Here is a 54,851-nt window from a genome sequence, read left to right as displayed (position 1 = left end):
GCCCCGGACCACCGTGCGCACGACCGCCGTCATCCGCTCGGGCTGCCAGTCCACCGTGAGCATGGCGTCCGCCAGGGCGCCGGCGACCTTGTCCGGCGGCTGGGCGGCAGCGTGCCCCGACGATGCCCGGTCGTGCCTGCGCCGTGCTGCGCGAAGCGCTGACGCGCGCCGGCGATGCGCTGCGGTAGTCAATCCTGCGTCCTCGGGGTTACCCCGAAGAGCCCTCGCCGCCGGGAACGGCGTGCGACGGCCAGCTCGGGACACGCTGCCACCGGGCCAGCATAGGGCAGTGCGTGGACTATCGGGTGACGTCGAGCGGGCGGCACGCTATCTAAATATTTCAAAGGTTCGTCCAAGTGTTGCGTGCATGTGTCGCGCGCTGTCACGATGTCCGTCGATATCTCCGGCCTGACTGGGAGCCCCCATGACCGTGTCCCGCCGCACCGTGCTGTCCTCCGCCGCCCTCGTCCCCGCCGCCGTGGCCTTGACCGGCGCCCAGCCCGCCTCCGCCGCCTCCCCGCCCGGCGACGTCGTCGGCAAGATCAGCGTCGGTTATCAGGGCTGGTTCGCCTGCCCGGGCGACGGGGCGCCGATCGGCGGCTGGTGGCACTGGAGCAGGGACCGGTTCCAGCCACCGTCGCCGAGCAACACCACGATCGTGAGCTGGCCGGACGTGCGGGACTACACGCACACCTACCCGACGGCGTACCCGAACCTCGGCAGCGGGCAGCCGGCCGCGCTCTTCTCCTCCTATGACCAGCAGACCGTCGACGTCCACTTCGACTGGATGCGGACCTACGCCATCGACACCGCGGCGCTCCAGCGGTTCAACCCGTTCGGCGACGAGGGACCGACCCGCGACGCGATGGCGCAGAAGGTGCGCGCCGCGGCCGAGCGGACCGGCCGCAAGTTCTACATCATGTACGACGTCAGCGGCTGGTCGGCCATGCAGGCCGAGCTCAAGACCGACTGGACGAGCAAGATGTCGGTGCACACCGCTTCCGGGGCCTACGCCCGGCAGAACGGCAAACCGGTCGTCTGCATCTGGGGCTTCGGCTTCAACGACACCAACCACGACTTCAGCCCGGCCGCCTGCCTCGACGTGATCAACTGGTTCAAGGCGCAGGGCTGTTACGTGATCGGCGGCGTGCCGACGTACTGGCGGGAAGGCAAGAACGACAGCCGGGCCGGGTTCCTCGACGTCTACCACGCCTTCCACATGCTCTCGCCGTGGATGGTCGGCCGGACCGGCGACCTGGCCGGGCTCGACTGGTTCTACACCAACGTGAACACCGCCGACCAGGCCGACTGCAACGCCCACGGCATCGATTACCAGCCGTGCGTGCTGCCCGGTGACCTGTCGGCCGGGCACCGCCGGCACGGCGACTACTACTGGCGCAGCGTCTACAACATGGTCCGGCTCGGCGCCCAGGGCCTCTACGTGTCGATGTTCGACGAGTTCAACGAGGGCAACCAGATCGCCAAGACCGCCGAGACGCCCGCGTCGGCGCCGCCCGGCATCCGGACGCTCGACGAGGACGGCACGGCCTGCTCCGCCGACTACTACCTGCGGATCACCACGGACGCCGGGAAAATGCTCAAAGGCCAGATTCCCCTGACTTCCGTACGCCCAACGCCGCCGACCACCGGCACCAAGCCGCCACCGGTCACCGACCTGGCCCGCGGCCGCAGCACGTCGGCCAGCGGATACACCCAGGTCTACGCTCCCGGCAACGCGGTCGACGGCAACGACGCGACGTACTGGGAGAGCGTCAACAACGCCTTCCCGCAGTGGATCCAGGTCGACCTGGGCGCCGCGGTCACGGTCAGCCGGCTGGTCCTGAAGCTCCCGCCGTCCTGGGGCGCCCGCACCCAGACCCTGGCCGTCACCGGCAGCACCAACGGCTCCACCTTCACCACCCTGTCGGCCGCCGCCGGTCGCACCTTCGACCCGTCCTCGGCGAACACCACCACGGTCACCGTCCCGGCCACCGCCACCCGATACCTGCGGATCACCTTCAGCGGGAACACCGGCTGGCCGGCCGGCCAGCTGTCCGCCCTCGAGGTCTACTGAGTTCCGGAACCTCGACAGAATGAACACAACGGCCGACGTCGATCGGCCGCGGGACACAGTGGTGGACACCGCCCGGCGGCACTCCGGCCGCCGGGCCCCGACGAGGAGGGCCCATCACCGTGAAGGTCGGACTTCTGCTGGCAGGGCTCCTGGTGGCGCCCGCACCAGCAGCCCCGGGCAGTGCACCCGGAACGATCGTGGACACGCCGGTGCGGACCACCGGCTGCGGCGCCCGGCCGCCCGCGACATCCAGCACCCGCACCATCCCGAGCGGCGGGATCAGCCGGACCTATCTGCTGCACCTGCCGGACGGCTACCGGGCCGGCCGGCCCACACCGGTCGTGCTGTCCTTCCACGGGCGCACCCGCACCAGCGCGTACCAGGAAGAACTCACCCAGATGGACCGGCTGGACGCGATCGTCGCCTATCCGCAGGGCACCATCGGCTCGGACGGCGAGCCGTCGTTCCAGGGCGCGCCCTACTCGTCCGGCGCCGACGACGTGCTGTTCACCAGCGACCTGCTCAACGACCTGCAACGCCGGCTGTGCGTCGACCCGGCCCGGATCTACGTCGCCGGCAAGTCGAACGGCGGCGGCTTCGCCGGGCTGCTGGCCTGCCGGATGGCCGGGCGGATCGCCGCGTCCGCCCAGGTCAGCGGGGCATTTTATCCGCAGGGAGGCACCTGTCAGCCGATGCGGCCGACGCCGATCCTGGAGTTCCACGGCACGGCGGACGGCACCATCCCGTACGACGGCAATCCCGCCAAGGGACTCCCGTCGATCCCTTCGTGGCTCGGTGCCTGGGCCGTACGCAACAGGTGTTCCGGCGATCCGGTGCCGAGCGTGCCCGCCACCGGGGTGACCAAGCTGACCTGGCCGGGGTGTGCCGCGCCGGTCGAGCACTACCGGATCGACGGCCTCGGCCACACCTGGCCGAGCACCACGCCCAACCCGGACTCGGCCACGCCCACGGTGATCGACGCGACCCCGATCATCGCCAAGTTCTTCGCCGACCACCCGCTGGCGACCCGGCCGGTGGCCCGGACCGACGCCGGCACGATCCGCGGGGTCACCGTCCGCGGCGTCGAGCAGTTCCTCGGCGTCCGGTACGCGGCCGCACCGACCGGCGCGCTGCGCTTCCGCGATCCGCAGCCGGTGCCGCCCTGGACCGGCCTGCGTGACACGGCCGTGCTCGGCGCGAACTGCCCGCAGGGCAACCGGGGCAGTGAGGACTGCCTGTTCCTCAACATCTACCGACCGGCCGGGACGCGGCCCGGCGACCGGCTGCCGGTGTTCTTCTGGATCCACGGCGGCGGGTTCACCGGCGGCTCCGGCGACGACGACGGCAGCGCCCTGGCCACGGCCAACCACATGATCGTGGTGACCATCAACTACCGGCTCGGCGCGCTCGGCTTCCTCGCCGACCCGGCGCTGTCCCGCGCCGACGGCTCCTCGGGCAACTACGGGCTGCTCGACCAGCAGGCCGCGCTGCGCTGGGTGCACCGCAACGCGCCGGCGATCGGCGCCGACGCCGGCAAGGTGACCATCGGCGGCGAGTCGGCCGGCGGCGGCTCGGTCTGCGCGCTGCTGGCCTCGCCGACGGCCGCCGGGCTGTTCCGGGGCGCGGTGATCGAGTCCGACGACTGCTCGCACGACGTCGATCGGCTGAGCTGGGCACAGCAGCGCGGGGCGGCCGTCGTCACCGCTGTGGGTTGCGGTGCGGCGGCCGACGTCGCGGCCTGTTTGCGTACGACCCCCGCGGCCGACCTGGTGGCCAAGACGTCGTACATCGCGCCGAACGTCAGCGGCCGGGTGCTGCCGATGCTGCCGGCGACCGCGATCGCCCGCGGCCGGTGGAACCGGGTGCCGGTGCTGATCGGTAGCAACCGGGAGGAGGGCCGCTCGTTCAGCACGTTCGCGACCGGCTACGACGACGCGGCCTACCGCGCCTGGCTGACCACCGGCCCGGACTGGCCGCCGGTGGCGGGCACCGTCCGGTTCGGCCCGGAGGTGGCGGCGCGGATCGCCGAGGCCTACCCGATCACGAGGTTCACCGGCGCGTACCCGGCGGCGTACGCGATCGGGCAGGTGCTGACCGACAGCGGCACGCGCGGGCTCGGCGGCTGCACCCAGCTGACCGTGGCGCGTTCCCTGGCGCGGCAGACGCCGACCTACTACTACCAGTTCGAGGACCCGGCGCCGCCACGGCTGTCGGACACCCCGGCCGACTACGACTACGCTGCCTCGCACGCGTACGAGCTGGCGTACCTGTGGCGGCCGGACACCGCCTCGATGAGCGGCGCGCAGCGGCAGCTGTCCGCCGAGATGATCCGGCGGTGGGGCACCTTCGTCACCCGCGGTGTCCCGCAGGACTGGCCGGCGCTGCGCCCGGCCGGCGGGTCGGCGCTGTCGCTGCGGCCCGGCGGGGCCTCCCGCCCGGTGCCGGTCCGGACGGTCAGCGACGAGCACCACTGTGCGCTGTGGAAGGACGTCCTGGGGTTCGGCCCCACCGCCTAGGTTTCAGCGGTCGTCGCAACACCTGACCCGTTCAGGAGTTGCCCTGCCCGAGCCACGTCGTCCGCATGAGTCGGCAGGTGCCGGTCCGGATCAAGTGAGGCGCTTCCTGTCCGAGGAAGGGCGCATCCGGACCGGCTCCGCGACAGGAGTCCGCGCTCAGACCCGAACCGGTGTGCTTTATTTAGGCTCATGAGTGAGACACGGGCCGTCGAGGATCTTTGCGATGAGTTGCGCCGACAGGCTGGCACGGCCGGCCGCGTAGATCTCTGGGTTCCCGATGAGCTGACGATCGGCAACGCACCCGAACCGAAGAACCCGACGGGTCTCGGCATGGCGTTCATCGTCGACACCGCGCTGTCGCTGGGCCTCTGGCCGGACGGATTCACCCAGGGCGACGGCGGGCGGACCTACCACTACCGTGCATAGGCAGCTCACGCACCTGCCGCGGTCCGCCTCCGGATCCGGCGGCAGCCTTGGGTTACCGCATCGGTGAGAGCGACCGCGGCGAACGCCCAGCCGGCGGCCCGCAGCCACCAGTTGCCGTGACCCGCGGCGAAGCCGAGACCGACGACGACGTACAGGAGATCCACCCACCACGGGAACAGCCCTCGGCCGCCTGGGTCAGTGGCCACCTGCCTGAACGGATCCCTGCCGATGGCGCTGGTGAAGGCCGCGCCCAATTGGATTCGACTGAAAGTGCCGCGCCGGACGGCGTCGGCGACTGTCGGCAGCACACTGGCCACGCCGGCCAGTTCGGCCTCGGAGAGCGTCGCCACCAAGGGGCGTGGCGGCCCGGTGCGGAGGATCAGCTCGACCATCCCGCCGGTGCGCTCGGAAACAGCCCAGACATCGGCTGGTCCTTCGTCCCGGCAATGGCGATCGACGTGGCTCGACACGGTCGAAGAGTAGCGGCACCCGGCCATTCGCCTGCCGCCGTGGCCCGCGTCCTTCCGCGACAGGGCTGACGGTGCGGGTCAGTGGAACGGCGTCCATCGTCGTGACGTCTCGTCGTAGCGGGCCACGGTGCCGGCGTCGATCGCGCTCAGCCGCACCCACTCGTCGTCGGGATTCCACTCGGTGCCGCTGGTCGACATGGCGAACATCGGGCTCGGCGCCCAACTCAGCAGTACTCGGTCGCCGTCGACACCGGCGACCCAGCCGAGAAACTCGCGGCCGTCGAGCAGAGTGAAACCGACCTTGTCTCCGGTGTCGACGCAGCTTTCCAGGGCGTCGCGCAGCATGGGTTCCGCCGTCATCCGACGATGATGGCGCTGTCGTGGCCGGAGGGCCAGGACAGCAGGATTTCACGCCGTGCTCCGGCCTCATGATCGGCAGCGGATGCCCGTGCCCTGGCCCGGCAGAGCGCACGCCCTCAGGTTCGGCGAAGGGGCAGCTGGATGACAAGCTCGCTACACCTGGGCGCCGAAGATGGCCTTGGGCTCGCCGGTGTACCAGACGTTCTCGATCCGCATCGAGGTCACCAGCCAGCGGCGGCCGGCGCGGCTCAGGTCGACGTCGTAAAGGTTCTTGAGCAGGGCGAACGTGGTGTGGTCCGCGGTTAGCAGGTGCTGGGCCTCGACGACGGCGGTGAGCCGGGCGCGGTCGCCGTCGAGGCGTACGCGGGGGTTGGTGACGACGTGGGTGGTGTCCACCCGGCCGCGGAAACCGTCCAGGATGGTGTCGGTGATGCTGTCCCGGCCGGTCATCAGCGGCACCTCGCCGCCCCATCGGGACGCCGCCGGGCGGAAGTCCAGCTCGGCGGCGTCGGCGAACGCGGAGGCGAGCAGGTCGCGGTCCTGGAGGTCCTGGCCGAGGCCGAAGCGATAGAGCGCGTCGATCACCTCGGTGCGGTCGCGCAGCTCGGCGAGGAGCCCCGCGGTGTCGGTGGCGGCGAGGGCGTGGTGGTCGGTGACGTACATGTCCTCACCGTCGTCGATCGGGCCGCGCCGAACAACGCCGCGTTCTGCCATGCTCGGTAAGCGTGGCTTGACGATGGCGGGGATGCCGGTGGAGTGGTTCGAGATCGAGACGTTCCTGACGCTCGCCGAGGAGCTGCACTTCGGCCGGACCGCCGAGCGGCTGGGCCGGACCAAGGCCCGGGTCAGCCAGACCATCCAGGTGCTGGAACGGCGGGTGGGTGTCCCACTGTTCGAGCGGACCAGCCGGCGGGTGACCCTCACCCCGACCGGCCGCCGTCTCACCGAGGATCTGCGGCCCGCCTACGAGCAGGTCAACGCGGCGATGGCGCGGGCCGTGGCGGACGGTCGGGGTCTGGCCGGCACGCTCACCGTCGGGTTCGTCGGCGCAGCGACCGGGCAGCTGGTGGTGCGCGCCGCCGAGGAGTTCCGGCGGCGGCACGCTGACTGCGAGGTCCGGCTGCGTGAGGTGCAGGTGGGCGGCGCGGTCGAGCGGCTGCGCGCCGATGAGGTCGACCTGTTGTTCGGCTGCTTCCCGATCGAGGGACCGGACCTGACCAGCGGCCCGGCCGTGCTGACCGAGGCGCGGATGCTGGCCGTGCCGGCCCGGCACCGGTTCGCCGGCCGGGCGTCGATCGCGATCGCGGACCTCGTCCGGGAGCGGCTGGTCGTCGCCCCGTGCTCGATCCCGGCCGGACCGCGACCGTCCGCGGAGGAGGGACTGGCCGGACCGCGCCCGTCCGCGGAGGAGGGACCGGCCGGACCGCGCCCGTCCGCGGAGGAGGGACCGGCCGGACCGCGCCCGTCCGCCGAGGAGGGACCGGCCGGGCCGGCCGCGGAGACCTTCCAGGAGGTGCTCGCCCTGGTCGGCGCGGGACAGGGCGTCTTCGTGGTGGGCGCGCACGTCACCCGGTTCTATGCCCGGCCCGACGTCGCGTACGTGCTGATCCACGACGCGCCGCCGTTGCGATGGGGACCGGTGTGGCGCACGGTCCGGGCGACCGCGCGGGTCCGTGCCTTCGTCGACGCGGCCGCCGGCCTGCCCGCCTAGAGGCTGCGGGCGACGATGTCGCCGTACGACGTGGTGGCGCGGATCTCCAGCTCCGCGTCGCCGTCGTTCTTCAGGCTGTTGTCGACGCGGCCGTAACCGGTGCCGGCGTCCAGGGCGGCCGAGACCCCGTGCGCCGCGGTCACCGACACGTCGCCCATCTGGGTGCTCAGCACGACCGTGCCGCGGCCGGCCTCGGCGATCCGGATGTCGCCCTGCCCGGTGCTGATCTCGGCCGGGCCGGTCAGCCGGCCGACCGCGACGTCACCGCCCGAGGTGGCGACCCGGACCCGGGTGGCCTCGCCGATGGTGATCGTGGCCTGCGCGCCCTCGAAGGCCACGTCACCGAACCGGCCCTCGGCCCGGAACCCGGCACACGCGGATTTCGCCTCGACCCGCGAACCGGCCGGCAGCAGCACCGTCACCTCGATCGACCCGGACGGGCCGAAGGGTTGGTTCCTGGCCGTGGCCTCGATCCGCAGCAGGCCGTCGGCGAACTCGACCCGGGCCTGTTCGGCGACTCTGACGTCGCGCGCCTTCGCGGGATCGGCCGGGCGGACCTCGACCGCGGTGTCGGCGCGCTCGGTGGCGATCACGTGGATGTGCCCGGCCGGGATGTCGAGGACGGCGGCGATCGGGGCGGGGGTGGTGAAGTTCTGCATGGTGCTCTCCTGCGCTGGTGAGTTTCTGATGGGGGGACGCATTCATTGCCGGATCAGGGCAGCGTGAGCTCGTAGAGGCGGGTGCTCCGGACGAGCCGGAAGCCGAGATGGGCCCGGGTGGCGAGCAGGCCCGCATCGTCCTCGGCGGTGGCCGCCTCGATCTCGGTGACGTCCGGGTGGACCTCGCGCAGCCGCTGGATCAGGGCGGCACTCACCCAGCGGCCCAGCCGTCGGCCGCGGTGCCCGGGGAGCACGGCCGGACCGTACTGGCGGGCGCGCCGGGCGGCCAGCACGCCGACGACCGCCACGGAATACGCCGCCAGGTCACCGCCCGCCTCGGCGGCGGTCAGCACGGTGTTGCCCGGACCGCTCGGGCTCCGCAGCAGCTCCTCGACGTGCGGGCTGCCGGGCAGGTCACCGGTCCAGTGCGTCAGCCGGTAACCGGGGTGCTCGGCGTCGACCAGCTCGCCCAGCCACGCCTGGTGCACGTCGCAGTACGTGAGCAGGTGGCGGCGCCGGGACCGGGTGTGCCGGAACCCGTGCCACCGGCAGAACGCTTCCCCCGGCGAGTCCACGACCACGTCCGCGAGCAGCAGCGGCTCGGTGGCCTGCTCCCGGACCGCGGTCAGCAGGCGGGAGCCGATGCCGCGCCGCCGCCACTGCGGTCCGACGTACAGGCTCAGCTCGGGGACGTCCGGTCGCAGGGCCGGGACCGGCCACAACGCGGCCGTGCCGGCCACCGCGTCCGGCTCGGCGACCGCCTGCCACCGCGCGACCCCGGGCGGCCCCGAGATCGGCACGACGTCGATCGAAGGTTCACTCACGGACCTACGATCGTCGCGGCCCCCGCCGGGAACAATGCGAAAGATCGCACCGTCGCTTAAGGTCTCGGTTATCGTTCCGGGCCGGGCGCGGTGGCGGTGGCGAACACGCGCCGCAGCGAGTCGAAGGTCTCCAGCGAGCGCCGCCCCTCGGCCTGCAGGGACCGCACCGCCGGGTCCGAGCCGGGCGCCGCGAGCGCCGCCTCCCACATCACCCGCTCGGCCTCGCGCCACACCGGCCGCTCGTGCACCCGGACGTCGGTGAAGCCGGCCTCGGGCAGATCCCGCTGAAGGTGCACCGCCTTGATCCGCGGCGGCACCCGGTCGTCCGCCGGATCGACGGCCTCCCAGCAGGTCAGGGCGAGCCGGCCGCCGGGTTTCAGGAGCCGAGCGAACTCGCGCAGCGCGGCCACCGGCGGCTCACCGAACTGCACCGCGTCCACGCACATCAGCCCGTCCGCGGCACCGCCGGGCAGGCCGGTCGCCAGCAGCGTCCCGACCCGGAACTCGGCCCGGCCGGCGGGCAGCCGCCGGGCGCCGATCGACCGGGCCTGCTCCACGGCCACCGCGGAGAAGTCCACGCCGATCAGGCGGGCGCCGGTCCGCCGGGCGACCTCGATCCCGTACGCCCCGCGGCCGCACGCCACGTCGAGCAGCAGCCCGCCCGCCGGCAGGCGCAGCTCCTCGGTCACCTCGGCGAGACCTGGCCCGGTGAGCGTGCCGACGTCCTGAAGCTCCGGCGGCAGTCCCATGGCCCGGATGATGATCGCGTCCCGGGCGGGTGAGGCGACCATGTCGCCGTACCACTGATCGAAATACGCGGCGTCAGGCATCATGCCGCGCACTGTACTGACCGTCGGTCAGCGGATCGGGGCGGTGGTGTCGACGCTCCACGGGATCGCCGGGTTCAGCTCGGGGATCGTGGCGAGCCCGATCGGCAGCTCGCCGCCGGTGGCCGCGGCCGGGCGGCGGAAGGCGAACGTGTGCGTCACGCTGCCGCCGGCCGGGGGTGCGGCGACCGTGACGCTGAACGAGTCCGGCTCGGCGGTCGTCTTCGGCCAGTCGCCGGTGCGGCGCAGGCCCGCCGGTGGGTAGAACAGCAGGCTGACCTGCCGGGGGACGGCGCCGCGGCGGTGCGTGACGGTCACGTCGACCGTGCCGTACCGGTAACCGTGGTCCGGCGGCCCGAGGGTCAGCGGGCCGGCGCTCACCCGGGTCTCGGTCACGTGCGGGTTGACCGGCATCCGGGTCGGGCCGCTGACCTGGACGAAGCGGTCGTGGCGCAGGGCGTACCCGCGGGTCTGCCAGATCTGCGGGGTGGCGTCGGCGCAGCAGCGCTGGTAGTCCGCGACCGGTGCGGTGACCACGCCGGTGTCACCGACCCGGACGCCGGCGTTGCGGATGTCGCGGACCTCGCCGGTGGTGGCGGCCACCCGGCCCAGCAAGACGATGGCCCCGGCCGGGTCGCGGTCGTAGGCGACGATCTGCTTGCTGCCGCCCTCGATCAGGCAGCCCAGCACCACGATCGTCTCGTCCACCCCGTCGTGGTCGACGTCGCCGTACGTCACCGCCAGGATCGTGACCGTGTCACCGTACGGTGGCCGGCCGTCGGGCACGGTCCGCGGCTCGACCGGCGCCTCGCCGAGGTGGAAGCGCACCCTGCCGGACGGGCCCTGCAGGTCGTCGGCCGGCCAGGCCGGGACGTCCAGAGTGGCCTCACGCAGCACGGACAGGGGGATGCGGCCGTCCGGTGCGGCCTGCGCCCGCGCAGCGGGCGGTGACATGGCGAGGGGGAGGGATGCCGCCACGATGACGACGGCGGCGGCCAGCATGCGGGGAGCCCGGAGAGAGTCCATGGTGCTGACATTCTGGGGCAGAAGGGGCCGTTGAGCGCCGCACTTCCGGGTAATTCACCCGAATTGGTCAGGCCGCCACGATGCTGCCGCCGGACTCCTTGACGGCCGTCTCGGTCAGCGGTTTCTGCGCGGGCCCACCGGTCGGCGCGCCGGTGGCGATGTCGAACGTGCTGTTGTGGCACTTGCACCTGATCAGCTTGTCGGCCACCTCGGCGACTTTGCAGCCCTGATGCGTGCAGACGTTGCTGAACGCCTTGAACGTCCCCGCCTCCGGCTGCGTCACCACCAGCGTGTCGGTGATCAGCCCGCCACCGACCGGCACATCCGACGCCTTGGCCAGGGCGGCGCCGCCGGAGGAGGGGGCGGCGGTGGTCGTCGCCTCGGTGGCGGGCGCCGTCGTCGCGCTGGTCCCGGTGTCCCCGCCGCCGGTGGTGTCGTCGTCTTTCGAACCGCACCCGGCCAGCACCGCTCCCGCCCCGACGGCACCGAGCACCGCCCGCCGATTCACACCGCTCATGTCGCCCCGCCTCTCCTGACTGTTTCGTGCGGAATTCTACTGAAGATCACGCCGGGGGTTCGAACTCTTCGAACACCAGCAGGGTCCGCGTGTTGACCACGCCCGGCATGCCCTGGATCTCGTCGAGGACCAGCCGCCGCAGGTCCGCGTTGTCCTTCGCCCGCACCAGCAGGATCACGTCGAACTCGCCGCCGACCAGCGCGATGTGCACCACCCCGGGCAGCCGGCGCAGCAGCTCGCCGACCGGCCGCCAGTCCGCCTGGTGCAGGTTCACCGTCACGTACGCCGACGTGCCCATCCCGGCGGCCACGTGGTCGATGTCGGCGCGGAAGCCGCGGATCACGTTGGTCTCGCGCAGCCGCTGCACCCGGGCGTACGCGTTGGCCCGCGAGATGTGCAGCGTCTCGGCGAGCTGCCGGATCGGCATCCGCCCGTCCCGGCCGAGCTCGGCGAGGATCCGCTGATCGATGTCGTCGAGACCGCTGACCACCTGTCTTCAACTCCCTGTCCGATCGGCCGCCCGGCTGGACGTTTGGCTCTCCACGGGCTCCCGTGGAACGCAATCTTCTCGATCTGTCCCAGGATATGGAACATTCGTGACGCGGGACACACGATATCGGCATGACGCCTGACCCACGCCGGCTCTTGCCGTCCGACACCCCCGTGACCCTCATCGACCCCGACGGGAAAGCCGTCGGCGTCGTTCCGGACGACGCCACCCTGCTCCGCTCGCTCGGGGCGCTGATCACCGCTCGCCGGCTCAACGATCAGGCGTACGCCCTGGTCCGGCAGGGCCGGCTGGCCGTCTACCCGTCCTCGCACGGCCAGGAGGCGTGCCAGGTCGCGGCCGCGCAGGTCCTCGACGCGGACGACTGGCTGTTCCCGACATACCGCGACACGGTCGCCGCGGTGGTCAAGGGGGTCGACCCGGTCGAGGCGCTCAGCCTGCTCAAGGGTGACTGGCACTGTGGGTACGACCCGACCGAGCACCGGGTCGCCCCGCACACCACGCCGCTGGCCACCCAGCTGCCGCACGCGGTCGGCGTGGCGCACGCGGCCCGGCTGCGCGACGAGCCGACCGTGGTGATGGCGATGTGCGGCGACGGCGGCACCAGCGAGGGTGATTTCCACGAGGCGCTCAACTTCGCCGCGGTCTTCCAGGCCCCGGTGGTCTTCTTCGTGCAGAACAACGAGTACGCGATCAGCGTCCCGCTGTCCCGCCAGACCCACGCGCCGTCGCTCGCGCACAAGGGCGTCGGATACGGCATGCCCGGCGAGCGGGTCGACGGCAACGACATGGCCGCCCTGCTCACCGTGCTCGGCGCCGCGGTGGCCCGGGCCCGCGCCGGCGAGGGCCCGCAGCTCGTCGAGGCGCACACCTACCGGATGCAGGCGCACACCAACGCCGACGACGCCACCCGATACCGCGACGAGGCCGACGTGGCCGCCTGGCTGCCCCGCGACCCGATCACCCGCCTCCAGACCTACCTGCGCGACCGCGGCGCGCTGACCGCCGACGTCGAGTCCGGTTTCACGGCCGAGGCCGAGCGTGCGGCGGCACACCTGCGCGACGGTCTCAACCAGGACATCACCCCCAACCCCCAAGACCTCTTTGCGTACGTCTACGCGCGCCCCACCGCGCAACTGCGTGAGCAGGAAGCCCTGATCGCGGACGAGCTGAGCCGGGAAGGAGCCCAGTGATGACCACCGTCGTGCACGAGAAGCTGTCCATGGCGCAGGCCCTCAACCAGGCGCTGCGGGACGCCATGGCCGAGGACCCGTCGGTGGTGCTGTTCGGCGAGGACGTCGGCGCGCTCGGCGGCGTCTTCCGGATCACCGACGGGCTGACCGCCGAGTTCGGGGAGAAGCGCTGCTTCGACACGCCCCTCGCGGAGTCCGGGATCGTCGGGATGGCCGTCGGGATGGCGATGAACGGCATGCGCCCGATCGTCGAGATGCAGTTCGACGCGTTCGCCTACCCGGCGTTCGAGCAGATCGTCAGCCACGTCGCGAAGATGCGGAACCGCACCCGGGGCCGGGTGCCGCTGCCGATGGTGATCCGGGTCCCGTACGCCGGTGGCATCGGCGGGGTCGAGCACCACTGCGACTCGTCGGAGGCGTACTACGCGCACACGCCCGGCCTCCAGGTGGTCGCGCCGGCCACGCCGACCGACGCGTACGCGCTGCTGCGGGCCGCGATCGCGAACCCGGACCCGGTCGTCTTCCTGGAGCCTAAGAAGCTCTACTGGAGCAAGGAGGAGATCGAGTTCCCGGTCGTGGCGCCCGGCATCGGGACCGCGGTGGTCCGCCGGTCCGGGACCGACGCGACGCTCATCGCGTACGGCCCGAGCCTGCCCGTGGCGATCGAGGCCGCCGAGGTCGCCGCCACCGAGGGCCGCAGTCTCCAGGTGGTCGACCTGCGCTCGATCGTCCCGTTCGACGACGAGACGGTGTGCGCCGCGGTCCGCTCCACCGGCCGCGCCGTGGTGATCACCGAGTCGGCCGGGTTCGCCGGAGTCGCCGCGGAGATCGCCGCCCGGGTGACCGAACGCTGCTTCACCAGCCTGGCCGCGCCGGTCCGGCGGGTCACCGGGTTCGACATCCCGTACCCGCCGCCGAAGCTGGAGCACTTCCAGCTGCCCGGCGTGGACCGGGTGCTCGACGCCGTCGACGACCTGAACTGGGAGCAGTGATGACCACGAAGACCTTCGTGCTGCCGGATCTGGGCGAGGGCCTCACCGAGGCGGAGGTGGTGCAGTGGCTGGTTGCCGAGGGTGACGAGGTCGCGGTGGACCAGAGCATCGCCGAGGTGGAAACGGCGAAGTCCGTGGTGGAGGTGCCGTCGCCGTACGCCGGACGGGTGTGCACGCTGCACGCGAAAGCGGGCAGCACGCTCGCCGTCGGCGAACCTCTGATCAGCGTGGAAGCGGCCTCCTCGCCGGCGGCCGACGCCTACCGGGAGGAGGAGCGGGCCGGCTCCGGCAACGTCCTCGTCGGATACGGCACCAGCGACACGCCGGCCCGGCACCGGCACCGCCGTCCCCGGCCTCGCGCCGCGACCGGTGCTCCGGCCGTTACCGGTTCTCCGGCCGCGACCGGGTCAGGGCGGCCGCCGCAAGTGATCTCGCCGCTGGTGCGCAACCTCGCCCGCAGCAACGGCGTCGACCTGACCACGGTGGAGCCGACCGGCCGGGGTGGCGTGATCACCCGCGCCGACGTGGAACGGGCGATGGTCAAGCCCGCTGCGGCCGCCGCGGCCACCGGGGAGCGCCGGACCCCGCTGACCGGGTTCCGCAAGGCCGCGACGGCCGCGTTGAGCCGCAGCCGCGCCGAGATCCCGGAGGCGACCGTCTGGGTCGACGTGGACGCCACCGCGCTGTGGCGGCTGCGGGAGAGCAACCCGGACGGTCCCGGCCTGCTCGCCTACCTGGCCCGCTTCACCGTCGCCGCGCTGCGCGCCTACCCGGTGCTCAACGCCCGGTTCGACGCCGAGCGCCAGGAGATCGTCGAGTACGACCGGATCGACCTGGGCATCGCGGTGCAGGGCGAGCGCGGCCTGGTCGTGCCGGCGGTGCTCGGCGCGGAGTCGATGACCACCACCCGGCTCGGCGAGGAGATCCGCCGGGTGACCGCGGCCGCCCGGGCCGGTAAGGCCACCGCTCAGGAGCTGGCGGCCGGCACGTTCACGCTCAACAACTACGGCAATCTGGGAGTTGACGGCAGCGCGGCGATCATCAATCACCCGCAGGTGGCGATCCTCGGCTTCGGCCGGATGCTCGATCGGCCGTGGGTGGTCGACGGCGAGCTCTGCGTTCGTAAGATCACGCAGATGAGCTTCGTCTTCGATCACCGGGTCTGCGACGGCGGCACGGCGGCCGGCTTCATGCGCAGCGTCGCCGACGCGATCGAGAACCCGGCCTCGGCGATCGCCCGCCTGTGATCCTGGTCGACGCCGGCGACGGCGACCCGGACTTCGACGCCGCCCTCGGGCCGCTGCTGCTGCGGCACGGCATCGGCGACGCCGTGGACATCGTGCGGGTCTACTCGCCGGCGCCGACCGCGGCGTTCAGCCGCCGCGACACGCTGCGTCCCGGTTACCAGCGGGCCGTCGCCGCCGTCCGCTCGGCCGGGTTCGCCCCGGTGGTCCGGCCGCAGGGTGGCAGCCTCGCCGCCCAGCATCGGGGCAGCGTGATCATCGACCACGTGCACCGGTCCGGGCCGCAGCCGCCGGACCCGGCCGGGCGGTTCCAGCACTTCGCCGCCATGCACGCCGCGATGCTCGCCCGGCTCGGTGTCGACGCCCACGTCGGCGCGGTCCCGGGGGAGTACTGCCCGGGCGAGTACAGCATCAACGACGGCTCGGCGAAGCTCGCCGGGTCGGCGCAGCGGATCACCCGGGACGGCTGGCTGTTCAGCACGGTGATCCAGGTGACCGGCTCGGCCGTGCTGCGCGGGGCGCTGCTCACGGCGTACGCCGCATTGGGTTATGAATTCGATCCGGCGACCGTGGGGGCCATCGCGGACCGCGCCCCGGCAGTGACCGTGGAAGGGGTCCGGGCGGCTGTCCTGGACGCTTATGGACTGATCGGCCCGCCGGTCGCCCTGCCATCGTGGATGGCGACCGGTCCGCTCAGCTAGCTCCAGGTCCGACCGTGGCCGCGGCCAGGCGCTGGAACTCGTCGGCGGCGCCGTTGAACAGGAAGTCCACGGTCTGGGTGAGGGCGATCGCGGTGAGGTCGCGGTTCGGGTCGGTGAACCAGACGGTGCCGTATCCGCCCTCCCAGCCGTAGCGGCCGGGCTCGGAGACGGCGTCCGGCACGACGCTGACGGCCATGCCGTATCCCCAGCCGCGGCCCTGGAGCGGGAACGCGCCGGCCTCGGCGAGTTGCCGGGTGGTCAGATGGTTGGTGGTCAGCAGCCGTACCGATGCGGGCGACAGCAGCCGCCGGCCGTGGTGGACGCCCCGGTCGCGCAGGAACCGGCTGAAGGCGGCGTAGTCGTCGATTGTCGTGGCCAGCCCGGCGGCGCCGGACGGGAAGGCGGGCGGCCGGGCCCACTCCTCCGGCCGGGAGCCGGGCTGCGGCGTGAGCTGTCCGGTGGCCGGGTCGGTCGCGTACAGGCCGGGGAGCCGGTGCGCCTCGGCGGGTGGCAGCGAGAAGCCGGTGTGGTCCATGCCCAGCGGCTGGAAGATCCGCCGGCGCAGGAACTCGCCGAGCGGCTGGCCGGCGGCCCGGGCGATCAGCACGCCGAGCACCAGCGAGCCGGTGTTGTACTGCCACCGGGTGCCGGGCTGGCACATCAGCGGCAGCGTGCCGAACCGCCGGATCCACTCGTCGGGGCCGAGCGGCGTACGCGGATCCGGTTGCGCGAGCACCAGCTGCAACTCGTCGGCCCTGGTGATGATCGGGTACGGCGGCTGCACCTCGGGTTCGAAGATGATGCCGTGCCCCATCCGGAAGGTCAGCAGGTCCTCCACCGTGATCGGGCGCACCGCCGGGACGGTCTGATCGAGCGGCGCGTCGAGCCGGGTGAGGACACGCCGGTCGGCCAGCGCCGGGAGGAGCCGGTCGACCGGCTGGTCCAGGGCCAGCCGGCCGTCCTCGACGAGCATCATGGCGGCCGCCGCGACGATCGGTTTGGTCAGCGAGGCGATCCGGAACGGCGTGCCGCGGCGCAACGGCTCGGTGCTGTCGAGCGCCACGGTCCCGACGGTGCCGACGTGCCGGCGCCCGCGGTGTTCGACCAGATAGACGGCACCGACCAGGTCGCCCCGCGCGACGCGGGCCGCCATCGCGTCGTGCAGGGCGGCGATCCCGGTCCGCCAGGGCGTGCCGGCGCCGGTGGTCATCGTCGCCACCGCGGCGGCGCCGGCGCCGGTGAGCAGTGTTCGTCGGTGCATTGCTGGTCCCCTCTCCGATCGGTCATACCCATGCAGACGGTCGGGACCGTGCAAACTCGACGGTGCCCGAAGCGCGTGCGATGATCCACCGGGTGACGGATCTGCAAACCCATCGCCCGCACCCGGCCCGGGTCTACGACTATCTGCTCGGCGGCAAGGACAATTTCGCGGCCGACCGCGAGGCGGCCGAGCGGGGGCTGAAGGCGAACCCGGACAGCCGGATCCCGCCCCGGGAGAACAGGTTGTTCCTGCGCCGGGCGGTGCGATTCCTGGCCGAGCAGGGCATCGACCAGTTCCTCGACATCGGCACCGGGATCCCGAGCGCGCCGAATGTCCACCACGTGGCGCAGGACATCAATTCCCGGGCGCGGATCGTTTACGTCGACAATGACCCGATCGTGCTGGCACACGCCCGCGCGTTGCTGACCAGTCACCCGGACGGCAAAACGGATTACATCGACGCGGATCTGCGCGACGTCGACGCGATCCTGGACGCGGTCAGGCGCAGCGGCACGCTCGACCTGAATCGCCCGGTCGGCCTGCTGCTGATCGCGATCCTGCATTTCCTCGGTGACGAGGACGACCCGTGGGGGATCGTCGAGCGTCTTCTCGCGGCGCTGCCGGCCGGCAGCTATCTTGTCCTGTCGCACCTGACCGGCGATTTCCGGCCGGAGGCGTGGGAGAAGGTGGCAGAGGTCTACCGCAACCAGGGCGTCACCATGAGGGTCCGCTCCCGGGCCGAGATCGAGCGCTTCCTCACCGGTCTGGACCTGGTCGAGCCGGGGTTGCGGATCGTCCCGGCGTGGCGGCCCGACCTGGGTGAACCCACCGAGCCGGCGCCGTCGGACGCGCAGGTCTCCGTCTATGGGGCGGTGGCACGTTATCGTCCTGCGGGTGCGGATAAGTGAGATCACCGCGGCTGACTGGCCGCAGGTCTGGGCGATCATCCACGAGGTGATCCAGGCCCGGGAAACCTTTCCCTACGACCCGGAGATGACGGAGGACCAGGCGCGCCCGATGTGGCTCGAGACGCCGCCCGGCCGGACCGTCGTCGCGGTCGCCGACGGACGTGTTCTCGGCACCGCGAAAATGGGCCCCAACCGTCCCGGCCCGGGATCGCACATCGCCACCGCGAGCTTCATGGTGGCCGCCGATTCGCGCGGGAAAGGCGTCGGCACCGCCCTTTGCCGGGACGCCCTCGACTGGGCCGCGGGTGCCGGTTACGCGGGCATGCAGTTCAATGCGGTGGTCGCGTCGAACCGGTCGGCCGTCGAGCTCTACCAGCGGCTCGGTTTCGAGGTTCTCGGCACCGTGCCGGAGGCGTTCGAGCATCCCACTCTCGGCCGGGTCGGCTTACACCTCATGTATGTGAGGTTCTGAGGCGGGTCACGGCATTCTGCGCCGACAGGTTCCAGCCTTTTGCGTACGCCGTACCGAAATCGTCCTCACCCAGAGCGGCCCGTGCGCGCGCCGCGATCGCCACGCCCCGCGGGTCGCTGCGGTCGTGCGCACCCCGCAGCCGGGCCGCGACACCCAGCAGCACGGCGGCCTCGTGCTGCCGTCCGCGTGCCTGCGCCAGCCCGGCCCCGCCGATCGCCACCACCGCCAGGATCGGCAGGTCCCGGGCGGCCACCCCGGCCGCGTACGCCTCCCGCAACGCCTCCTCCGCACCGCGCAGGTCACCCTGCTCCAGCCGGAGCGAAGCCCGGACGCTGCCGACCAGCGTCCGGGCATGGTTGCCGGACAACCCGGTGGCCGCGGGCAGCCCCCGGTCGGCGTCGTCGAGCAGTTCCCGCGCCCGATCCAGGTCACCCGACCACAGCCGGAACTCGGCCTCCCGGGTGTCCAGCAGCACCAGCATCTCCGCCGACGCCGCCCGGGCCGCCCGGTCCCGTGCCGCCTCGATCGTCGCGGCGGCCAGCCCGGCCTCGCCGCGCCGCACGTGCAGGTCGATCCACCGCAGGTCGCTGTACACCTGATCGCCGAGGCCGACCGTGCCGAACTCGGCGGCGAGCTTCCGGGCGTCGCGCAGATCGGCCAGCACACCGTCCAGGTCGCCGTCGTACTGCCGCAGCTGGGCACGCATCGGCAGCGCGGCGGCCTGCCCCCAGCGGTCGCCCGCCCGCCGGAAGCAGGCCAGCGCCGCGTCCACGGCGGCGCGCATCCGGTCGAGGTCACCCACGTTCTCCGCGATCTGCGCCTGGAACAGCCGGGCCAGGCCGGCCGGCCACGGGTCGCCACCGCCGGCCAGGTGCTCGAAGATCGCCAGCGCGGCCGCGTCCTCGTCCAGGAACGCGAGCAGGACCGGGCCGAACACCCGGAAGGGACTGGGCAGTTCCGGACTCGCGACCAGCAGGTCGGCCAGCTCCCGCATCCGCGCCCGGTCGGCCGCGTCGCTGGTCGCCGCCCGGTGCAGCAGGTGCATCGCCTCGGCGCAGGCCCGTTCGGGCGTCGGCTCGCCACCGGGCACCGCCAGCGCCGCACCCAGCCAATACGTCGCGTCCTGGTCGCGTCCGAGCAGATGCCAGTACCAGCACAGCCGCAGCGCGAGTCGGACCGCCCCGGCGCGGTCGCCGGTGTCGCAGCGCCGGCGCAGGGCGGCGAGCGCGTTGTCGTACTCGGCGGTGATCACCCGCATGGCCGCCAGCTGGCCGGGCCCGCGCAACCGCGGATCGCACCGGTCCATCAGCCCGGTGACGTAGTCGGCGGCCAGGTCCCGGACCGCGCCCGGATCGGCCGTCCGCCCGACGGCGTACTCACGAATCGTCTCCAGCATCCGGTAGCGATCCGAACCGGACACCAGCTGCACCAGCGACCTGTCGACGAGGCTTGCCAGCACCTGCGGGACCTCGGCCGGGGGCACTCCGGCGCCGGCGCAGACCGCCGTGGCCGAGGCCGCTGTCACGCCGCCCGGCAGGACCGCGATCCGCTCCGCGACGGTACGTTCGTCGTCGCTCAGCAGCTGCCAGCTCCACTCGATCACCGCCCGCAGCGTCCGGTGCCGGGCCGGGCCGTCGTCATCGCCGCCGAGCGGGTCCCACCGATCGGCCAGCTCATCCGGGGACACCGTGCGCAACCGGGCAGCGGCCAGCTCCAGGGCGAGCGGCAGCCCGTCCAGGCTCCGCACCACCCGCACGATCCCGGGCGCCGTCTTTCGATCAAGAGCAAATTCCGGACGTACGGCCACCGCACGCTCGAGGAACAGTCGGACCGCCGCGGCCCGTCGCGCCTCGTCGACGTCGGCGCCCGGATCGGGGAGCCCGAGCGGGCCGAGCGGGACGAGGGCCTCGCCGCCGATCGCCAGCGGCTCGCGGCTGGTGGCCAGCACGCGTACCCGGGGACAGCGGGTCAGCAGGCCCTCGACCAGCGCGGCGACCGCGTCGACGAGGTGCTCGCAGTTGTCCACGACGAGCAGGCTCTCCCGGCCGCCGAGCCGTTCGACCAGGAGGTCCAGGTCGCCGGTCGCGGCGCGAGGCCGGGCCTCGAAGACGGCCGGGCCGCGCAGTCCGATCGCGGCGAGTACGGCGGTGCCGAGTTTGACGGGTTCGGTGGTCGAGGTCAGGTCGACGAGCCACGCCCCGTCGCGATAGCCCTGCCGGAGGCGGTGGGCGGCCTCGACGGCGAGCCTGGTCTTGCCGGCGCCACCGGGACCGACGACGGTCACCAGGCGTCCGGTGCTGAGCAGCCGGCCGATCCGGTCCAGGTCGTCGTCACGTCCGACGAAGCTGGTCATCGGCACGGGCAGGCCCTCGCCGTCCAAGGCCCGCTCGATCTCGGCGAGATCGGCGGCCACCTCGAGCGACAGCTGGGTGAGACGGGTGGCGACAGCGGGGGCGGCCATCGCGACGGTGTCCGGTTCGGAACCCGGGCGCTCGCTCCACAGCCTCAGGGCCTCGCCGAGCGCGGCGGCCGCGCCGCGCGGATCGCCGGCGTGCCATCGGCGCCGGCCCGCGGCGGCCAGCCGCTCGAACCGCAGCACGTCCACGTCGGCTGGGTCCACGGCCAGGCGGTAGCCGCCGTCCGTCCGGGTGACGTCGCCTGCGGCGCCGAGCGTGCGGCGCAGGCGGGAGACGAGAGCTTGCAGTGCGTGGGCGGGGTCGCCGGGCGGCGTCTCGGGCCAGATCGCGCCGATCAGGGTGCCCGGGGCGACCGGGTGGCCGGCGGCGAGCGCCAGACGTACCAGAAGCGTCTTCAACCGTGACCCGGCAACGGTCCGGTCCGTGTCGCCGCGAGAAACCCGCAAACCGCCGAACAGCGTGATCCGCAGCCGATCCATCCCGTGATCCTCGCAAACCAGCGCCGTGACAGCGCCGTGTGAGCGGCGCGCGCCAGTCTTCGGGCACGGCGATGCGCCGCTTCCGGAACGGCGACAAGCCGCCTCCGGGCCGGTGACGGGCCGCTCGAGCATGACCACGAACCATGGAGGTACCGATGACGGGGACGAACGGTCCGGACCGATGGGTCCGGACGTGGGGTGCCGCACCTCAGGCGCCCGGTGCGGCGGTTGCCGCTCTCGAGCCGTTCGCCGACGCGACGCTGCGCCAGGTGGTGCGGGTCAGCGGCGGCGGCCGGGCGGTGCGGGTGCGCTTCACCAACGAGTACGGGACCGCGCCGCTGACCATCGGCGCGGCACGGGCCGGCGACCGGGCGCTGACCTTCGCCGGCCGGCAGTCCGCGACGGTGCCGGTCGGCGCGCCGCTGCTGAGCGATCCGGTGGACCTGGCGGTGCCGGCTCTCGCCCGGCTGACGATCAGCGCCTACCTGCCGGGCCGGGTGGAGAGCTGCACCGGGCACGGGCGGCCGGTCGAGGCGAGCTGGCTGATCCCGGGCGACGCCGTCGCCGCCCGGGACCTGCCGGGGAATGCGGTGCCGCTGCCGGTCCGGGCCCTGATCTCGGCGGTGGACGTGATCCCGGACGGCCCCGCCGAGGCCGTCGTTGTGCTCGGTGACTCGATCGCCGACGGGTTCGGCTCGGCGCCGGACGCCGACCGCAGCTGGCCGGACCGGCTGGCCGAGCGACTCACCGGCGTCTGCGTGGTCAACCAGGGGATCAGCGGGAACCGGCTGCTGAACGAGGGGCACGGGGACGCCGCGCCGGCCCGGTTCGACCGGGACGTGCTGGCCACGCCGGGACTCGGTTACCTGGTGGTGGCGATCGGGCTGGGCGACATCGGGATCTCCTATGCGCCGCGTGACGCGGACGGGCCGCCGGCCGAGTTCCTGACGATGTTCCCCGGGGCGCCGGTGACGGCGGACGACCTGATCGCGGGGTACCGGCAGCTGATCGCCCGGGCGCGGGACCGCGGAGTCATGGTCTACGGCGCGACGCTCACGCCGTACGGAAGGGATGAGATGTTCTCGATGGACGGCGAACGCGTGCGGCAGGCGGTCAACGACTGGATCCGCACCGGTGGCGCCTTCGACGCGGTGCTGGACTTCGACGCGGTGTGGCGCGATCGGGAGCGGCCGAGCCGGGTCATCGACGGTTTTCACGCGGGGGACGTGCACGGCAGCGACGCGGGGTATCGCGCGCTGGCCGACTCCATCGACCTGGCACTGTTCGCGAAGGGGATCTGACATGCACGACGTGGTGATCGTGGGAGCCGGGCCGGTCGGGCTGTTCCTCGCCGGCGAGCTGGCCCTGGCCGGGTGCTCGGTGCTGGTGCTCGAACGGGAGGCGGAGCCGCACAGCCCGTGGCGGGTGATGCCGCTCGGCATGCGGGGGCTGTCCGCCGGGTCGGTCGAGGCGTTCTACCGGCGGGGGATGCTGGAGTCGCTGATGCCGGAGGCCTCGTTCGCGCCGGACGCCGCGGCTCCGCCGCCGCGGGCCGTGGGGCACTTCGCCGGCATGATGCTCGATCCGGGTGTGATCGATGCCGGGGCGCTGCGGTACCGGCTGCCCAGCCCGGCGCTCGAAGGCATGATGACCAGCCTTGATGCGGTCGAGACGGTGCTCGCCGAGCGGGCCGTGAAGCTCGGGGTGCAGATCCGGCGGGGGATCACGGTCACCGGCGTCGAGCAGGCCGGCGACGGTGTGCTCGCCCGGGCCGGGGAGCAGGTCTTCCCGGCGCGCTGGCTGGTCGGCTGCGACGGCGGGCGCAGTGCCGTGCGGCGGCTCGCGGGGTTCGACTTCGCCGGCACGCAAGCGCAGTTCACCGGCTACATCGCGCACGTCGACATCGACGACCTGGAGAAGCTGCGTCCCGGGTTCAACCTGACTCCGGAGGGGATGTACCTGCGGATGTTCGTGCCGGGGCACATCGGGATCATGGACTTCGACGGGGGCGCGTACGACCGGACGCAGCCGCCGGGCGCGGAGCATCTCCAGGAGGTGCTGCGCCGGGTCTCCGGGACCGACGTGACGGTGACCGGGGTGCGGCTGGCGTCGAGCTTCACGGACCGGGCGAAGCAGGCGAGCGCGTACCGGCGGGGTCGGGTGCTGCTGGCCGGGGACGCGGCGCACATCCACTCGCCGCTCGGCGGGCAGGGGCTCAACCTCGGGATCGGCGACGCGATGAACCTGGGCTGGAAACTCGCGTCGGTGGTCCGGGGGAGCGCAGCGGAGGGGCTGCTCGACAGCTACACGGCGGAGCGGCACCCGGTCGGGGCGCGGGTCCTGGACTGGTCCCGGGCGCAGGTGGCGGTGATGCGGCCGGACCCGTATGCGCCCGCCCTGCAAGCCCTGGTGCGCGACCTGCTCGGCACCGGAGAAGGAACCACCTATGTGTACGAGCGGCTGAACGGCACGTCGCTCCGCTACGACCTCGGCGACGATCGGCCGCTGGTCGGCCGCAACGCGCCGGACCTGCGTCTCGCGGACGGCACCGCGCTCGGTGACCTGCTGCGGGAAGGGCTCGGGGTGGTGCTGGACTTCAGCGGCGACCGGGCCCTGCACGCGGCGGCGGGCCGCTGGCCGAGCCGCATCCGCTATGTGGCCGGACCGGCGCGCGACGACCTGGGGCTGCGGGCCGTGCTGGTCCGCCCGGACGGGTTCGTCGCCTGGATCGCCGAGAACGACTCGGATCGGGCGGCGTTCGAGAAGTCGGCCGGCCGCTGGTTCGGCAGCCCGGAGAGATGAGATCCGCTCGTCAGGAGTGCCGGCCGGCAGCCGCTTCGCATCGCGGCTGCCGGCCTCGGCGCGCTGTCACGGCGCCGGCCGGGAGGTCACCAGTTCCGGCCGGCCTTGCGGAACATCTCGTCCTGCACCGGGTCGGGCAGGATCTCCCGGACCTCCTGCGCACAGCGGCAGCTCGCGGCGATCTTGGCGGCCCACTTCAGGGCCTCCTCGCGGGTGGCCACCTCGAGCACCGCGAAACCGCCGATGACCTCCTTGGTCTCCGGGTACGGCCCGTCGGTGACGATGCCGTCGGTGGCCACGATGGCGGCCTGCTGGCGTTCGAGCCCGGCGCCGTAGACCCAGACGCCGGCGTCCATGGCCTCCTGACACACCGCATGCGCCGCTTCCGCCACGTCGCCCATCTCGTCGGCGGCGATGTGGTCCATCGCGCCGTCGTTGAACGACACCAAGTACCGGGCCATGATGACTCCCTCGTCTCGGCGGCTCCGTCGACCGCCTCTCACCTGTCCTACGAACGCCGTGCCCCGGATCCGACACCGGGCCGGAACAATTCTCGCGGGGTCTGCGCCGGACCGGCGGTTCACTCGCCGTGCGTCGGAATGCTGAGCGCGCCGACGACGGCGGCGACGGTGAGCAGGAGATCGGCGAGGATCAGTCGCTGTGCGCGTTCCGTCCGGCCCTCGGACGAGGTCGCGATGGACAGCAGGCCGCACACCACTGCGGCACCCGCGACGAGGACCGCCAGTCCGGCCAGGATCCGGCTGCCGACCTCGAAGACGGTGATGAGCAGGGCGAGGAACCCGACGTAGCCGGCCGGAAGGAGCAGCAGGGCGGCGCCGACACCGAAGGCCACCGTCTGATAAGTGCGCTCTCGCCGGGTCGCTGGTGGCTGATCGGGGTCCGGGGGAGGACCGGGATGGGCGCTCATCGAGCAAGTCTATGGGTCAGGCGCCGTGTTGGGCGTGGGTGGCGAGGTCGCGGGCGAGGCGGACGTGGGGGATGGACCAGAGGATGAGGGTCCGGGAGGGTTCGGCGGACCAGACGCGGAAGCCGTAGCGGCGGTCGGTGGTGAAAGCGTCGGTGATGCCGGGGAAGGCGCCGAAGGCGAGGTTGCCGGAGCCGTCGGACTGTTCGGTGATGACCGGGGGTGGCAGGGAGGTGAGGTATGCGGTGGTGAGGCGAGTGCCGGACCAGCCGCGGTGGATGAGGAGGCGGCTTGTGGTGATCGTGTAGCGGGTCCGGCGTGAGGCGACGGCGCGGATGATGAAGCGGGCGAAGACGAGGTAGAGGCCGGCGAGCACGAAGAGCAGGCCCCAGAGGGCGAAGAGGGCCGGGCCGCCGCTGAGCACGATGCCGGCTTCCCAGTACACGACGATGCCGCACCAGACGAGACTGAGCGGGATCAGGAAGACGTCGGTGGCGCGGAACAGCAGGTGTCGCACCGGGCGGCCCTCCCAGAGGACGCCCTCACCTGGCAAGAGATCGGTCTCCACGAATTCATCATGATCTCGGCCCGCCCGGGTGTCGAGGCGTTAGGTCGGCCACTTGTGATCGCTGACGTGTCAACTACTTCGTAGTGTTGAGGGATGAGTGGTGGTCGGGCGACGGTGGTGGTCATCGGTGCTGGTCAGGCGGGACTGTCGGCGGGCTACCACCTGAAGCGGCGGGGCTTCGCCGGCGCGCTGCCGGTCGCCGCGGGCACGGGCGGGGACCGGACGTTTGTGGTCCTGGACTCCGGGGACGGGCCCGGGGGAGCGTGGCGGCATCGGTGGGAGTCGTTGCGGATGGGTACGGTCAACGGGATCTTCGACCTGCCCCGGTTTCCCCGGCCGGCCGTTGATCCGTCAGAGCCCAGCCGGACGGCGGTGCCGCGGTACTTCGCGGAATTCGAGCGGGTCGCCGCGTTGCCGATAATGCGGCCGGTGACGGTTCTGGCCGTACGGAAAACGGGTTTTGATCTTGTGGTGGAGACGGACCGCGGGGAGTGGGTGGCTCGGGCGGTGGTCAATGCGACCGGGACCTGGGGGAATCCGGTTCTGCCGCATTATCCCGGGCAGGGGAGTTTTGCCGGGCGGCAGCTGCACACGCGGGATTACGTTTCGGCGGAGGAGTTCTCGGGGCTTCGGGTGGCGGTTGTCGGGGGCGGGATTTCCGCGGTTCAGCTTTTGGAGGAGATTTCCCGGGTGGCGACCACTTTCTGGTACACGCGGCGGGAGCCGGTCTTCCGGGAGGACGGCTTCGAGCCGGAGGTGGCGGGGCGGGAGACGATCGCCAAGGTGGTCGCGGATGTCGAGGCGGGACGGCCTACCGGGAGTGTCGTTTCCTACACCGGGCTCGCCTGGACGGATTACGCGCTGGCGGCCAAGCGGCGTGGGGCGCTGGAGCGACGGCCGATGTTCGCCCGGATCGAGCCGCACGGGGTTCGGGAGGTGGACGGCTCATTCACCGAGGTTGACGTGATCCTGTGGGCCACCGGATTCAAGGCGGCGCTGGGACATCTGGATCCGCTGGGCTTGCGGAACGAGCAGGGTGGCATTCGGATGACCGGGACGCAGGTGGCCGGGGAGCCGCGGGTGCATCTGATCGGATTCGGTCCGTCGCAGTCGACGGTGGGAGCGAACCGGGCCGGGCGGGAGGCGGTCGGCGCCCTCGTGAAGTACCTCGACTCGAGCATGGTGACCTCGGTTTAGTACTGCAACCCGATGTCGTTGCGTACGGCGGTTCGAGTCGTTTGCGGCAGTGACGGGCTCGGGCTTGTTGCCGGCGTCGGCGGCGGTAGTGGGACCGGTGCCAGAGGCGCCGGCAGATACAACTCCCGGTCGATCAGCGCCGGCCGGCACCGGATAGCCGCCTAGCAGCGATTCGCTGGACCGGGTGGCAAACCGGAAGTTGCGGCTTCCGCCCTCGGGGTTGAACCCGGTCGCCACGGCGACGGCCTCCAGCAGCGTCGACTTGCCTGAGCCGTTGTCGCCGATCAGGAATGTAGCGCCGGGGGCCAGGTCCAGCCCACCCGCGGCCCGAAGCCCGGCAACCACTGGCAGGTCGAACGGGTAGGCGGCCGTGTCGACGCCATCCGCGGTTGCCGCCGCGTCGTCGACCCTGATGTGCCGCACGAACCAACCGCCGGGCTCTCGTCCGGAGCCGCCGAAGCTCACGCAGCTGTCCTGGGCGGGCGTCAGGTCCGCAGGGCTGTGAGGACCGCGGCGACTTCCGGGCGGGACACCGTGGGGCGGCGGACGGCCGCGGTGATGCGGCGGGACACCGGCGGGCTCAGCGGGCGCGTGGTGACCTGGTAGGCCGGGTCGATGGCCAGGCTGGGGAGCAGGGTCACCGACCAGCCCCGCTCCACGTGGCGCAGGGCGAGCAGGTAGTTGTTGAAGCGGCAGATGACCGTCGGCTCGAAGCCGGCTTCGCGGCACAGGCGGGTGGCCAGTTCGGACATGTAGGAACCGGTCATGTCGAAGGTCCAGCGCTGGTCGGCGCAGGCCTTGAGGTCGACGGCCTCGCAGGCGGCCAGGGGATGGCCGGCGGGCAGCACCAGGACGATGGTGTCCTCGGTGATCGGGACCAGGTCCAGGGCCGGATCGAGTTCGGCGCCGGTGAAATCGGTCGTGGTGATGATGACGTCTACGTCGCCGCGGCGCAGGGCCGGCATGCTGTCGTGCGGCTCCAGTTCGACCAGGGTCACGGTGAGATCCGGGTGGCGCTCGGCGAGACGGGCGACGGCGGGGACGGCCAGGGTGTGGATCGCGCTCTGGAAGGCGGCCAGGGTGACCGTGCCGACCGGCTCGTCGGCGAGACCGCGCAGCTCGGCCTCGGTGGCGTCCATGGCGGCCAGGATCTCGCGGGCGCGGGCCGCGAGCAGGACACCGGCCGCGGTGAGCCGGACCCGGCGGCCGGTGCGTTCCAGCAGGACGGCACGCGTCTCCCGTTCCAGCGTCGCGAGCTGCTGGGAGACGGCGGAAGCGCTAAGGTTGGCGTGCTGGGCCACCGCTCGCACGGTGCCGTACGTCGCCAGGTCGGCCAGCAGTCGCAACCGCCATGGGTTCAGGGCCATGGGCGTACTGTAAAGCGTTTCTTAACAGCCACGTCGGAAACGTGTGCTGGACCTGATGCTCGGGAGTTTCTAGCGTCGGGGCATGACTGATGCGTTCTGGAGCGATGCCGACCGCCATCTGATCCGCTACTCCGGGGCGGGCAGTTTCGTTCCGGAGATCATCGAGCGGGCCGAGGGCAGCTTCGTTCATACCGCGGACGGACGGAGACTGCTCGATTTCACGTCCGGGCAGATGAGTGCGATTCTCGGGCACTCACATCCGGCGGTGGTGGCGACGATTCAGCGGCAGGCGGCGACGCTCGACCATCTGTTCAGCGGAATGCTGTGCCGGCCGGTGGTCCACCTGGCCCGGCGGATCGCGGCGTCGTTGCCGGAGCCGTTGGAGAAGGTGCTGTTGCTGACCACCGGGGCCGAGTCGAACGAGGCGGCGATCCGGATGGCGAAACTGGTCACCGGCGGGCACGAGATCGTGTCGTTCGGGCGGTCGTGGCACGGGATGACGCAGGCGGCGGCGGGCGCGACCTACAGCGCGGGGCGTAAGGGCTATGGGCCGGCGGCGGCCGGGAACTTCGCCATTCCGACGCCGAACAGCTATCGGCCGGACTTCACCACGGCGGACGGGGAACTGGATTGGCGGCGGCAGCTGGATTACGCGTTCGACCTTTTCGACGCGCAGTCGGTGGGCAGTTTCGCCGGGTGCATCGTGGAGCCGATTCTCAGTTCGGGCGGGGTGATCGAGCTGCCGGAGGGGTATCTGGCGGCGCTGCGGGACAAGTGTCACGAGCGGGGTGGGCTGCTCATTCTGGACGAGGCGCAGACGGGGCTCTGTCGTACCGGGAATTGGTATGCCTTTGAACGCGACGGCGTGGTGCCGGACATTCTCACGCTGTCGAAGACGCTCGGCGCCGGGCTGCCGCTCGCCGCGGTGGTGACCAGCGCGGAGATCGAACGGGTCGCGCACGAGCGGGGCTTCCTGTTCTTCACGACGCACGTGTCGGACCCGCTGGTGGCGGCGGTCGGCAACACCGTCCTGGACGTCCTCGAGGCGGAGAACCTGGACCGGCGGGCGGCGGAGCTGGGGGCGTACCTGCACAAGGGACTGCGGGAGCTGGCCGCCCGGCACGAGGTGATCGGGGACGTGCGCGGGCGAGGGCTGCTGGTCGGTCTCGAACTGGTGCTGGACCGCGACACCAAGAAGCCGGCCGACGAGCTGGGATCGATCGTCACCCGTCGCTGCCTGGAGGGCGGGCTGCACATGAACGTGGTGCAGCTGCCCGGCATGGGCGGGGTGTTCCGGATCGCGCCGCCGTTGACGGCGACGCCCGCCGAACTCGATCTGGGCATCGAGATCTTGGACCGTGCCCTGAGCCTTTCGCGCCTCGCGGCCGTATGAAAGATTAGGACCGCACGTTCGACGGCCTGGGGGAGGTCTGACGCGACATGGCTGGTGCCGCATCGCGATGGGTTCTGGCGTTGGTACTCGGTTCCGGCGCGGTGTTCGCTGCCGCGCCCGCGCAGGCGGCGCCGGTGGCCAGCGCCTCGTGCGCGATCGGGGCCGTGAGCGCGGCGGATCGAGCGATCGCCGGCCAGTTGAAGCCGGCGATGAACGGGCGGCGGCTCGGGTCGTCGGTCAGCGGCCGGGCCATCGCGTGCGCGCGGGTCATCGTCGCGGTCGTGCAGCAGCGCAAGCTGGGACAGCGGGCCGCGCTGATCGCCATGACGACGGCGGTCGCGGAGAGCGAGCTGACCAACCAGATCATCGCCACCGACCATGACAGCCTCGGGCTGTTCCAGCAGCGGGCGTCGCAGGGGTGGGGACGCCCGGATCAGCTGGTGGACCCGGTCTACGCGACGAACAAGTTCCTCGACTCGATGATCCGCAAATATCCGCACGGCAGCTGGATGAGCGGGGACATCGGGGCGATCTGTCAGAAGGTGCAGATCTCGGCGCGGCCGGCGGCGTACTCGCCGGAGATCCACGACGCGGCGCTGATCGTGGGCGCGGTGTGGTCCCGTCCGGCGGTGGCCCCGCCGGCGTCGTCCACCACCACCGCTCCGGCGGGGCCGTTCCAGCGGACGCTGACCACGGCCCAGGTGCAGATGGCGGGGTTGGAGGGGCGGCACGCGCTCGCGATGGCGGACTGGAACGCGGACGGCAAGCCGGACCTGATGGTGGTGACCGGGGCGGGCGCCGCCACCGGGCGGACCGAGGTCCGGATCATCGACGGGGCGTCGAACTTCCTGTCGCTGCTGCTGGTGACGGCCACCGCGCTGGGGCCGACGGACGAGCGGCACGACTACGCGTTCACGGACTTCAACGGCGACAAGAAGCCGGACCTGGTGCTGACGCAGCGGTCGGGGACGGCCAGTGGGCGTACCGAGATCCGCATCGTCGACGGGGCTTCCAGCTTCCAGAAAATTCTGCTGGACACGGCTACCGGGCTCGGGGCCACCGACGAGAAGTACCAGTTCGCGGTGGCGGACTGGAACGCGGACGGACGGGCCGACCTGGTGGCGGCGCAGACGGCCGGGACCCGCAGTGGGAAGGTCGAGGTGCAGGTCCTGGACGGGGCTTCGAACTTCCAGCAGGTGGCGCCGGTGGTGGTCAGCGGCGCGCCGGCCGGGGACGGGATCCGGGTCGCGGTCGCGGACTGGAACGCCGACAAGCGGGCCGACCTGGTGACCCTGCAGAAGGGAAGTGTCCGGGCCTGGGACGGGGCTTCGGCGCTGACGCGGTCGCTGACCCAGGCCTCGGTGGCCGCCGACGGCAAGGAACTCGTGGTCACCGAGTGGAACGCGGACGGGCATCCGGATCTGGCGGCGGTGACGCCTGCCGGCGGCGCCGGTGGCCTGGCCGAGGTGTCGATCCTCGGCGGTCAGTGAGCCACCGGGTCACCTCGGGGTGAGCGGCGCGAACGAGTGCTGCCGCCAGAGCAGGTGGGAGGCCTGCTCCGGGTACGCGGTGACGGCGCACTCGACGTCGAAGATCTGGGTCCGGCGCTGATCGGCGTCGTAGGCCGGCCAGCCCGGGTCGCCGTGTGTCGCGAAGCGGGTCCAGGCGGCCCGCATCCGCGCTGACAGGGCGACGGCGTCGTCGCCCGGCTCGCCGCCGATCAGCAGGGCCGGCTGGCCGCTGGTGAGATTGCCGAACACGAGCGGGACGTCCAGGCCGTGGCAGGCGCCGAGGATGCCGCCCATGCCCGGGGCGGGCCAGGTCAACTCGTACAGAAAAGCGGTGCCGCCGGCCGCGACCTGCGCGTCGGCCAGATGCACGCTGGGCATCCGGAACAGCCAGTCCGAGTGGACCAGCTCGTAGAGCCGGTCGGGACCGGCGTCCGGGTACGCCTCCCGATAACGCCGGGCGCCGTCCGGACCGGGCGCGAGGATGTCCAGGGCGGTCGCCGCCTGCTCCGCCGTCACCTGCCCGAGCAGGCCGGTCATCGCGCTGAACAGCCGCTGCTCGTCCCGGGTGTGCCCGGTGAGCAGCACGACGTCCCGCGCCGCGCCCGCCGCCAGGGCCTGCCACGGCGTCTGCGGCAGGACGTCACCGTCGACGATCGGCGCGAACCCGATCGTCCGGTAGCCGGCCGCGCCCCAGCGGTCCACCTGCCGGCCCGCCACCTCCTCGCCCGCCATCGCCAGCAGGGCCGGGTCCACCTCGGCGAGATCCGCGACCGTGGGACGCAGGGAGAGCTCGGCAGCGCAGACGGTCGCGATGTCGGCGGCGAGCTCGCGGGAGAAGAACGTGCCGGGCACGCTCTGCGCGGCGGCGGCGCGGAACAGCCCGGCCGCCCTGGGCATGGCGAGCAGGGCGGCGACCGACCCGCCGCCGGCCGACTCCCCGAAGATCGTCACCCGGTCCGGGTCACCGCCGAACGCGGCGATGTTGTCCCGCACCCACTCCAGCGCGGCGACCTGGTCGAGCAGGCCGCGGTTGTCCGGCGCGCCGGTCAGGTGCGCGAAGCCCTCCGCGCCGAGCCGGTAGTTGAAGGTCACCAGGACCACGGTGCTGTCCCGGGCGAGCCGGCCGCCGTCGTACTCGGGCCGGCCGGACGTGCCGATCAGGTAGCCGCCGCCGTGGATCCAGACCAGCACCGGGAGCTTCGCCGCCGGGTCGGGGGCGGGCGACCAGACGTTGACGGTCAGCCAGTCGCCGGTGTCCGTCCCCGGGGTCTCGCCGCTCTGCGGCACCGGCGGCCCGAACGCCTCCGCCGGCCGCACGCCGTCCCAGCCCGCCGCCGGGCGCGGCGCGGCGAACCGGTTGGCCCCGACCGGCGGCGTCGCGTAGGGGATGCCGCGGAACACCGTCAGCCCGGACTCGTTGCGACCGCGGACCACGCCCGTCGCCACTCGCACCTCTGTCACAGCGGAATCCTCGTCAGCGCAGGCTGCGCCGGCTGTCGAGCAGCTGACGCATCCGGTCCGGGTTCGACCCGCTCTGTCCCCACAGGACGTTCGTCAGCACGGCCGGGGCGGTGTTGATCACCACGAGCACGGGTTGCTGCTCGAGCCCGTGCGTCTGCTGCGCCGCCTCCAGCATCTGCCGCAGCACCTCGCCACCGCCGGCGGTGGCCAGCGAGGCGACGGTGGCGTGCGGCGGCCAGGGGTGACAGACCGGGTGCGGGGTCCCGGCCTCGCCGGTCGGGTCCACGGCGAGCAGGGTCTGACTGGCGGCCAGCAGCAGCAACCTGGCCGGCGGGTCCGACTGCGCGTGCAGCATGGTGAAACACGTCTCGGCCAGACAGGCCGGATTCTTCCCGATCTGGTCGGCCCACTCGACGATCGTGTCCACGATGGCGTCCACCGCCACCACGATCAGATGCGCGGGGTGGTCCTGCACGTAGGGCATCAGCGACGTCGCCGCCTGCGCCGACCGCAACGAGTCCTCGGTGAGCCGCCCCTCGACGATCTCCCACAACGCCCGCCAGGCCGAGCCGGTCCGCTGATCCGGCTGAAGTCGCAAAGTCATGCCCCCAGTCTCATACCCATCAATCGACGGACGCGTCCGGGGTCGGCTCGGCGGCCCGCGGGGTGAAGAAGCGGACGATGTCCGCGGCCGCGGTGGGGGACAGCATCATCGCCTGGATCCGCGCCGACATCTCCGCGATCGGAAGGATCCTGGCGAACATCGCGTCCTCATAGGTCCGGATCGCCGAGTCCGGATCGGTGGGATCGGCGGCGAGGGCGGCGGCGAGCTCGGCCGCGTCGAGCATGGCCTGGTTGGCGCCCTCGCCGACCGGTGGCATGAGGTGGGCGGCGTCCCCGATCAGGGTCACGTCCGGCCGGTGGGCCCACTGGGTGCCGGTGGGCATCGCCTCGATCCGGCGCGGTGCCGGCGGGCCGTCGCCGGCGGTGATGAGAGCGGTGAGTCTCGGATCCCAGCCCTCGAACATCGCCAGCACGGCATCCTTGTGGCGGAGACTCTCCGGGTCGCCGACGTCCGGCGGCAGGGAGATCCCGACCCGGATGCTGCCGTCGGCGAGGCGTTGCGCCGCCAGGATCCGGCGCACGCCCATGCACCACAGGTTGCCCGGGCCGACCAGCTCGGCGAGCTCCGGGTGGCGCCGGTCGGCGTCGGTGACGGTCAGCTCCACCAGGGTGCCGATGGCGACCGGGGTGGTGTCGGTCAGCAGCGCGCGGACCACCGAGCGGGCGCCGTCCGCCCCGATCAGGACGTCACAGCCGGCGCGGAGCCCGCCCTCGAACGTCAGGGCGAAGCCGCCGCCCGGCCGGGGCGTCGCCGCGGCGAGCCGATGCTGCCACCGGACGGTGCCGGCCGGGAGGGAGCCGAGCAGCAGGTCGCGCAGCACGCTCCGGTCGATCTCCGGGCGACCGGAGAAGTCACCGGGCCGGGGCAGGTGGTGCACGAGGGTGCGTCCGGCCGGGTCGAGGATGCGGTGCTCCTCGCCCTCCGGGCGCGCCTCGGAGCGGAACCGGCCGGTGAGGCCCGCGTCGGCCAGGGCCTGCTGTCCCGACTCGGGGTGCAGGTCGAGCATGCCGCCCTGTGCCCGGGCGGACCGATCGGTCTCGCGCTCGTAGACCACCGCGTCGATGCCGTGCAGGTGCAGGATCCGGGCCAGCGTGAGGCCGCCGAGGCCACCGCCGACGATCGCGAGGTGCATGGAACGACTCCTTACCGTACGCTGTACCTTATGGATACGCCGTACGGTAGCGCACCGCTACCCGTCTGGGAACGTCCCGAGCCCCAGCCCCGGGCCGCCCCGGTGCCGCTGAGCCGGGCGAAGATCGCCGCTGCCGCGATCCGGCTGGCCGACGAGCACGGCCTCGACGGGCTGTCCGTTCGCAAGATCGCCAAGGAGCTCGGGGTCGGGCCGATGCGGCTCTACGACTACGTGCTCAACCGGTCGGAGCTGCTCGATCTGATGGTGGACGCCGTCTATGCCCGGATCGCCGAGGGCGACGAGCAGGCCTCCTGGCGCGACACGGTGCTGGCCATCGTGCATCGCACCCGGGAGGCTGCCCTGGCGCACGAGTGGTTCGCCGACCTGCTGGGCGCGCGGCCGCACCTGGGGCCGCACGCCATGGCCGTGGGGGAGGCGACGGCGGCGGCGTTGAGCCAGGCGCCCGCGGTGCGGAGCATCGACGACCTCCAGCGGGCGCTGGGAGGTCTCAGCGCGTTCGTCGTGGGCGCGCTCCGCCGCGAGATCACCGAACGGCGTACCGCCCGCTCGACCGGCACCGATGTGACGGCCTGGCAGGCTGCGCTCGGGCCGTACCTGCGCCGGATGCTGGACACCGGCAGGTATCCGACGGTGGCCCGGCTCGTGGTGGAGGGCGCCCACCTCGACGCGGAGGAGACGTTCCACCACAACGTGACCACCGTCCTGGACGGCATCACCGGCCACCGAGCCCAGCCGTGAGGTCTCATTTCTGCCCGGAGTGATGATGCGCGCCACGGGCTCGTCCCGCATCATCCCCAGGATGATCGTCGAGCCGGAACGGGACGCGCTGCGCGCCGCCCTGGAGCGGGAGAGTCGCCGCCTGGTCGACCGGGTCCGGTTCGCCCCTGACCTGGACGGCCGGGCACCGGGGCTGGACTGGACCGCCGGCCAGCTGGTCGCGCACCTCTGCGTGATCTACCGGGCCTTCGCGCTGACCCTGCGTGGCGCCGATCTCGATCCGGAGATCGTCGCGAACCTGGGCACCGGTGACACCCTGCTGGAGATGGTCGCCTCGACGAACGCTCGCGCGGTGACGGTGATCTCGTTCCCCGGGCCCCGCGAGGCCGCCGACGGGCTGCGCGAATGTGCGGACGAGCTGCTCGCGGCCCTGGACGCGGAGGTGGACTTCCGATCACCTCGGCCCACGCCGTGGTACGGGGCCGGCGTCACGCGGACGGCCGGCACCCTCGCCGCTCTCACCGTCAGCGAGAGTGTCGTGCACGGCTACGACATCGCGCGAGCCTTGCGGACCCGGCCGTGGCTCGACGAAAGCTCGGCCGCCTCGGCCGCGCCGACGGTGATGAGCGAGATGCTGCCGCTGCTCGTCGATCCGGCCGCGGCCGGTTTCACCGGAAGCTTCGAGATGCGCATCCGCCGGGCGCCGCGATTCGTGATCCAGCTGGAGGCCGGACGGGCCCGGAGCCTTCCGGCCGGTGACGTCGAGCCCGACTGCGTGCTGTCCCTGTCCGGGTGCGACGCGCTCCTGGTCGGCTTCCACCGCCGCAGCCTGTGGCGAGCGATCGCCGGCGGCGGCGCGTTCGCCACCGGCCGCCGCCCGTGGCTCGGCCTGCGTTTCCCGTCCCTGTTCCAGCTGCCCTAGAGGCACCACCGTTGAGGCGGCGACGGAAGCGTGAGATAGGGCACGTCGCGAGCGCTCAGCAGACTTCGAAAGCGGCCGATGAGGATGCCGTTCGAGTAGTCGGGTGATGAGGGATATTGCTGTGACCGGCATTGAGGATCGGCGCGACGCGTCGATCGTGGCCGACGATTCGGTGTTGATCCGCCGGATCCACATCTTTGTAAGGGTCAGCGCCGCGTCGCTGGGTGTGGCGGCGGTCATCGTCGCCGCTCGTGACTTGTGGCTGCTGGCCGCAATGTATTCCCTGCTTGTCGTGGCCGATGTGGTCTTCCTCCGGTGGCTGCGGCCGCGGGGGCACGACACCGGACGCGCAGCGACGATCTTCGTCTGGTTCTATGCCGTGAAGCTCGGCGCTGTGGCGCTGCTGCCGGCCACGCCGGTACCCGGTGAGGGTGGCACCCGCAGCATGGTGGTGATGCTGCTGCCGCTGCTGGCCGGTCAGTTCGCGTCGCCCCGGGCGGCCCGGGCCTGGACGGCGGTCAGCGCCGCCATGCTCGTCGCGGTGGGTGGCCTGTACGACGACTTACGCCTGGCCGACCCGGGCGAATTGGCGACCTTGGCGCTGCGAGTCATCGTGCTGGCCGTGATCTACCTGGTGTCGAGCGGTTCGTGGGCGGCGTTGTCGGCTCACCGGGAGCAGGCTGTCGCAGCGGGCGCGGAGGCCGAACGGCAGCGTGACATCGCTGACCGCCTGGCCCGCGCCTTGGGGCAGCACGCCGCCCGGATCGCCGGACGCAGCCGGCGTCTCGTCGAACAAAACAAGGGCCTGGCCGCCTCGGCCGCCGAACAGGCCCAGGCGTTGATGCTGCTGACCGATGCGTTGCAGCAGTTGCGCGAGGTCAGCGATGCCATGGACACCACGGCCGGGCACGCCATGCGGCTCGCTTCCGACGCCGGCACCGCCGCGGACCACAGCCGTGACGGGCTGACCCAGCTCGCCGCGTCGATGCGGTCCATCCAGGACAGCTCCACCGCCACGATGCGAGTCATCGGCCAGATCGGCGCGGTGGCCGCGCAGACCACGCTGCTGTCGTTCAACGCGACCATCGAGGCCGCGCGCGCCGGGGACGCCGGGCAGGGGTTCGCGGTCGTGGCCGACGAGGTGCGGCAGCTGTCCGCCCGCGCCGGCGAAGCGGCGAGCAGCAGCTCCGCCCAGGTCGGCGACACGATCGAGCGCATCCACGACGGTGCCGCCGCCGGCGACCGGCTGACCGGCAGTGTCACCACCGTCACGCAGCAGCTGACCACGATCGCCGACACGCTGCGCGGGATGGGCGAGCAGTTCGAGGAGCAGCGGCGCGGAATCGGCAACCTGGTCGAGCTGAGCGCCGCCATGGGCACGGCGACCGGCGGGTTCGTCGAGCACACGCAGCGCTCCGACGCCGCGGCGCAGCAACTGCTGGCCGACACCACCGCACTGATCCGCGATCTGCAGACCGCCACCGATATCACGATCGACGTGGCTGAGGAGCAACCGGCAGCCGCGCCGGTGCCGCGTGACGCCGCGGTCCTGGATTGGCAGCTGTAGCGCTCACGAGGTGGCGCCAGGCGCCACGCGATTCGGCGGGGACGGAAACCGGCCGCGGGAGCGCCGCAGGGGGCCGCCTGGGATGATCGGCGGTGTGGCGCCCAGAGCATTGACCGAGCGGGAGCGGGCAGTTCTCGACGCGCTGCTGACCGTGGATTTCGAGGGCGTGGAGGAGCTGCGACGTCAGGCGGCCGAGGCCCGGGTGGTCGGCGAGTGCGGCTGCGGTTGCCCGTCCATCGACTTCCAGGACGGCACCGGGATGAACGTGCGCGTCAACGCCTCGGTCCGCGGAGCCTACGACGAGCTGTTCCTTTACAGCTTCGGCGACGATCGGCTCGGCGGCATCGAGTGGGCCGGCGTGGACGAGAAGCCGGCCGAGTTCCCACCGCCCGAGCTGCTGGAGATCAGCGTCGCGTCGCGGCCTTGCGCACCATGAGCCGGACCGCCGGCAGCACCTCCGAAACGGCTGGGATGCTCGGTCCCGGCTCCCGCACCCCGATGCTCAGCGCGGGAGCGGTCCGCTCCAGCGACCCGGCCATTCGGTCGATGTCGGTGATGATCGAGCCGGTCAGCACCAGCACCCCGGTGTCGTCCACCTCGGTCCGGACCGTCCGGACCGTGTGCCGCCGCGTGTCCCGCAGCGCCTCCAGCGACGCCTGAAGGCTCTGGTAGGAGCTGCCGGTCGGCGAAGTGCCGGCAGATCCCGCATGGGCGGAGTAGCCGGCGTGCGCCGCGAACGCTTCCGAGGCGGCCGTGAGCACCGGCCCGATCTGTGCGGGCACCCCGGGTGCGTGCGGCGTGGCGGCCGAGTCGAACATCGACCGGGCCACCGAGTTCACCTGGTCGACCCCGTGCTCCAGCGCCCGCACCGTCTCCCGCAACGGCGTCACCCGGCCCACCGGTGTCCGCAGTGACCATCGGGCCTGCCGCAGCAGGTCGTCCACGGCGGTGACCGCCTCGTCGAGGTCGGCGCCGAGCTCCCGGGACCGTGCCAGCCACCGGGCCGCCTGCTCCCGGCTGTAGCCGTCCCGGGCACCGGCGCCGAGCTCGCCGAGCAGGGCGGCGATGCCGGTGGACAGCTGAGTCAGGTTCCACCGCGCACGTTCCCGCGGCGTCATGCCACCGACCAGCGGAGACAGGATCGCGCCGACGACGATGCCGAGGGCCGTGGCCGCGATCCGCTGCCACACGAACGTCTCGGTCACGGCGCTGCCGGCCACCAGAATGCCGAGCGAGGTGAGCGGCACCGTGACCGCACTGTCGCCCAGTCGCAGCAGCCGCCCGGCGGCCAGCCCGCACCCCGTGATGATCGCGATCGACCACGGCGTGAGCCCGAACGTGCCCCACACCACCACGGTGACGGCGATGCCGGCGAGCGTGCCGATCAGCCGCTGGGTGCCTTCCCGGACCGAGGCGTGCGAGCTGAGCTGCACCGACAGGGTCGCGGAGATCGCCGCGGTGACCGGCCCGGCCAGCCCCAGGGTGCTCGCCGCCGACCAGGCCATGCCGGCGGCGACCGCGGTCACCAGCCCGGAGCGGACGAGCGCCGGATCGACCCAGGCGCGACACCGTCGCACGACCCGCCGCAGCGGGTCCGGCATGTGCGGTCGCATCCGCGCGACCGCCGCCCGGCAAACGGCCTCGACGGCGGGCCGGACCTTGCGACGCAGCAGCGCCGCGGCGAACGCGCACACGAGCAGGCTGACGGCGACGACGACGAGCGGACGCAGGTGGGCGGTGAACAGCTGAAACAACGGAGCGTTTTCTCTTTCGGTCTCGACCGGCAGCAGGCAAGAAAACGCTATCTCCGATGAATCGGCATATACCGGTAATAACCGAAGTGTGACGGCCGTCGCGCTCGGAAGAGATCGTCGCCCGGTCCCGGTCCGCCGGGCAGCCGCGCAAAGACGCCAGACGCCCTCACCATGGAGCACCGGGCGGCCCGGCCGTGCCGGGCGCATCGGCGAGGAGGGCTCAGGTCGTACGGAAAAGGGGGTGTTTCGGGGTCCAGGAAAGCTTCGCGCGGGCCAGCGAATTGTCAGCCCCACGCTCCCAAGCGGCCCGGCCCGGGACGACCCTCGGCGGGGGCGCGCCGAGCGCCTCGGCGAAAGCGGCCGCCCACACCCGGGACGGCAGGGGCTGGTCGTCCACGATGTTGTAGACGCCGGCGGGCCAGGACACCGCCTGCGCCGCCGCGAGCGCCGCGTCCTCGATGTGCAGGAACGAGGTCACCCCGTCGTTCGCCGTGAAGTCGCCCGCCAGCAACTGCCGGCCGACCCGCCCCTCCCGGTGGTACCAGGTGCCGGGGCCGTAGAACATGCCGTACCGCAGCACCACGTGCTCCACCACCTCGGCGGCCTGTGTCTCCAGCGCCCGCACCCCGTCCACCGTCACCGCCCGCGCCCCGTCGGCGGCCGGGTCCAGCGGCGTCTCCTCGGTCGCCGGCGTGTCCCCGGGCGCGTACGCCCAGGCGATCGACTGTGCCACCAGCCGTCGCACCCCGGCCGCCTTCGCCGCGTCGACCAGGTTCCGGGTGCCCTCGTGCCGGATCCGGGCGTTGTCGGCCAGGCTGCCACCGGACAGTGCCGTCAACTGGTGCACCAGCACGTCCGGCGCGGCCTCACGCACCGCCGCGGCCAGCGCCGCCCGGTCGTAGACGTCCACCCGCACCCCGGCGGCGCCCTGCTCGGCGAGCGCCCGCACCCCGTCCGCGCTGCGCCCGATCCCGGTCACCTGGTGACCGCCGGCGATCAGCATCGGGATGAGCAGGCGTCCGACCTGGCCGGTCGCGCCGGCGACGAAGATCCGCATGTGCCAACGCTAGGCCGCGCCCGGCCCGTTGCCATGGTCCAATTCGGCCTCAGTCGGCTGGGCCATTCCGGACTCGAGGTGGCGGCGCCAGGTGTGCAGTCCGGCGGCCAGCTGAGCCAGCATCGGCTGCGGGAGGGCGGCCACCTGCTCGGCCCAGGCCGCCTCGAAGGTCGGCACCGCCGCGGCCAGCGCCTGCGAGCCCGCCGGGGTGAGGGACAGCAGTGACGAGCGCCGGTCGTCCGGGTTGGCGCGCCGCTCGCACCAGCCCCGGGCGACCAGGCGATCCACCCCCTTGCTGGTGGCGCCGACGGTGATGCCGACCTCCTGGGCGATGTCGAAGACCCGGCAGGCCGGGCGGCCGTCGATGATGCGCAGGAACTCCAGCTGGCCGAGCGCCATGTCGTGCTCGGCGCGCACGCGCGCGTCGACACGGTTCCAGAGCAGCGTCTCGGTCCGGACGAGATCGGTGAACAGCGATGTGAGGTCCGTCACGGGCAAGACTTCCATTCAAAGGAATTAGCTTCCAGGGAAGCTAGTTGTCGCGAGTGAGGCAATTTTGCCAGTCCATCGTCATGGAGGTTGACATGAGCCGACAGCAACAGCGGGACGCGGTCCGGGCGGCGCTGGCCGCGGCGCCGAAGGAGCGCGGGACCGTCGAGCAGGAGCGGGCCGGGTTCGAGCTGTTCGGGACGGCACGGCCGCTCGCGTCCGGGGTGATCGGCGACGACGTCACGCTGGGCGGCCGGCGCGCGGTGCGCCTGCGCGGTGATGATCAGTCCCGGACGGTGGTGCTGTATCTGCACGGCGGCGGCTACGTGGTCGGCTCGCACCGGACCGGCGCGCGGCTCGCCTCGGCGCTGGTGGCCCGGACCGGCGGGACCGGATATTCGCTGGATTACCGGCTGGCGCCGGAGCATCCGTACCCGGGCGCGGTCGAGGACGCCCTCGCGGCCTACCGGGAGGTGCTGGTCACGACCGCGGCGAGCGACATCGTGGTGGCCGGTGACTCGGCCGGGGGCGGGCTCACCGTCGCGCTGCTGGTCGCGGCGCGCGAGGCCGGGCTGCCGCAGCCGGCCGCGGCCGCGGTCTTCTCCCCGTGGGCCGATCTGACCCTCACCGGCGAGAGCCTGCGGACCCGGGCCGGCGCCGATCCGCTGTTCGACGTGCCGGCGCTGCGGTGGTATGCCGATCACTACGCGCCGACGGCCGCGGCGGCCCGGGCGGCGAGTCCGATCTTCGCTGATCTGTCCGGGCTGGCGCCGCTGCTGGTCCAGGTCGGCGGCGACGAGCTGCTGCTGGACGACGCGGTGCGGCTGGCGGCGCGGGCCGCCGCCGACGACGTCGAGGTGACCCTCGAGGTGGGGCCCGGGCTGCCGCACGTCTATCAGATCAACTTCGGGGCGCTCGACGACGCCGACGAGGCGCTCGACCGTGCGGGCACGTTCCTGTCCCGCCGGCTGCACGCCGCTGTCGCCGCCTGATTTCACGACCCGATTCGGGTACGCCGTGAGCACCGTCCCGCCGAGCGTGGCGGGGCGGTGCTCACGGCGTACGCAAATCAGATCTTGATCTTGCGGAGTGCCCGCCGGGCGGCCGCTGGCATGCGAGGATATGCCCGTTATGTCTAGTACCTCGGCGGTCGTGGGCAAGACTGGGCTCGACTATCGGACGCTGTTCCGCAGCTCGCCGGCGGCGCTGCTCGTGCTGGACCCCGAGCTGATCATCGTCGACGTCACGGACACCTACCTGACGGCCACCATGCGCGGGCGCGACGAGCTGCTGGGACTGCACCTGTTCACCGCCTTCCCCGACAACCCCGACGACACCGAGCCGGGCGGGGTGAACCGGCTCGCCGCGTCGCTCGACCGGGTCCGTCGCGAGGGCGTCACCGACGTGATGGCCATCCACAAATACGACATCCCGCGACCCGACGGCACCTTCGAGACTCGCTACTGGGCGCCGGTCAACGCGCCGGTGTTCGCCGCCGACGGCACGATCGCGCTGCTCGTGCACCGGGTGGAGGACGTCACCGAATACGTCCTGGCGCAGCAGGACGGCGCGCTGGGACGCCTCGCCGGCGAGCTGCGGGTGCGCACCGAGCAGGTCGAGTCGGAGATCTTCGCCCGGCGCCAGGCGCAGGAGCGGACCGCGACGATGCAGGCCGCGGCCGACAGCCTGGACATCGCGATCCTGGCCTGCGACGCGCAGGGCCGGCCGGTGCTGCGCAACCAGACCGCCTGGGAGCTGCTCGACGACCAGTGGCCGGAGCAGCTGCGTCCGCCGCTGCGGCGCGCGGTGCGCGGCGAGGTGGTCCGGGACGCCGAGGTGGACCTGCGCCTGCCCGGGCGGCCCCGGCGGATCCTGCGGATGAACGCCCGCCCGATCGCCGGGCAGCCGGGGCTCACCACGGTGGTGTCGCTGCGGGACATCACCGCCCGCCGGCTCGCCGCCCGGTTGCAGGAGGGCGAGCTGGAGGTCACCCACCTGATCGCGCAGGGGCGTCCGTCCGGGGAGACGCTGCGGCAGGTGATGCGGATTGTCGGCACCTCGATCGGCTGGTCGGCGACCGAGTTCTGGGTGCTCGACGAGGTCACCCAGGCGTTGCGGCGGGAGGCCCGCTGGACGTTCTTCCACCGGGAGGACCCGCCGAGCCTGAGCGTGGGACTGCCGGGGCGGGCGTGGCGGGCGGCCACCCCGCTGTGGGAGAGGGAGGCGGGGGCCGGCGCGGCGCTGGCCATCCCGGTCCCGTCCGGGCCGAAACCGCTCGGGGTGCTGGTCTGCTACAGCGACGGTGAGGAGATCTCCGAGCACCTGCGGGACGCGGTGGTCACCGGGATCGGCGCCCGGCTCGGCGAGTTCCTCGAACGCCGCCGCGCCGAACGACTCGCGGCGGAGCTGGACCGCACCCGGGACGAGTACATCGCGCTGGTCGGGCACGAGCTGCGCACGCCGCTGACCAGCATCCAGGCGCACACCGAGCTGCTCCTCGACGACCCCGGGCTGGACGACGAGCAGCGGGACGCCCTGACGGTGATGCTGCGCAACGCGGAGAGCCTGCGCGGCATCGTGATGCGCCTGCTCGACGTGGCCGGCCTGCGCTGGGGCCACATCGAGCTGAACCGGGCGCCGATGGACCTGGCCGAGCTGGTCCGCGCCGCGGTGTCCGGCCGGACCGGCGTGGTGGTCGACGCGGCCGAGGCGGTCACCGTCGACGGCGACCCGGAGCGGCTGCGGGAGGTGCTGGACGAGCTGCTGACCAACGCGGTGACCTGGGCGGTCGCGGGCACAGCGGTGAACGTCGGGGTGCACGCGGACGCGGGCGCGGCGGTGGTGACGGTGTCGAACGTGGGGGAGGGGATTCCGGCGGAGGAGCGCGGGCGGCTGTTCGATCTGTTCTTCCGCGGCGAGGCGGCCCGGCATCAGGGGGTGCCGGGTCACGGTCTCGGGCTGACGGTGGCGCGGGCGGTCGTCGAGCAGCACGGGGGCACGCTGACCGTGAGCGAGCCGGGACCGGCGGCCACCACGTTCACGCTCCGGCTTCCGGTCAGCTGACCAGGACGGTGCCGGCGCCCTTGACGCGGCGCACCAGGGGGACGGTTTCCGCGCTGGAGACACCGTCGAGGGCGCCGACGCCGTTGGCCAGGTACTCGTAGAGTTCGTCCAGGTTGCGGCAGAGGACGGAGGCGGCGATGCCGGCCGGGCCGGTCACCGCGGTGGCGTACGCGATCTGCGGGTGACTCGCCAGCGCCTGGGTGACGCCGGTCAGGGCGGACGGGGCGACGGTCAGCCACAGCATCGCCTCGGCGGTGTATCCGAACAGGGCCGGGTCGATCTCCACGTCGAAATAGAGGATGTCGGTGCGGCGCAGCTCCTCGAGGCGGCGCCGGACGGTGGTCTCCGACCAGCCGGTCGCCGCGGCCAGCGCCGGGTGCGTCGCCCGGCCGTCGCGGGCCAGCATGGTCAGCAGGTCGTTGTCGGCGGTGGTGAGCGTGACCCGGCCGGCGGGCTGGGCGGCGGGCGGCTGGAGGGCGGCCACCTGGTCCGGGGTCAGGGCGGCGGTGCGCCCGGGCCAGCCGTTGGTGCCGGCCACCGCGCGCAGGATGCAGTGCGCGCTGACCGAGGTGACCCGCGAGTTCCTCGGCAGCCGTTGCAGCAGCAGCTCGCCGTCCTCGGCCTGCTTGCGGGTGCGGGTGATGCAGCTGATCTCGGTACCGCCGGACATCACCGACACCCATGACGTGTCGGCGCGCCGGGCCAGCGCGGTCGCCACCGGCATCGCCGCGTCCGGAGTGCAGCGCATCCGGATCAGCCAGTCGACGTGACCGAGGGCGCCCGCGTACGGCAAGCCGACCACGCGCAGCGCTCCGGTGGACCGCAGCCGCTGATAGCGCCGGGCCACGGTGCGGTCGGACGCGCCGAGCACGGCCGCGATCTGGCTGAACGAGGCGCGCCCGTCGACCTGCAACGCGTGGGCCAACTGCCGATCGAGGTCATCCAGGGTGAGTGGATCCACCGGCGTACCGTATCAGCGTGTCGGAATCCGCCGGGATCCGTCGCGAGTGTGCCGCGAACCCGGACCGGCGGGCATCGTCCCCGGCATGCGCAAATGGTTGCCCCTGCTCGCCGTCTCGCTGAGCACGTTCATGCTGCTGGTCGATCTGACCATCGTCACCATCGCCGCCCCGGACCTGGCCGCCGAGCTGCACTCGTCGTTCTCCGCCCTGCAGTGGACCGTCGACCTTTATGTGCTGGTGCTCGCCTCGCTGCTGATGGCGGCCGGTTCGCTGGCCGACCGGCTCGGGCACCGGCGGGTCTTCGTGACCGGCCTGATCGTCTTCGCCGCCGCCTCGCTGGCCTGCGGGCTGGCCCCGGACACCGGCACGCTGATCCTCGCCCGCGGCGTGCAGGGCGCGGGCGCCGCGGCCATGTACGCCACCAACGCCGCCCTGCTCGGCCTCACCTACACCGGCCGGGACCGCTCGGTGGCCTTCGGTGTGTGGGGCGCCGCGAACGGGGCGGCGGCCGCGGCCGGCCCGATCCTCGGCGGGCTGCTCACCGAGCAGGTCGGCTGGCGCTCCATCTTCCTGATCAACCTGCCGGTCGCGGTGGCGGCCCTGATCCTGGCCCGGCTGGCCCTGCCCGGCGGCCGCGGCTCCGGCGCCGGGCGGCTGGACCTGCCCGGCGTGGCCACCTTCACGTGCTCGGTGTCGCTGATCGTCTACGGCCTGATCCGGGCCGGGGAAGCCGGCTGGACCGACCCGGCGACGGCCGGCGTGCTGGCCGCCGGGGTGGCCGCCGCCCTGCTGTTCCTGCTGCTGGAACGCCGTCGCGAGCAGCCGATGCTGGACCTGGCGCTGTTCCGGCGCCCGGCGTTCACCGTGCTGATGGCCGGGGCGGCGGGACTGACCGCCGCCGCGTTCGCCAACACGGTGTTCATCTCGCTGTGGGCGCAGTCGGTGCTCGGCCTCGGCCCGATGGCGGCCGGTCTGGTGCTGGCGCCGATGGCCGTGGTCTCCTTCGTGGTCGCGGCGGCGGGCGGGCGGCTGCTGCACGGGGTTCCGGCCCGCTGGACGATCGGCGGCGGGCTGCTGCTGATCGGCTGTGGCAACGCGCTGTGCCTGCTGGTCGACGGCGACTCGGGCTGGGCCGCGGTGCTGCCCGGACTGGCGGTGACCGGTGTCGGGGTGGGTTTGAGCACGCCGGTGCTGGCGTCGGCCGCGCTGTCCGTGGTGCGCCCGGAGCGGGCCGGGATGGCGAACGGGGCGGCCAACACGTTCCGGCAGCTCGGGTACGCCCTGGCACTGCCGGTGCTGGCCACCCTGATGACCGCCCGGATCCGGGACGACCTGGGTGCCGCGGTCGCCGAGCGGCTGGTCGGCGGCGACTATCCGGCGCTGGCCGCCGAGGTGCCCGGCGCGGTGCTGCGCGGCGCCTACGCGGCCGGCCTCGACCGGGTCTTCCTGATCAGCGCGGTCCTGGCGGTGCTGACCGGGGTCGCGATCCTGGCCCTGCTGCGGCCCGCCACGGACCGGGAACCGGCCCCCGCGCCGGCACCGGTCGGCTGATCAGCGGATGGTGGCCCGGCTCGGCTCACCGGTCGCCTCGAAGACGGCGAACGGCGTGCCGTCGGGCCGGGTCACGATCCAGACGTGCCCGAGATAGGTCGGCTGGTCGTAGCTCTCGCCCGGAGCCAACTCCTGGTAGAAGATCCGCTGCTGGTCGTAGCCCACCCACTTGACGACCACCGTACCGGCGGTCTCGTTGGTGAAGTGGATCCAGGTAGCGGTGTTCTGCGCGTGGCCCTGGAGGATGAGCTCGGCGCCGGCCGGGTGCACCTCCAGCTCCGGCCAGTCGGCGGCGCCGGTCGGGGCGGCGCCGACCGGGTCGCCGGCCGGCGCGGCGGCCACCGGCTGAGCCGCCGGCTCGTCGGCGGGCGCCGCCCGCAGGACCACCAGGGCGCCGCCGGCGACGACCAGCAGACCCAGGACGGCGACCAGGATGATCAGGCCGAGGTTCCGGCGATCGTTGCGGGGTGGCGGCGGCTGATAGGCGTAGACCGGGGGCGGCTGGTAGCCCGGCGGAACATCGGGCGGTATCTCCGTCACCCGCTCACCGTAATCAATCGACGCTCGGTGGCGGGTTGTCGCGTCCGGTTCCGGCCTTGAATCGCACGGTCTTGTGGGTGCCGTCGCAGAACGGCTTGTCGGCCGACTTGCCGCAGCGGCACAGCGCGACGGTGCGGCGCGCCGGATCGATCCGCCTCCCGTCCGGCGTGACCAGCTCGAAGTCGCCGCGGATGAGCAGCGGGCCGTCCTCGTACGGAGTGATGGTCGACGTCATGCCGGGAAGATCCCCGTTTCGCGGTTCCGCAAACGGGCAATCGTCCGGCCATGAAATTGCCGGTGGCACGAGGGGCCCTGTCCAGCGCTGTGATCGACGCGCTGTCCGGTGGCGCCGCCGACTTCACCGTCGCGCCCGACGACGACGAGGACTTCCATCTGGCGCTGTTCGTCTGCTACGAGCTGGCCTACCGCGGCTGGGACGGGGTCGACGACGCCTGGGAATGGCGCCTCGACCTGCTGCGGCTGCGCGCCGAGCTGGAGGACCGCTGGCAGGACCGGCTGCACGAGCTGGCCGGGCCGCCGGTGGCCGCCGACCCGGAGACGGTCCCGGCCGAGCTGGCCCGGATCGTGGCCGCCGACGACGGGCCGTCCCTCTCCGGCTACCTGCGCGGGCGGGCCACCCACGAGCAGTTCCGCGAGTTCGTCATCCACCGGTCGGTCTACCACCTGCGCGAGGCCGACCCGCACACCTGGGCGATCCCGCGACTCGGCGGGCGGGCCAAGGCCGCCCTCGTCGAGATCCAGGCCGACGAGTACGGCGACGGGGTCACCGGCCGGATGCACCAGGAGCTGTTCAAGCAGACCATGAGCTGGTTCGGGCTGGACCTGACCTATGGCGGTTACGTGCACGCGGTGCCCGCCGAGACGCTGGCGGTCAACAACCTGATGTCGTTCTTCGGCCTGCACCGGGCCCGTCGCGGCGCGATCCTGGGCCACCTGGCCGCCTACGAGATGACCTCGTCGCTGCCGAACCGGGCGTACGGCAACGGCCTGCGCCGCCTCGGTGGCGACGCGAGCGCGACCGCGTTCTACGACGAGCACGTGGAGGCGGACGCGGTGCACGAGCAGATCGCCGCGCACGACCTGTGCGGCACGTTCGCGCTGGCCGAGCCGGACCTGGCCGGTCAGGTGCTGTGGGGCGCCCGGTGCGCGCTCGCGGTCGACACCCTGTGGGCCCGGGCGGTGCTGGACGCGTGGGCCGCGGGCCGGTCGTCACTGCGGGAGTGACCGGGTGGCGGTCAGCACGACCACCGCGATCCGGTCCGCCCCGGCATACGCCGGGCCCTCCAGCTCCTCGCCGTAGACGTCCGGGTCCACCTCCCGATAGGTCCAGGTCAGGTCGGTGCCGGCCAGCCGGTCGGCGGCGGCCGCCCGCAGCGGGTCCCGGCCGCCGGTGATCCCGGTGCCGCTGAACAGCACCAGCGCCCCGCCGCCCGCGAGCCGTTTCGCCGCGGCGTCGATTATGCGCAGGGACAGATCATTGCCGTCCGGGCCGCCGCCGTCGCGATAGGCGCGGCCGGCCGGGTCGACCATGAACGGCGGGTTCGCGATGATCAGGTCGAACGCGCCGTCCACGTCGTCGAGCAGGTCACCGTGGCGCGGCTGCACCCCGGTGGTCCCGGCCAGCCGGGCGTTGACCCGGGCGTAGCGCAGCGCGGTGTCGTTGATGTCCACGGCGAGGACCTGCGCGTCCGGCGCTCGCTTCGCGACCGCGATCGCGCCCGCCGCGGTGCCGCAGCCGATGTCCGCCACCCGGGCGACCGGTTGCTCGCGACCCTCCAGGTACGCCGTGGCGGCATCGATCAGCCGGTACGTGTCCGGGCCGAAGAACACCGAGTCCGGCGCGTCGGTGGGGAACGCCGAGTGCACGAACAGCTCGCCGTCGTACGTCGAGAACCGCACCCGGCTGCGCCACAGCACGCCGCCCTCGTCGGCCACCCCGGCCGCCAGCATCAGCTCGCGCAGCTCACCCGGCAGCAGCTCGGGCGGGAACGGCCGGCTCCACCCGAACACGTCCCGCAGGTCCCCGGCCACCTCGTTGCCCGGCCGCCGGTTCACCCGCGCGTGGGTCGCCGGGGTGACCGTGGTGAACCGGTAGCCGTCGTCGCGCAGCCGCTGCCCGAGCCGCAGCAGCGCCTCGTCGTCGCCCATTCAGTTCCCCGACCCGGGCTCGGCCATCTTGCGGTGCAGCTCGGCCTTCGCGCTGTCCGGCATGACCTTGCTGGCCACCGCCTGCGCCCGGGTCTTCACCGATCCGGCGAGAACCTTCTCCTTGCCGTCGAGCAACGCCCGGATGCCCTGCTCGGCGACCTGCGCCGGGTCGTCCTTGGGGCCGGCGCCGACCCGGGTGTCGTCCATCTCGGCACGGTGGAAGAAGTTCGTGTCGGTCGGCCCCGGCATCAGCGCGGTGACCGTCACCCCGGTGTCCTTCAGCTCGGCCCGCAGCGCCTCGGCGAACGACTGCACGAACGACTTCGACGCGTTGTAGACCGCCTGATAGGTGCCCGGCATCATGGACGCGATCGACGAGGTGATCAGCACCCGGCCCCGCCCGCGGGCGACCATGCCGGGCAGCGCCAGCTTGGCCAGGTGCACCGTCGAGGTGATGTTCACGTCGATGACGTTCAGCTCGGCCTCCAGCGGGGTGCCGCCGACGAAGGCGCCGCCGATGCCCCGGCCGGCGTTGAGCGCCAGTGCGTCGACCGGCCGCCCGGTCGCCTCCACGGCCGCCCACGCCTGCTCCACGCCGGTCCGGCCGGCCAGGTCGGCGCGGACCGCCAGGACCTGGTTGCGCCCGTCCCGGCGCAGGTCCGCGGCGGCCTCCTCGATGCCCTCGTCCTCGGCGACGATCAGCAGGTCGTGGCCGTGCTCGGCGAGCTGCCGGGCCAGCTCGTAGCCGATGCCGCTGGAGGCGCCGGTGACCACGGCGAACGGGTTCTCACTCGGTGTCGTCATGGCTTCCGCATGCCCCGGAAAGTGGCCGCTATTCATTGACGTGCTCGGATGACTGCCCTACCTTGCGTGCATGAATTCCAGGCTGTTCGCGGCATTCGCCGCAGTGATCCTGCTTGCCGCCGGGTGCGGCGGCACCGACGAGAAGGCGCCGACGACCGCCGGGCAGCTCGACAAGGTCAACACCGGCGTGATCGCGATCGTCGACGTCGCCCCGATCTACCTGGGCAAGGAGAAGGGCTTCTTCAAGGAGCAGAACATCGATCTGACGCTGACCACCGCCCAGGGTGGCGCCGCGATCGTCCCGGCCGTGGTCGGCGGCGAGTACCAGTTCGGCTTCAGCAACACGATCTCGCTGCTGCTCGGCGCGTCCAAGAACCTGCCGATCAAGGTGGTCTCGAACGGCAACAACTCGACCGGCGTCGACGGCAAGGACTTCGCCGGCCTGTTCGTCAAGGCGGACAGCCCGATCAAGTCGCCCAAGGACCTGGCCGGCAAGACGGTCGCCGCGAACACCCTGAAGAACATCGTCGAGACCAGCGTGCGCGCCTCGGTCCGCAAGGACGGCGGCGACCCGGCCGCGGTGAAGTTCACCGAGCTCGCCTTCCCCGACCAGGTCCCGGCGCTCCAGAAGGGCAGCGTCGACGCGATCTTCGTGGTCGAGCCGTTCCAGCAGGCCGCGGTGGCCGCCGGCGCCCGCAAGATCGCGTCCAGTTACGTGGACGTCGCCCCGGACCTCACCGTGGCCATGTACTTCACCTCGAAGCAGCTGATCGCCGCCAACCCGGACCTGGTCCGGCGCTTCACCGACGCCATGAAGAAATCCTTGACGTACGCCGACGCGCACCCGGACGAGGTACGCGACGTCCTCGGCACCTACACGAAGATCGCCCCCGAGGTCCGCTCCGTCCTCGTCCTGCCGAAGTTCCCCGCCGAGGTGAACCGCGCCTCCGTCGAGACCCTCGCCGACCTGGCCGTCACCGACCAGTTGCTGACTCAGAAGCCGGACATCAACGCGCTGCTGCCCTGACGATCGTGGCCCGGGGCTGAGCGTCGCAGCCCCGGGGTCAGCGCCACCGAGACAGCCAACGACAGCACCGCGAGCAGACCCATCGCGTGCGGGGCGCCGAGCGGCACGGCGAGCACCCCGCCCAGGCCGGCGCCGACCGCCTGACCCACCATCGTCCCGGTCGAGCAGAGACCGAACGCCTGCCCCCGGATCGCCGCGCCGGTCACGCCGACGAGCCGCTCCTGCCAGAGCAGCGAGGCGGCGTACCCGGCCGACGCGACGAATCCGAGAACGACGGCGACCGCCGGGGCCGGCGCGAGCCAGAACCCCAGATACGGCGCCGCCAGCAGCAGCCGCAACGGCCCGGCCAGCCGATCGCGGTGCGCGGGCGGGACGAACCGGCCCACCACCACGTCGCCCAGCAGCATCCCGGCCGCGGTCGCCGCGAACAGGTAGCCGGCGGAGGACTGGCCCGCGTAGGGGACGAACAGCGCCTCGCAGCCGACGATCAACCCGTTCGGCACCCACATCGCCAGGTAGAGCGGGCGGGTCACCGGTGAGCCCAGCAGCGCCCGGTTCACCTCCCGGGTCCGCTCCACGACACCCTTGCCGGACGTCACGCCCGCGCGCTCCCGGATGCCGAACCGGAGGATCAGCGTCGCCGCGGCCGCGCTGCCCGCGGCGATCAGGAAGAGGACGGTGGGCGAGAACCAGACCAGCAGCAGGCCGCCGAGCCCGTATCCGGCCACCTGCATCACCCCGGCCGCGATGTTCAGGCTGGCCCGGCCGAGCACGAAACCGTCCGCGGGCACGATCTCGTGCAGCAGCCGCATCGTCGCACCGCTCGTCGCCGAGCCCACCAGGTGCGGGAGCGCGAGGATGACGAACCGCCATCCCCAGGCCAGATCCGGCAGGGCCTGCACCGCGAACGCGACCACGTACGCGGCCGGCATGATCGTCGACGCGCGCCGCGGACCCATCGTGTCCGACACGCTGAGCACGGTGGCCGACCCGAGCAGCGTGATCAGCGGCCCGCCGAACATCGCCAGCGCGGTCAGCACCGGCGAACCGGTGCCGGCGTATGTCGTGGCGCCGAGCGCGAGACTGCCGGTCGCGACGGCCGTCGTCGTCACGCAGCGAGCCAGGAACAGGACCCGGAACTCGGGCAGGGCGAAGATCTCCCGGTAGGTACGCACGTCCCGACTGTGCGAGAGTTGGCCCGCGATCTCCACCGATTCGCGGGGAGGCGAAACGTCATGGGCACCTGGAGACTCTCCGCCGACCTGCTCGCGGGCAGCCGGTTCGTGCTGTCCCCGATGGCCGAGACGGTGGCCGCGCTGACCGTGCTGGAGGTGGCGAGCGGGCCGTGGCAGCAGGTCTTCCACGCGGCGAACCGGGATGCGTACCGCGAGATGTGACCTACTGCGCGGCGGGCCAGAACTGGATCAGGAAGCGTTCGATGCCGTCGAGGTCCGTGTCCGGGTCGTGGTGCACCGCGAGCAGGTCGTCGCGTCCCGCCACGTAGGCCCGCACCGCGTACGATCCCGGCGCCAGGTCCAGCGCCTCCTCGTCGTCGCCGGCCTCGACCAGCGGGTTGATCTCCACCAGGCCGGAGTCGAAGCGGACCAGGGCGTCCCGGTGGTCCGCCCAGCCGGCCCGCCACGCCGGGGGACCGCTCCACACCTCGACGCGCAGCCCGGCGACGTGATCCCAGCCGGCGGCGCTGTGCACGGTCACCAGGTTGGAACCGGCCGCCAGCCAGCGCGCCCGGTCCCCGGCAACCGCACCCGCCTGTTGTGGCCCGCCGTCGTCGAGCAGGTCGAACGTGCCGTGGTCGACGAGCACCGTGGTGTCGACGGCGGCGATGAGTTCCGGCACGGGCACCCTCCCGGCGACGGTCCGCAGAAGTCCGGCAAGCCCGCAGCTCGGAGCCGATGGCGAGGCTGCCACCCGGCTCGCTGAGGACGGCCGGAAGCCTAGCCGATCAGCCGGATCCACCAGGGACACTGCTTTTCGGTACGGCATGAGCGCTCATGCCGTACCGAAAAGAAGCTGTCGCCGAGCGGATCACCCTGCGCCGTCAGTGCAGGGTCAGGTAGTAGGCGCTGAAGGTGTCCGGCTCGAAGCCCTCGGAGCGGTACAGCGCCTGCGCCGTCTCGTTGTCCGGCGCGGTCTGCAACTGCACGCCGATCGCGCCGGCCGCCCGGGCCTCGGCGGCGCAGGCGCGCACCAGGGCCTGCCCGACGCCCCTGCGCCGGGCGGCCGGGGCGACGAACAGGTCGTTGAGTGTCCACACCGGCGCCATCGACAGTGAGGAGAAGGTGGGGTAGATGTTGACGATCCCGGCCGGCTCGCCGTCCTCGGTGCGGGCCAGCAGCACGACGGACTCGGTGCGCTCCTGCCGCTCGCGGAGGAAGGCGAGGATGGTGTCCCGGGGCGCCGGGCGCTGATAGAAGTCGAGATAACCGGCGAACAGGGTGGCCACCTCGGGCAGGTCCTCGGCGGTGGCGCGACGTACCGTGATCATCCGTGCATCATGCCCGGACGGGGATCACCACTTCACCGGCAGGGTGCGCAGTGCCGCGGTGAGGGTGCCGGCCAGGATCGCGTGGTCGTGCAGGGACGGATGCCAGTCGCAGCCGAGCAGGTCCAGGCCCAGCGCGTTGTTGTCGTAATAGAGCGCCCGCACCCGGTCACCGCGCTCCGCGACGATCTGCTGGATCGAGTCGGCGAGGGCCGTCGTCCGGTAGCTGAGGTCCGGATAGGTCAGCACGAAGTAGGCGGCCGGGCCGTAGATGCCCCGCAGCTTGTCGAGGAAGCCCTGGTATGCGGTCCGGAAGTCGGCGGCCAGGGCGGCCTCGTCGGCCCACTTCTCGCCCGGGTTCAGCGCGGTCGAGAAGTCGTTGATGCCCAGGCCGATCACGATCACCTGCGGGTGCCAGGACGGGGGCCGCCGCCACGGTGTCTCGTCGACCGCCTGGAACGCGCGGTCGTAGTAGGTGCGGTAGTCGGTGCCGGGGCTGCTGCCGTTGTAGTTGCGGACCATGCCGATGCCCGACCACGCGTTGACCTGGTAATCGGCGCCCAGGGACCGGGCGGTCCGGGGGCCGAAGGCCTGGTCGGCGTTGCTGTTGCGGGTGAGCACCCCGTCGCCGGAGCAGTCGCGGCTGGTCGACATGTCGCCGTAGCCGGCGGTCCAGGAGTCGCCGATGAATTCGATCTGCCGGTGCCGGGCCGCGGGCCGGCTCAGGATCCGGCCGCCGGGACCGGCGACCAGACCGCGGAACACCGCCAGGTCCCAGGGGCTTTCGGTCCGTTTGGCTATCCGTACGGTATGAGCGCCCGCCCGCAGCCCGGTGATCCAGTGGGTGGTGTCGCCGGGGGTGACGAGCGTGGTGGGGGCGCCGCCGTCGACCTGGACGTCGTAGTCGTTGACCGCGTCGTCGAGCGCCAGGCCGACGCTGGTGCCCCGGAACCGGCCCTCGAAGTAGACGCCGGGCCAGGTGAATCCCGCGCCGGCGCCGAGGCCGGTGACCCGGCCGGCGGTGTGCACCTGGCGCTGGACTGTGGTGGCGGCGCGGACCGGCGTGGCGAAGGGCGTGCTGAGGAGGACGGCGGCGCCGAGGGTGGCGAGCCGGCGCAGGGCCGTACGTCTCATGGTCT

56 protein-coding genes and 1 pseudogene (1 of these 57 running past the window's edge) are annotated in these 54,851 nt (G+C 72.5%); 25 read left to right on the top strand and 32 right to left on the bottom strand.

Features of this window, described 5'->3' with window-relative positions; all coding sequences use genetic code 11:
- Positions 1–63, bottom strand: the beginning of a protein-coding gene (locus Aiant_RS44995) for a reverse transcriptase family protein (protein ID WP_189335396.1). The gene continues 1,194 nt to the left of window position 1, outside the view; only the first 63 of its 1,257 coding nucleotides appear in the window; it begins with the start codon at positions 61–63; its stop codon lies off the left edge, out of view.
- Between the two features lie 361 nt (positions 64–424).
- Here Aiant_RS44995 and Aiant_RS44990 point away from each other — a divergent pair, with 361 nt between their 5' ends.
- From Aiant_RS44990 to Aiant_RS44980, 3 genes are all read left to right on the top strand, one after another.
- A complete protein-coding gene (locus Aiant_RS44990; protein ID WP_189335397.1) occupies positions 425–2,074 on the top strand; it encodes a glycoside hydrolase family 99 protein in 1,650 nt (549 codons plus the stop codon).
- Positions 2,075–2,193: 119 nt separating this feature from the next.
- On the top strand, positions 2,194–4,590 hold the full coding sequence (locus tag Aiant_RS44985) for a carboxylesterase family protein (RefSeq protein ID WP_212846861.1): 2,397 nt from the start codon (positions 2,194–2,196) through the stop codon (positions 4,588–4,590).
- A 189-nt stretch (positions 4,591–4,779) separates the two neighbouring features.
- A complete protein-coding gene (locus Aiant_RS44980) occupies positions 4,780–5,016 on the top strand; it encodes a hypothetical protein (RefSeq protein WP_189335398.1) in 237 nt (78 codons plus the stop codon).
- A 5-nt stretch (positions 5,017–5,021) separates the two neighbouring features.
- Here the strand turns inward: Aiant_RS44980 and Aiant_RS44975 are convergent, their stop codons facing one another.
- The 3 genes from Aiant_RS44975 to Aiant_RS44965 form a co-directional block, all read right to left on the bottom strand.
- On the bottom strand, positions 5,022–5,486 hold the full coding sequence (locus tag Aiant_RS44975) for a hypothetical protein (protein ID WP_189335399.1): 465 nt from the start codon (positions 5,484–5,486) through the stop codon (positions 5,022–5,024).
- A 78-nt stretch (positions 5,487–5,564) separates the two neighbouring features.
- Positions 5,565–5,846, bottom strand: a complete 282-nt coding sequence (locus Aiant_RS44970) for a hypothetical protein (protein ID WP_189335400.1) — start codon at positions 5,844–5,846, stop codon at positions 5,565–5,567.
- Positions 5,847–5,999: 153 nt separating this feature from the next.
- The gene (locus tag Aiant_RS44965; protein WP_229831204.1) at positions 6,000–6,560 is read right to left on the bottom strand and encodes a nuclear transport factor 2 family protein; all 561 of its coding nucleotides are present in this window, start codon (positions 6,558–6,560) and stop codon (positions 6,000–6,002) included.
- A gap of 31 nt (positions 6,561–6,591) precedes the next feature.
- Between Aiant_RS44965 and Aiant_RS44960 the strand changes: the two genes are divergently transcribed.
- Positions 6,592–7,557, top strand: coding sequence for a LysR family transcriptional regulator (locus tag Aiant_RS44960; RefSeq protein WP_189335401.1), 966 nt, complete (start codon positions 6,592–6,594; stop codon positions 7,555–7,557).
- On the opposite strand, the gene Aiant_RS44955 is transcribed toward Aiant_RS44960, so the two are convergent.
- The 6 genes from Aiant_RS44955 to Aiant_RS44930 form a co-directional block, all read right to left on the bottom strand.
- Positions 7,554–8,216: a DUF4097 family beta strand repeat-containing protein gene (locus Aiant_RS44955; RefSeq protein ID WP_189335402.1), complete on the bottom strand. Its 663-nt coding sequence runs from the start codon at positions 8,214–8,216 to the stop codon at positions 7,554–7,556. The two genes, Aiant_RS44960 and Aiant_RS44955, sit on opposite strands and share 4 nt — an antisense overlap.
- A gap of 53 nt (positions 8,217–8,269) precedes the next feature.
- The gene (locus Aiant_RS44950; protein WP_189335403.1) at positions 8,270–9,040 is read right to left on the bottom strand and encodes a GNAT family N-acetyltransferase; all 771 of its coding nucleotides are present in this window, start codon (positions 9,038–9,040) and stop codon (positions 8,270–8,272) included.
- A 68-nt stretch (positions 9,041–9,108) separates the two neighbouring features.
- Entirely contained in the window at positions 9,109–9,873 is a 765-nt protein-coding gene (locus Aiant_RS44945) for a class I SAM-dependent methyltransferase (protein WP_189335404.1), read from the bottom strand.
- A 24-nt stretch (positions 9,874–9,897) separates the two neighbouring features.
- Positions 9,898–10,893, bottom strand: a complete 996-nt coding sequence (locus Aiant_RS44940) for a hypothetical protein (protein ID WP_189335405.1) — start codon at positions 10,891–10,893, stop codon at positions 9,898–9,900.
- A gap of 67 nt (positions 10,894–10,960) precedes the next feature.
- Positions 10,961–11,410 carry a Rieske (2Fe-2S) protein gene (locus Aiant_RS44935; RefSeq protein WP_189335406.1) on the bottom strand — a complete coding sequence of 150 codons (450 nt, stop codon included), beginning with the start codon at positions 11,408–11,410 and terminating at the stop codon, positions 10,961–10,963.
- Positions 11,411–11,456: 46 nt separating this feature from the next.
- The gene (locus Aiant_RS44930; protein ID WP_189335407.1) at positions 11,457–11,900 is read right to left on the bottom strand and encodes an Lrp/AsnC family transcriptional regulator; all 444 of its coding nucleotides are present in this window, start codon (positions 11,898–11,900) and stop codon (positions 11,457–11,459) included.
- Positions 11,901–12,031: 131 nt separating this feature from the next.
- Between Aiant_RS44930 and Aiant_RS44925 the strand changes: the two genes are divergently transcribed.
- Genes Aiant_RS44925 through Aiant_RS44910 form a run of 4 tightly spaced genes read left to right on the top strand, consistent with a single transcriptional unit; the run spans position 12,032 to position 16,048 of the window.
- Complete coding sequence (locus Aiant_RS44925) at positions 12,032–13,111, top strand: thiamine pyrophosphate-dependent enzyme (RefSeq protein WP_189335408.1); 1,080 nt, start codon at positions 12,032–12,034, stop codon at positions 13,109–13,111.
- Positions 13,111–14,103, top strand: coding sequence for an alpha-ketoacid dehydrogenase subunit beta (locus Aiant_RS44920; protein ID WP_189335409.1), 993 nt, complete (start codon positions 13,111–13,113; stop codon positions 14,101–14,103). Before Aiant_RS44925 ends, Aiant_RS44920 begins: the two co-directional genes overlap by 1 nt.
- Positions 14,103–15,350, top strand: a complete 1,248-nt coding sequence (locus Aiant_RS44915; RefSeq protein WP_189335410.1) for a dihydrolipoamide acetyltransferase family protein — start codon at positions 14,103–14,105, stop codon at positions 15,348–15,350. The genes Aiant_RS44920 and Aiant_RS44915 overlap by 1 nt, the downstream gene beginning before the upstream one ends.
- Entirely contained in the window at positions 15,347–16,048 is a 702-nt protein-coding gene (locus tag Aiant_RS44910; protein ID WP_189335411.1) for a lipoyl protein ligase domain-containing protein, read from the top strand. The genes Aiant_RS44915 and Aiant_RS44910 overlap by 4 nt, the downstream gene beginning before the upstream one ends.
- Here the strand turns inward: Aiant_RS44910 and Aiant_RS44905 are convergent.
- Positions 16,041–17,309: a serine hydrolase domain-containing protein gene (locus tag Aiant_RS44905; RefSeq protein ID WP_189335412.1), complete on the bottom strand. Its 1,269-nt coding sequence runs from the start codon at positions 17,307–17,309 to the stop codon at positions 16,041–16,043. The two genes, Aiant_RS44910 and Aiant_RS44905, sit on opposite strands and share 8 nt — an antisense overlap.
- 92 nt (positions 17,310–17,401) lie before the next feature.
- On the opposite strand from Aiant_RS44905, the gene Aiant_RS44900 reads away from it, so the two are divergent.
- Complete coding sequence (locus tag Aiant_RS44900) at positions 17,402–18,217, top strand: SAM-dependent methyltransferase (RefSeq protein ID WP_229831206.1); 816 nt, start codon at positions 17,402–17,404, stop codon at positions 18,215–18,217.
- Positions 18,174–18,689 carry a GNAT family N-acetyltransferase gene (locus Aiant_RS44895; protein ID WP_189335413.1) on the top strand — a complete coding sequence of 172 codons (516 nt, stop codon included), beginning with the start codon at positions 18,174–18,176 and terminating at the stop codon, positions 18,687–18,689. The genes Aiant_RS44900 and Aiant_RS44895 overlap by 44 nt, the downstream gene beginning before the upstream one ends.
- Here Aiant_RS44895 and Aiant_RS44890 read toward each other — a convergent pair.
- Positions 18,670–21,585, bottom strand: a complete 2,916-nt coding sequence (locus Aiant_RS44890; RefSeq protein ID WP_189335414.1) for an ATP-binding protein — start codon at positions 21,583–21,585, stop codon at positions 18,670–18,672. The two genes, Aiant_RS44895 and Aiant_RS44890, sit on opposite strands and share 20 nt — an antisense overlap.
- Positions 21,586–21,740: 155 nt before the next feature.
- Here Aiant_RS44890 and Aiant_RS44885 point away from each other — a divergent pair, with 155 nt between their 5' ends.
- Complete coding sequence (locus tag Aiant_RS44885) at positions 21,741–22,886, top strand: SGNH/GDSL hydrolase family protein (protein WP_189335415.1); 1,146 nt, start codon at positions 21,741–21,743, stop codon at positions 22,884–22,886.
- 1 nt (position 22,887) lies between these two features.
- Positions 22,888–24,387: an FAD-dependent oxidoreductase gene (locus tag Aiant_RS44880; protein ID WP_189335416.1), complete on the top strand. Its 1,500-nt coding sequence runs from the start codon at positions 22,888–22,890 to the stop codon at positions 24,385–24,387.
- Positions 24,388–24,473: 86 nt separating this feature from the next.
- Here Aiant_RS44880 and Aiant_RS44875 read toward each other — a convergent pair whose 3' ends face one another.
- The 3 genes from Aiant_RS44875 to Aiant_RS44865 all read right to left on the bottom strand — a co-directional run bounded on the left by Aiant_RS44875 (position 24,474) and on the right by Aiant_RS44865 (position 25,880).
- The gene (locus Aiant_RS44875; RefSeq protein ID WP_189335417.1) at positions 24,474–24,848 is read right to left on the bottom strand and encodes a YciI family protein; all 375 of its coding nucleotides are present in this window, start codon (positions 24,846–24,848) and stop codon (positions 24,474–24,476) included.
- 119 nt (positions 24,849–24,967) lie between these two features.
- On the bottom strand, positions 24,968–25,240 hold the full coding sequence (locus Aiant_RS44870) for a hypothetical protein (protein ID WP_189335418.1): 273 nt from the start codon (positions 25,238–25,240) through the stop codon (positions 24,968–24,970).
- A gap of 91 nt (positions 25,241–25,331) precedes the next feature.
- Positions 25,332–25,880 (bottom strand): hypothetical protein, encoded by a 549-nt coding sequence (locus tag Aiant_RS44865; protein ID WP_189335419.1) that lies wholly within the window; start codon positions 25,878–25,880, stop codon positions 25,332–25,334.
- Between the two features lie 93 nt (positions 25,881–25,973).
- Between Aiant_RS44865 and Aiant_RS44860 the strand changes: the two genes are divergently transcribed.
- A complete protein-coding gene (locus Aiant_RS44860; RefSeq protein WP_189335420.1) occupies positions 25,974–27,077 on the top strand; it encodes an NAD(P)-binding domain-containing protein in 1,104 nt (367 codons plus the stop codon).
- Positions 27,078–27,245: 168 nt separating this feature from the next.
- Here Aiant_RS44860 and Aiant_RS46395 read toward each other — a convergent pair.
- Positions 27,246–27,422 (bottom strand): annotated as a pseudogene (locus Aiant_RS46395) (AAA family ATPase); the annotation flags it as partial.
- A 140-nt stretch (positions 27,423–27,562) separates the two neighbouring features.
- A complete protein-coding gene (locus Aiant_RS44850; RefSeq protein ID WP_189335421.1) occupies positions 27,563–28,444 on the bottom strand; it encodes a LysR family transcriptional regulator in 882 nt (293 codons plus the stop codon).
- An 82-nt stretch (positions 28,445–28,526) separates the two neighbouring features.
- On the opposite strand from Aiant_RS44850, the gene Aiant_RS44845 reads away from it, so the two are divergent.
- Both Aiant_RS44845 and Aiant_RS44840 read left to right on the top strand, forming a co-directional pair.
- Entirely contained in the window at positions 28,527–29,837 is a 1,311-nt protein-coding gene (locus Aiant_RS44845) for an aspartate aminotransferase family protein (protein WP_189335422.1), read from the top strand.
- Positions 29,838–29,917: 80 nt separating this feature from the next.
- On the top strand, positions 29,918–31,327 hold the full coding sequence (locus tag Aiant_RS44840) for an FG-GAP repeat domain-containing protein (protein WP_229831208.1): 1,410 nt from the start codon (positions 29,918–29,920) through the stop codon (positions 31,325–31,327).
- A gap of 9 nt (positions 31,328–31,336) precedes the next feature.
- On the opposite strand, the gene Aiant_RS44835 is transcribed toward Aiant_RS44840, so the two are convergent.
- Genes Aiant_RS44835 through Aiant_RS44825 form a run of 3 tightly spaced genes read right to left on the bottom strand, consistent with a single transcriptional unit; the run spans position 31,337 to position 34,566 of the window.
- Positions 31,337–32,809, bottom strand: coding sequence for a carboxylesterase/lipase family protein (locus tag Aiant_RS44835; RefSeq protein WP_189335424.1), 1,473 nt, complete (start codon positions 32,807–32,809; stop codon positions 31,337–31,339).
- A gap of 13 nt (positions 32,810–32,822) precedes the next feature.
- A complete protein-coding gene (locus tag Aiant_RS44830) occupies positions 32,823–33,413 on the bottom strand; it encodes a hypothetical protein (protein ID WP_189335425.1) in 591 nt (196 codons plus the stop codon).
- Positions 33,414–33,432: 19 nt separating this feature from the next.
- A complete protein-coding gene (locus tag Aiant_RS44825) occupies positions 33,433–34,566 on the bottom strand; it encodes an FAD-dependent oxidoreductase (protein ID WP_189335426.1) in 1,134 nt (377 codons plus the stop codon).
- A gap of 30 nt (positions 34,567–34,596) precedes the next feature.
- Between Aiant_RS44825 and Aiant_RS44820 the strand changes: the two genes are divergently transcribed.
- From Aiant_RS44820 to Aiant_RS44805, 4 genes are all read left to right on the top strand, one after another.
- On the top strand, positions 34,597–35,325 hold the full coding sequence (locus tag Aiant_RS44820) for a TetR/AcrR family transcriptional regulator C-terminal domain-containing protein (RefSeq protein WP_189335427.1): 729 nt from the start codon (positions 34,597–34,599) through the stop codon (positions 35,323–35,325).
- Positions 35,326–35,386: 61 nt separating this feature from the next.
- Positions 35,387–36,226: a maleylpyruvate isomerase N-terminal domain-containing protein gene (locus tag Aiant_RS44815; protein ID WP_189335428.1), complete on the top strand. Its 840-nt coding sequence runs from the start codon at positions 35,387–35,389 to the stop codon at positions 36,224–36,226.
- Positions 36,227–36,347: 121 nt separating this feature from the next.
- Positions 36,348–37,793 carry a methyl-accepting chemotaxis protein gene (locus tag Aiant_RS44810; protein WP_189335429.1) on the top strand — a complete coding sequence of 482 codons (1,446 nt, stop codon included), beginning with the start codon at positions 36,348–36,350 and terminating at the stop codon, positions 37,791–37,793.
- Positions 37,794–37,887: 94 nt separating this feature from the next.
- Positions 37,888–38,229: a hypothetical protein gene (locus Aiant_RS44805; protein ID WP_189335430.1), complete on the top strand. Its 342-nt coding sequence runs from the start codon at positions 37,888–37,890 to the stop codon at positions 38,227–38,229.
- Here the strand turns inward: Aiant_RS44805 and Aiant_RS44800 are convergent.
- The 3 genes from Aiant_RS44800 to Aiant_RS44790 form a co-directional block, all read right to left on the bottom strand.
- Positions 38,198–39,547, bottom strand: a complete 1,350-nt coding sequence (locus Aiant_RS44800; RefSeq protein WP_229831210.1) for an FUSC family protein — start codon at positions 39,545–39,547, stop codon at positions 38,198–38,200. The genes Aiant_RS44805 and Aiant_RS44800 overlap by 32 nt on opposite strands.
- Positions 39,548–39,767: 220 nt before the next feature.
- Positions 39,768–40,604, bottom strand: a complete 837-nt coding sequence (locus tag Aiant_RS44795; RefSeq protein ID WP_189335431.1) for an NAD-dependent epimerase/dehydratase family protein — start codon at positions 40,602–40,604, stop codon at positions 39,768–39,770.
- A 9-nt stretch (positions 40,605–40,613) separates the two neighbouring features.
- Positions 40,614–41,096, bottom strand: a complete 483-nt coding sequence (locus Aiant_RS44790) for a MarR family winged helix-turn-helix transcriptional regulator (RefSeq protein ID WP_189335432.1) — start codon at positions 41,094–41,096, stop codon at positions 40,614–40,616.
- A gap of 92 nt (positions 41,097–41,188) precedes the next feature.
- Between Aiant_RS44790 and Aiant_RS44785 the strand changes: the two genes are divergently transcribed.
- Together Aiant_RS44785 and Aiant_RS44780 are read left to right on the top strand one after the other, a co-directional pair.
- Complete coding sequence (locus tag Aiant_RS44785; RefSeq protein ID WP_189335433.1) at positions 41,189–42,085, top strand: alpha/beta hydrolase; 897 nt, start codon at positions 41,189–41,191, stop codon at positions 42,083–42,085.
- Between the two features lie 160 nt (positions 42,086–42,245).
- Positions 42,246–44,156 carry a PAS domain-containing sensor histidine kinase gene (locus tag Aiant_RS44780; protein WP_229831212.1) on the top strand — a complete coding sequence of 637 codons (1,911 nt, stop codon included), beginning with the start codon at positions 42,246–42,248 and terminating at the stop codon, positions 44,154–44,156.
- Here Aiant_RS44780 and Aiant_RS44775 read toward each other — a convergent pair.
- Complete coding sequence (locus tag Aiant_RS44775; RefSeq protein ID WP_189335435.1) at positions 44,149–45,117, bottom strand: Lrp/AsnC family transcriptional regulator; 969 nt, start codon at positions 45,115–45,117, stop codon at positions 44,149–44,151. The two genes, Aiant_RS44780 and Aiant_RS44775, sit on opposite strands and share 8 nt — an antisense overlap.
- A gap of 85 nt (positions 45,118–45,202) precedes the next feature.
- Here Aiant_RS44775 and Aiant_RS44770 point away from each other — a divergent pair, with 85 nt between their 5' ends.
- A complete protein-coding gene (locus Aiant_RS44770; protein ID WP_189335436.1) occupies positions 45,203–46,669 on the top strand; it encodes an MFS transporter in 1,467 nt (488 codons plus the stop codon).
- Here the strand turns inward: Aiant_RS44770 and Aiant_RS44765 are convergent, their stop codons facing one another.
- Together Aiant_RS44765 and Aiant_RS44760 are read right to left on the bottom strand one after the other, a co-directional pair.
- Positions 46,670–47,209: a VHL beta domain-containing protein gene (locus Aiant_RS44765; RefSeq protein ID WP_189335437.1), complete on the bottom strand. Its 540-nt coding sequence runs from the start codon at positions 47,207–47,209 to the stop codon at positions 46,670–46,672.
- A gap of 13 nt (positions 47,210–47,222) precedes the next feature.
- Positions 47,223–47,444, bottom strand: a complete 222-nt coding sequence (locus tag Aiant_RS44760) for a CDGSH iron-sulfur domain-containing protein (protein WP_189335438.1) — start codon at positions 47,442–47,444, stop codon at positions 47,223–47,225.
- Positions 47,445–47,494: 50 nt separating this feature from the next.
- Between Aiant_RS44760 and Aiant_RS44755 the strand changes: the two genes are divergently transcribed.
- Positions 47,495–48,454: an iron-containing redox enzyme family protein gene (locus Aiant_RS44755; protein ID WP_189335439.1), complete on the top strand. Its 960-nt coding sequence runs from the start codon at positions 47,495–47,497 to the stop codon at positions 48,452–48,454.
- On the opposite strand, the gene Aiant_RS44750 is transcribed toward Aiant_RS44755, so the two are convergent.
- Positions 48,440–49,378: a methyltransferase gene (locus Aiant_RS44750; RefSeq protein ID WP_189335440.1), complete on the bottom strand. Its 939-nt coding sequence runs from the start codon at positions 49,376–49,378 to the stop codon at positions 48,440–48,442. The genes Aiant_RS44755 and Aiant_RS44750 overlap by 15 nt on opposite strands.
- On the bottom strand, positions 49,379–50,182 hold the full coding sequence (locus Aiant_RS44745; protein WP_189335441.1) for an SDR family NAD(P)-dependent oxidoreductase: 804 nt from the start codon (positions 50,180–50,182) through the stop codon (positions 49,379–49,381).
- 70 nt (positions 50,183–50,252) lie between these two features.
- Between Aiant_RS44745 and Aiant_RS44740 the strand changes: the two genes are divergently transcribed.
- On the top strand, positions 50,253–51,209 hold the full coding sequence (locus Aiant_RS44740; RefSeq protein WP_189335442.1) for an ABC transporter substrate-binding protein: 957 nt from the start codon (positions 50,253–50,255) through the stop codon (positions 51,207–51,209).
- Here Aiant_RS44740 and Aiant_RS44735 read toward each other — a convergent pair.
- Positions 51,176–52,384, bottom strand: coding sequence for an MFS transporter (locus Aiant_RS44735; protein WP_189335443.1), 1,209 nt, complete (start codon positions 52,382–52,384; stop codon positions 51,176–51,178). The genes Aiant_RS44740 and Aiant_RS44735 overlap by 34 nt on opposite strands.
- A 60-nt stretch (positions 52,385–52,444) precedes the next feature.
- Here Aiant_RS44735 and Aiant_RS44730 point away from each other — a divergent pair, with 60 nt between their 5' ends.
- Complete coding sequence (locus Aiant_RS44730) at positions 52,445–52,606, top strand: hypothetical protein (protein ID WP_189335444.1); 162 nt, start codon at positions 52,445–52,447, stop codon at positions 52,604–52,606.
- A 1-nt stretch (position 52,607) separates the two neighbouring features.
- Here Aiant_RS44730 and Aiant_RS44725 read toward each other — a convergent pair whose 3' ends face one another.
- The 3 genes from Aiant_RS44725 to Aiant_RS44715 form a co-directional block, all read right to left on the bottom strand.
- Positions 52,608–53,066 (bottom strand): hypothetical protein, encoded by a 459-nt coding sequence (locus tag Aiant_RS44725; RefSeq protein ID WP_189335445.1) that lies wholly within the window; start codon positions 53,064–53,066, stop codon positions 52,608–52,610.
- Positions 53,067–53,268: 202 nt separating this feature from the next.
- A complete protein-coding gene (locus Aiant_RS44720; RefSeq protein WP_189335446.1) occupies positions 53,269–53,715 on the bottom strand; it encodes a GNAT family N-acetyltransferase in 447 nt (148 codons plus the stop codon).
- A 24-nt stretch (positions 53,716–53,739) separates the two neighbouring features.
- A complete protein-coding gene (locus Aiant_RS44715) occupies positions 53,740–54,846 on the bottom strand; it encodes an SGNH/GDSL hydrolase family protein (RefSeq protein ID WP_189335447.1) in 1,107 nt (368 codons plus the stop codon).
- Positions 54,847–54,851: the final 5 nt, after the last annotated feature.

The sequence above is a fragment of the Actinoplanes ianthinogenes genome (assembly GCF_018324205.1).
Lineage (GTDB): Bacteria > Actinomycetota > Actinomycetes > Mycobacteriales > Micromonosporaceae > Actinoplanes > Actinoplanes ianthinogenes.
The sequence above is the reverse complement of the archived record's forward strand: the minus strand, read 5'-3'. Positions and strand labels throughout refer to the sequence as shown.

Coding starts and splice junctions, on each gene's coding strand:
- Aiant_RS44990 (WP_189335397.1), top strand. CDS start 425: ATGACCGTGTCCCGCCGCACCGTGCTGTCCTCCGCCGCCCTCGTCCCC.
- Aiant_RS44980 (WP_189335398.1), top strand. CDS start 4,780: ATGAGTGAGACACGGGCCGTCGAGGATCTTTGCGATGAGTTGCGCCGA.
- Aiant_RS44970 (WP_189335400.1), bottom strand. CDS start 5,846: ATGACGGCGGAACCCATGCTGCGCGACGCCCTGGAAAGCTGCGTCGAC.
- Aiant_RS44965 (WP_229831204.1), bottom strand. CDS start 6,560: ATGGCAGAACGCGGCGTTGTTCGGCGCGGCCCGATCGACGACGGTGAG.
- Aiant_RS44960 (WP_189335401.1), top strand. CDS start 6,592: ATGCCGGTGGAGTGGTTCGAGATCGAGACGTTCCTGACGCTCGCCGAG.
- Aiant_RS44955 (WP_189335402.1), bottom strand. CDS start 8,216: ATGCAGAACTTCACCACCCCCGCCCCGATCGCCGCCGTCCTCGACATC.
- Aiant_RS44945 (WP_189335404.1), bottom strand. CDS start 9,873: ATGATGCCTGACGCCGCGTATTTCGATCAGTGGTACGGCGACATGGTC.
- Aiant_RS44940 (WP_189335405.1), bottom strand. CDS start 10,893: ATGGACTCTCTCCGGGCTCCCCGCATGCTGGCCGCCGCCGTCGTCATC.
- Aiant_RS44935 (WP_189335406.1), bottom strand. CDS start 11,410: ATGAGCGGTGTGAATCGGCGGGCGGTGCTCGGTGCCGTCGGGGCGGGA.
- Aiant_RS44925 (WP_189335408.1), top strand. CDS start 12,032: ATGACGCCTGACCCACGCCGGCTCTTGCCGTCCGACACCCCCGTGACC.
- Aiant_RS44920 (WP_189335409.1), top strand. CDS start 13,111: ATGACCACCGTCGTGCACGAGAAGCTGTCCATGGCGCAGGCCCTCAAC.
- Aiant_RS44915 (WP_189335410.1), top strand. CDS start 14,103: ATGACCACGAAGACCTTCGTGCTGCCGGATCTGGGCGAGGGCCTCACC.
- Aiant_RS44905 (WP_189335412.1), bottom strand. CDS start 17,309: ATGCACCGACGAACACTGCTCACCGGCGCCGGCGCCGCCGCGGTGGCG.
- Aiant_RS44895 (WP_189335413.1), top strand. CDS start 18,174: ATGGGGCGGTGGCACGTTATCGTCCTGCGGGTGCGGATAAGTGAGATC.
- Aiant_RS44890 (WP_189335414.1), bottom strand. CDS start 21,585: ATGGATCGGCTGCGGATCACGCTGTTCGGCGGTTTGCGGGTTTCTCGC.
- Aiant_RS44885 (WP_189335415.1), top strand. CDS start 21,741: ATGACGGGGACGAACGGTCCGGACCGATGGGTCCGGACGTGGGGTGCC.
- Aiant_RS44880 (WP_189335416.1), top strand. CDS start 22,888: ATGCACGACGTGGTGATCGTGGGAGCCGGGCCGGTCGGGCTGTTCCTC.
- Aiant_RS44875 (WP_189335417.1), bottom strand. CDS start 24,848: ATGGCCCGGTACTTGGTGTCGTTCAACGACGGCGCGATGGACCACATC.
- Aiant_RS44860 (WP_189335420.1), top strand. CDS start 25,974: ATGAGTGGTGGTCGGGCGACGGTGGTGGTCATCGGTGCTGGTCAGGCG.
- Aiant_RS44850 (WP_189335421.1), bottom strand. CDS start 28,444: ATGGCCCTGAACCCATGGCGGTTGCGACTGCTGGCCGACCTGGCGACG.
- Aiant_RS44845 (WP_189335422.1), top strand. CDS start 28,527: ATGACTGATGCGTTCTGGAGCGATGCCGACCGCCATCTGATCCGCTAC.
- Aiant_RS44830 (WP_189335425.1), bottom strand. CDS start 33,413: ATGACTTTGCGACTTCAGCCGGATCAGCGGACCGGCTCGGCCTGGCGG.
- Aiant_RS44825 (WP_189335426.1), bottom strand. CDS start 34,566: ATGCACCTCGCGATCGTCGGCGGTGGCCTCGGCGGCCTCACGCTGGCC.
- Aiant_RS44820 (WP_189335427.1), top strand. CDS start 34,597: ATGGATACGCCGTACGGTAGCGCACCGCTACCCGTCTGGGAACGTCCC.
- Aiant_RS44815 (WP_189335428.1), top strand. CDS start 35,387: ATGATCGTCGAGCCGGAACGGGACGCGCTGCGCGCCGCCCTGGAGCGG.
- Aiant_RS44795 (WP_189335431.1), bottom strand. CDS start 40,604: ATGCGGATCTTCGTCGCCGGCGCGACCGGCCAGGTCGGACGCCTGCTC.
- Aiant_RS44785 (WP_189335433.1), top strand. CDS start 41,189: ATGAGCCGACAGCAACAGCGGGACGCGGTCCGGGCGGCGCTGGCCGCG.
- Aiant_RS44770 (WP_189335436.1), top strand. CDS start 45,203: ATGCGCAAATGGTTGCCCCTGCTCGCCGTCTCGCTGAGCACGTTCATG.
- Aiant_RS44760 (WP_189335438.1), bottom strand. CDS start 47,444: ATGACGTCGACCATCACTCCGTACGAGGACGGCCCGCTGCTCATCCGC.
- Aiant_RS44755 (WP_189335439.1), top strand. CDS start 47,495: ATGAAATTGCCGGTGGCACGAGGGGCCCTGTCCAGCGCTGTGATCGAC.
- Aiant_RS44750 (WP_189335440.1), bottom strand. CDS start 49,378: ATGGGCGACGACGAGGCGCTGCTGCGGCTCGGGCAGCGGCTGCGCGAC.
- Aiant_RS44745 (WP_189335441.1), bottom strand. CDS start 50,182: ATGACGACACCGAGTGAGAACCCGTTCGCCGTGGTCACCGGCGCCTCC.
- Aiant_RS44740 (WP_189335442.1), top strand. CDS start 50,253: ATGAATTCCAGGCTGTTCGCGGCATTCGCCGCAGTGATCCTGCTTGCC.
- Aiant_RS44730 (WP_189335444.1), top strand. CDS start 52,445: ATGGGCACCTGGAGACTCTCCGCCGACCTGCTCGCGGGCAGCCGGTTC.
- Aiant_RS44720 (WP_189335446.1), bottom strand. CDS start 53,715: ATGATCACGGTACGTCGCGCCACCGCCGAGGACCTGCCCGAGGTGGCC.
- Aiant_RS44715 (WP_189335447.1), bottom strand. CDS start 54,846: ATGAGACGTACGGCCCTGCGCCGGCTCGCCACCCTCGGCGCCGCCGTC.